The organism is Chroococcidiopsis sp. [FACHB-1243], from assembly GCF_014696895.1.
Lineage (GTDB): Bacteria > Cyanobacteriota > Cyanobacteriia > Cyanobacteriales > Chroococcidiopsidaceae > Chroococcidiopsis.
The window spans coordinates 1-57,671 of the sequence record NZ_JACJQX010000010.1 but is presented as its reverse complement, the minus strand read 5'-3'; the positions used below and the strand labels follow the sequence as shown (position 1 = coordinate 57,671).

The following is a 57,671-nucleotide window of genomic DNA, read 5'->3' as shown; positions in this document are numbered from 1 at the left end:
AAGTGCTAACTACTTGGCTAATAGCATCTGGACGAACGACTACATCGGCATCGACAAAAAATAGGATCTCACCTTGAGCAAAACAAGCTCCTAAATTACGTGCTACAGCTGGACCACTCCGTGTATTTGTTCTCACAACTTGAGTCCCAAATTCTCTAGCTATCAACCAAGATCCGTCTGTATCTCCATCCGCCGCCACAATAATTTCTAATGGAGAAGGGATTGTGTTAGCTAGAGCAGACAAGCAGCGACGAAAGTTCTCTCCTCCGTTATAAACTGGAATAATGACAGATACTTCAAGTTCATGATTGCAAAACATAATAAAACATATCTCAAAAGCTTGTCATAACAGTTTTATAGGGCAATGTCTGCGTTTTAAATCATGCAAATAAAAATAGCATTAGCAATTTATCAAAAATAGCTAATAGATGCGATCGCGGATTTACAAATATTCTATAATTAATAAAATAATTGCCTATACCCTTAAGGTAAGGTTTAAGAATTGGTATTAAAAATTACTACATGAGAAGCAAAGAATCGCCTGATAGCTACCAGTGAATCTCATGAATCAATTCTGAAATTTATTCTCTCTCTTCTTTAAAATTAACTAATCTTGAAAAGCCAAGAAGGTATTTTAAGTACAGGTACTCTCTTGACCAAAGTTACTAGAGCGCACTCTGAGTGTCTTCTCTGAATAACTTAGCAGCTATAGTGCTGCCTCATTTATACCTATAACAAATCTGATATACACATTTCTGCTTCCTTGTTATGGTCTCTTAACAGCAAAAACTTGTCGATACAGAAAAGTTCGGAAAAATTCAGTTATATTGCCAATGCTTGCTTTTGTGATACAAATATTTGTGCTAAGTGTAGCTATTTTTGAGTGTATTTCACAAGAATACAGATAAAAAAGCGCCTTTTTTGAGGAAATATATAAAAAATAATTTGATGTGAAATATAGCACGCTACAACCACCTAAATTATTTTATATTTTTAGTAGATGCATAGTATTGTAATTGTCTCTCGATCGCTACGAGATCGAGAGACAAACTTAACTACTCAACTTTAACTACTCAATGAGCGATCGAAAACACCGTAACCAACTAATTCTAGCGATCTTAAGGTGCAACTTGTCCAAAGCTAGAATTTGCATCACCTAAGCGATATTCATCAGTATAAATAATTCGAGGGGCAGGACCTCGAAAATTGGAATTGCCTTTGTACAATCCCATCTTGAAGTACGGTCCCGTACCTTCGTCATTCCAAAACGTAGCTCCTTGATAGTTGATTTTTTGAATGTAGTCACCGCTACCTGTTTTCATCCAAAGTCTAAAGAATCCATCATTGTTCCCCGTCCATTTGACGTTCACTACAAAGTCAGTCCATTGCCCTCTTATTTCAGAAACTCGCGCTAAAGTGTAGTTAGTACATACAGCATCTACAGTATCGCCTCTACGTTGGAAATCTAAGATAAAGTTACTACCTCGGCGCGAGATTTTAGAACCAACGCCACCACACGGATATCTCCTACCTGGTCTGCTAGGCCAAGCCGCAAATTGATTGACAATATCAAAACCTGGATCGGTATCGCTCCAGTCTAGGGGGACAAACATCGACCAGCCGTACCAATAAGTTTTGCCGATTTCGGTTCTGCTCATTTCTAGCTCAGCACGTTCTCCGCAGCGGTCTATGCGATGTCTGAAAGCTGTTTGTCCAGCTCTTGTTATGTCGTACGAAGGTTCTATTCTGGAACAATTCCTATTTATAGATCGGGAAATTTCAGTCAATGAGTCAATTATACTTGCATGAGACTGACGTACTCCTACTACAAGCAAAAAGAGCATACTTAGAAGTAGAGATCTACTTAAAAACAAGGCTGAATGATGCAAACATTTTTTCAGATGTTTGTTCTGGCGATCGGTTTTTTTGGACATTATCCTCATTCTCATTAAATTACTCTCAACTTTTAGTTTGGAATGAACTCTATTTGAATTCATGTTTTGCTTTTTAAAGAAAGCGGACGAAGTTTCAAAATATCGATTGTCAAGTAAGTTCGTTTGCTTCTTCAACACAAAAAACAATTAACTAAATTTTTATTTATTTAGTTTGATTAAATTTCTATTTCTAAATCAAAATCAATTTGATAATCACATTTTTAGTGGCTATGATACTTGCATTTCATAAAAACTACGAGCTGTAACTATTGCTTCAGTTCAAACTATTTTAAATTCACGATTCAAGGTTAATTTTTTGGCTCAAAAAAAATCTATACTTAACACTATACTAACTTTGTCTATGTCGGCTTTTATCAGTTTTTTGCTAATAGATTACTTATAAAATTTTTGGTTTCACTCAAAATACTTTTTTAAGTTTGACTAATTTTTTTTAAGCCAAATACTACCTCCTGTATTTTTCATACATAACGGCATTTTTTCAATAAACTTATTTTGATGGAAAAACTCTAAAAATGTATTAAAAAAAACTATTTCATAGTTGCAGTTATATTGTAAAAATGCTCTCAGCATATAAGCCTCATTCCACGCCCTACCTTCAAATATCCATTCTTTGGGATATTCAAAAGGGTAAAAAATATCATGAAAATGTATATAAACTCCTTTATTTAAGAGCGGTAATATTTCAAAGAATATATAGTTAACATCACTATCTATTTTTGATACATGAGTTGAGTCAATAAAAAGAATATCTCCCGCATTTAATTCAGAAAACTTATCGATATCCACATTTTGAAGCTTTTTCTGAACTATTTCAATTTTATTTTTGTCTGTTTCTTTGATTAAAGATAATAGTAATTGTGGGTAAGGTTCAATAAAAGTACAAGATATTGAACTATTAAATAGTAAATCGTTAGTATCCAAAATTAAGCAAGATGAATAACCAGAGCCTACTTCAATAATTTTCTTGGGCTTTGCATGATTCATCATGCAGTATAAACAAATTGCATCAGAATATGAATAGGAAATATTTTCGTAGAAATATCTTAAGTTTTCCTGCCGATTGGGAGTAAAAGGTAAACTTAGATAATATTCGCTAAATTCTCCAAATAGCTCGAGTTGCGCTTGTTCATTCAAATCAATTCCAGAAACTTTTTTTGTAAGATGTTTACTAAATATTTCATCTTCTTTAGATTTAATCTCTGTTAATGATGGAATTGGCGAGTAAAAATGACCTGGAGGAACCCAAGTTTTATATAAGCCTAACTTACCTAATTCAAGTAAATTTTGTTTTAAGTAAGGAGTATTGTACAATACTCCTTTAACTATACTTTTCAAGGTTTTTTTCATGTTGAAAATAGCTTAAGTTAGAAAAGTTTGTATTGTTGTAGAATAGCTAAATCGAATACTTTCCGTTACGCTCAACTCATTACAGCACTACAACCGCTCTGGTAAAAATTTTGCTCAAGTGAAGTGAGTAGTATTTGCTAAAGAGGTGAATTTGCAGCGGAAATCTTATAAGATAATCAAATAGAGTTTCAGTAAAAAATTATTTTTTACCCCATTCAATAACTTCTTTCAAGCCATATGTTAAACGCTGATTAATACTATTAGGTAAAAAACTTAGTATTTTACCAGTTTTTGATAAAGATTTATGTTTTTTCCAACTATCCGAGCTTTCAATATTTGTCCAGTGTTCTGGCTTTTCAAGATACTTTACTGTGCTTGCTTCTATAATTCCTAAATTTTTAAAATAATATGCTAGCTCTAGTCCATAATCAAAATATCCTAAAGCTTGGCAGATTTTTAAATACTTTATAGCTTGTTCTGGCGTAGTTTTCTTTTTTGTACCTACGAAATCAAATAACCAAACGACTTCACACCATAAAGGCTGATGTTTGCCATGCTTGGACAGAGAATTATTACGACTAGCTTGATAAATTTCCATATCAAACATCAGAAATCCTTGCGATCGCATAAATGCTTCAAGCTGTGTATATGTAGTTTCTCCGATATAGTTCTCCACAAAACCTGTCTCTGTTTCCACACAAAAAGCATTTTGCAAAACCTGATTCCCTGCTTTAAGAATCGGTAACTCTAATCCTTGCGTATCAAGCTTGATAATATCTGCTGTTAATTGTTGCTCGTTAGCTAAACTGTTGAGCGTCATACATGAGACAGTATCTGTCCCAGTTTCTCTAAATTGGTAATGATGTGAAAAACGACCAAGCCAGTTATGATTTGGGCGGAGCAGAGAATAGCAGAAAGGGTGATGTGTTTTGTACATTACCCGATCTCCTTGCTCTCCAGAGATAGCAAAAGGTAGGTAACGAGTTGACTTGTATGGATGAGACTCGCGACTCAAGCGCTTGCATTCACTAGCGTTTGGCTCGAAGCCAGTGTATGCTAGTAGTTGTACTAAATCAGACCATTTTGAGTCTAGTGGACCACTACAGCCTATATCTAAAAAATTTATTTGCTGTACCTGAGTAAAAGGATTATTCATACTTGTTTGCTGACATAAAATAACAATGAGATTGTTAGAAAACTTAAGCTACTTACTCGAGTTTTTTTAACATATACTTTTTCTATTTATACTACTCCAGCAACTACAGAGTCCTTCAATTCTTTTGTAAGTAGCTCAAACCAATTTTCAAAACTATCGCTTACTATTAGTTTTTTATCTGGAGATACGACTCCTTCAGCACCTATAGATGTAGCAACAACAGGTAACCCCGCTTCCAGCATTTCTAAAGTTTTTAGTTTAACTCCTCCTCCCTTCAAAAGTGGAACTATTCCGATCTCTGCCTTTTCAAAGAAAATAGTGGGATCTTCAACGAAACCTGTAACTGTGATCTGTTTGCCTGCAAGTGCTAAAACTTTTTTAGAAGGATTAGAGCCGACTATATAAAGTTTGAAATTTCGATCTTGCTGAAGCAGTTTTTTAAAACATTGGTCAACGAAGTTAAGAATTGCTTGCTCGTTTTCTGGTCTTTCCATAGCAGCCCAGAATAAAAGACTTTTCTTTTCTATTTTCTCCGCTCGGCGTTTCACTTGATAAACAAAGCTGCTAGCTTTTGGAGGCTTTACAATAAGCTTTTCACTACCAATTGAAAATAAAGAACTTAAAAGATCGCGATCTTTTTTAGATAATACCCATAGTTCGCTTGCATTCGAGTAAAGTTTCTGCTCGTAGCGAAAGATTCTGGCTACTTCAAGATCGAAAAATGAACTTTTTACAGATTGCCTTAACCAAACTTGTGTCAATACATCATGTATACTAATGACAATTTTAGTCTGTTTTGAATCGACATATTTTTTGACTATATCTAAATAAACGGCGGCATGGGAATATTCAAAATGAATTACATCATATGTTTTTGCAATCAGAAGCTCTTGAATTTTCTTACTAACTGCTCTATTAAACCGAGAAGCAAATTTTAAAGGCGCTTGATAATAGTTCAAGCAGTTTATAGCTTTTTTAAATTTAGTAAGTGGGTATGTATAGAGACTATTACCAAAATCTGTTTGTAGATCTTTAGCAACAACTATTTCTGTAGTATTAGCGATAACAATTATATCAACAACTTCATGTAAGGCAGCATACTTCGCAAGATTCATAAAAGCAATTTTTTGTCCAGCTTGAGGATACTGCGTTGTAGGAGCATGAGCTGAAATGAATAAGACTTTTGACATACCACAAATACTATTAGGTTAGGAAAACGAGTTGCAGCGAAAAAATAGCGCTGAGTAACTCTGTGTTAAAAGTACTAACAATCCAACACTTACTTTGTTAGTACTAACCACTTAGATCCTTGTAATGGGGCTACAAATTCCGATACAGGAGTCTCTGACCTTTCAATCACTACCACGAACGGATATAAATGAAAAGACTGAATAGCATCTTGAAAATAGGTTGAAAAACTAGCAAGACCGCTACCGCTTTTAATAGGCTTATATCCAAATTCTTGTAATGCATTTAAATTATGCGTCAACCCAGATATATAGGTATGAAACTGATTTAAAGTCCCATGAATGTCTTCACATATATAAACTCCTCCTGGTCTTAAATGCGGCAATAACTCTTCTAAAGTTGCAATCTGCTGCTCTGGTTCGTGTCCGCCATCATCAATTACGATATCGAGAGTAGGAACTTCACTTTTGAATCGCTTCCAGAAATTGCGATCTGTCTGATCGCCAATAAAAATTTTAATTGAATCTTTTTCGTATGCTTTACATGCTTCCTCAATATCTACACCATAAATTTGACAATTAGAACCAAAATAGTTTTTCCACATTTCTAGGCTCCCACCGCTGGCAACACCAACTTCTAGAACCTGAACTTTTTGTCCAACAAACTTAGAAAGGTGGCGATGGTAAATATTAAAATAGTGCTTCCACTTAAGTATTCCTAATCCTTCAGTATGAGAATTAAAATAAGCTTCTAAAGCATTGGATGGAGTATTTCCATTTTCTAAGTGAGATTGGAAATGATTCGTTGTTATAGTGCTAGACTCACCATTAATGGTAAAATTCTGCCCCCATTGAAAACCTTTTTCTGCTATTGGGGAACTAAGTATTAGAGTTTTTAGTGTCTTTATAGAAGTTTGATAAGAACGTGGTATTAACATTTTTGCTAAATGACGAATGATGCTTTTCATAAATGCAAATCTCTTAAACGATCTATCTATTTAATAATCTACTGGTTTTTAGTTAAAACGAAATCCTGATTTGTTCAGGATTGACATCAGAAAATTTAAGTTTATGTTCGGTTATATTACCGAAAAATATCAAATGTATCTTCTAACGTAGGAAATTCCGCTACATTCCGAAAAATCTTAGTTGGCAAGGCATAGGGAAAATCAAATTTTCAGTATATAGGTAATAGTGCAGCAGTGATTGAAAAAGCTTATTCCAAACGGAGAAACAGTTAAATAGCATGAAGCAAAGTAAGAGCAGTACAATCAACTATTTACAGCTGTGTAGTGGCAATTGACAACTCAGGATACAAGAGTAAAATTAGAGTAACCCTTTACAAAAGCTAATCTGATACAATCTTGCTAGTGGAATAGTTTATATAACCGTCAAAAATTAAGCTAGGATAACATAAATTTAAGCTGTAAAATAGATGGATAGATGGTGAGAGATGCCCTGACATTAAGTTATGAGACTACTGAGAAACCTGAGTAAGAAGAAGTTAAATAAAGTGTCTGATAGAGTAATTTATCTAAATTAAACTATCACTTTTTTACCCAGATCGCTTCCCATAATTAGTTTTCTTCTCGATCTACTTATAGCTACTGAGATTTGCTTGCATCCGATGAATTAAACTAATAATATCATCGGTAGTATCTTCCAATTTAAAAGATTCATGCTGCAATGTAGATAAAATTGTATCTAATTGTGATTCCACATTCTTTTTACTTCCAAGCTCTAGGAGTAATTGGTCTAAAACCATTCTAAAGAAAATATTTGATTGAGTAGTTCTAACATAATTTTTTACTATTAATTTTAGTAATTTGGAACTTTTCAAGAGCGATATTTGCTGCGTGCGTATTTCTTGACAGATTTCTTTTAGCAGTCGAGCTGTTGTGTACTCCATTAATACTATTTGTAATGTAAATAATCCCTGATTTTTTTCAACTAAAGAGCGTCGCCTCAGAGATTCTAAAGCTTCTGCTAGCTCTAGGGACTGAACTTTTAAACCAAAGTCATTCTTCAATTTCTGAAATGAAACTGGTTCGCGCTCAATTGCTAAGCAATACATGAGTTCTTTCTCAATTGGTTGTAGGCGATTGAACTGGCTATCAAAAAATTCTTTAACATCATTAAACACTATTATTTCCTGTTTCAGAAAATCAGAGGCGCTACTATCAAATATGTTTTGTATAGTTGTAGAAACCATATTCAGTAATAAAGGATTGCCTCCATAAATTTGAATTATTTTTTCCAAATCAGCTTCCGAACCATAAATTCCTTTACCTTTAAGGATACACTGCCCTTCTAACTCATCCAATCCTATCAATCGTAGCGATCGCGTAGGTAATTCTTCTCCCTCTCTTATCGCAACTTCCTTGGGTTTCTCTCGACTTGTTAACAATAGACAACTTTGATGATATGTTTCTCCTATGTATTTTATCAGCCGTCCATACTCCTCATCCTCTTCTTGATAGTGCGTGTCTTTTCGATCGTAATTTAAGATTGATTCAGCACCATCAAGAACTAATAAACAGGGAGACCTACGAAAATATTTCAAGAGCAGTGATATTCTTCCATTTGTAGTTTCTGGTAAATCTTTTTCTTGCTGATTAGATAGAAAATAAATTATCTCTTCTAAGAGTTCTCGTATTGGTGGAGCATGACGCAACGAGCGCCAAATAATGTATTTGAAATCACTCTGAAGCTGCTGAGCTAGCTTTATAGAAAGAGTAGTTTTGCCAATACCACCCATGCCTACTAGTGCTACTAAAGGACAACGATCTTGAACAATCCACTGTTGTAATGTAGCTAATTCTTGGGTACGTCCGTAGAAAGTATGTACGTCAACTGCCTCACCCCAGTCTTGACAACTATCCATATCAAGCTGTTGATTGTGAGAGGGGTTCGCTAGGGTTAATCTTCTCTCAAGGGCTGTTCTAAAATTCTTTTTGCTCACTTTTTCGCCTAAAGCCTCTGAAAGGATCTTCCATAATCTAGGTCCAACATCTCGTTTTAAGTACTTTTCGCTATATCCTTCTCGGTCGGCAATCTCTTCATATGTGTATCCTTGCCAAGCACCTCTAAGTACTATTTTTTGAATATCTGTCAAATGCGTACCTTGTTTGTTAAACACAACTGTATCTGCAACGATAAATTCTCTGGTTTCAAAAGTTGAGGACTGAGAGTTGATTGCATTCATCTTGTAGTTGTCTCCAAAATAGTTGAAATCTGTAGCTCTACTAGGGCAGAAATGAGCGCTCGTCATTTGATAGCATTGATTTCTATGTAAGTTCTCTTAGCGTGTAATGTCGCTTTAGGACGTTTTAAATTGCTTAACGGAGAGACTTTTCGGTTCTAGGAATTTCTGGCTCGCTCTTGCTATCCCGAATATAAGCTCCAAGTCTAATCTAGAAATTTATCTATTAGCAAATTGTTGTCTGCGATCGCATAAAACACTTACATGTAAACGAATCTTTCACAATTATTTTACTCAGAATCAATTCAAAGCTTCTCAACAGAGATGTGCAACTGTTTGCAGTATGCGAACTCAACGATTAAGATATCCTTTGCCCATTATGCATATTCCGATTTAAGTAAACCATATTCTTTCTAGTGTGAGTTAATAAAAATCTGGTATTACTTTAGTCACTTAATCTATATCATTACTTTAATCAGTATTGCAAGATAAATAAAGTTATTTACATGACATTTTTTGGATTTCTCGGTTATTTTGGTTAAAACCTGAAAAAATCTGATATTTACCCGAACTTTTTGGATTGTTTAAATTAATTTAAGCTTTTCAAAAACAATCTTTTTCCTATACTTTGGGGAATGGTTAACCGTAGAAAAATTTAGTACATATATTAAGTGACGTTTAGATCTGTAATTATTTTGGTTATTTTCAATTCTGAACAACAAGAAAAATCGCCCAGGTATCAACGCAATAACCTAATTGCAAACTGTCGTCCAAGTTTCTATATGCCAGAGGATTTATTAAAAACTATCGAAACTCAATCTCAACGAGAACACTCTTCCCGTTCTGGCTTTGTAACCAACTTATTATTTTTTTTACTACTATCGCCGATTGGGAAGCAATTACAGAAAAATGCTAGTCTAAATCGCCGTACTATAGCCCAAGAGTTGGAACAGTCGCTGGTACTATTTCAGCAACAGTTGCCTCTACATCAAATCAATCAGCTTGCAGCAGCCACTCAGCGATCGCCAGCTCAGATGATGACTTATTTAGTTTTATTGGGATTGCAAGCTTACCAAGCAAAAGAACGTTTGAATAAAAGTGCTGAATATTAAGTAATCAGCCTCGTTATCTCTAGTATTTTTCTATTTGAAAGTATGGTATACCAAGTCAGTTGGTATGCCATTTTTTAATTTATAAAAATCTTTAAAAAGTTATTAACTACAAATGCCGCAGCTGAGCTGGTACAACTATCGAAAGCGGATGGATGCAGAAGGGAATTGCACAACCTTCTCGCCAAAACTAAGCTGATGCATGAATCTTTCAACATCCCTTGTTTGTGCAGTTTTAGAAAACTGATTATACCCAACTGTAAGCTGGCTCTGTGAACTAAACAGCATGGCATCAGACTAGCAATATTACAGGTCGCTAGATCGCTTGCTCGTTGAAAGTAAAAGCTAGCGATCGCAAATGATGGCAAGATTGCAGATCGGATTGTCAGTTCACTTCTCTTGTATGCCCACTCTCCGATTGAATTAGCAATATCAAGCCGATCGATTAATATTCTTTTGTCTATTCCAATTGCTCGCCTTGGCTCTCAGAACAAAGAATATGAGAGATAAAGATAGAAATTGCCGCGATCGCTCGACGGGAATTGTTAAATAATGATCTTTTTATGGTGTTGCAATTTTGACTATAGCCTGTGTATAATATCAGTGAAAAGGACAGCAACAGAGTAAAAAAGAATCTGTTTAGTTAGTAAATGCCTTTTGATTTGAGGTATTTGAACGCTCAAAGTGTAACTGTTGGTAACGTTGAAAAACCTTAACTGTTAAAATTAGGGGGGTTTCATGCAGACAGCACTGTGTTGGCAAGAGGTTCTGATTGAAAATCAAGCAGAGATGGGAGATTTTGTATCCTTCCAAGTACTGCCGAGCAGGCGAAAACTAGCTCCTAAAAGGCAGTAGCAAGCTTGAGCAGAAGATCGTCTCTAGTGCTTTTTGGCATAACTCAAAATAGTGAGAGAATTCCAGAACGTAGGAATTTCATAGTTTCGATCTCAGTAGAGCCGTTGCAGTTTCATCCAGCGATCGCTTTCTGAGCTGAAAAAGTGGCTATTTTTTGATTGTCTCTAAAATCTTCTCTACTGACCAGTGCTTTGCTATTGCTCTCACCAAAGCAGTTGCTTCTTCTTCTCTCAGAGACTCCACACTCTTAATCAAGGCTCTACAGTCGTCGCTAATCCTAATCGAGATAGGATTGGTCGATGGCAGGTTTTCGGCAGACACTTTTTGACTTCCCAAAATATCTCGATCGATGACTACAGCTAATACATCAACTGTTTGAGAATCTGGTAAACTTTCATGAAATGCTTCAACTGATGTAATTAACTTTGCTTGAACAGAATCTACTTCGTGCTTGTTTACATCTGAAGTAACATTACAAGTAGAATTTTTAAGTTTTTTCAATTCCTGATGTTGACTAATAATGCTTCTAGCTTTAGAGTAAGTGATGTGTTCGCCCTTCTTAGCAAGCTCTAACGCTTCCTGGCGAGCGCTTTCAGAGGTAGAAGGAGCAGCTAGAAGATATAGAGCGGAGCTAGCAATAAATAAATCGGCAAATTTTGCCGATTTAAAAACTTCCGCCACCCTCATAAAGTTTCTTGCTGTTCGTTCCTTCCAACCAAATTCAGTTATTAGCCAATTGCTAAAATGCCCAAACCCAAGATATTGCTTGACTTCGATCAGCTTTTCACCTATTTCAATAATATCTTGTGTCGTTCTACGCATCATTCTTTTGATTTCACAAGTATGCTTTTGGACAGCAATTTGTGCTTCCATGTCAAGAGCTGCATAATCAAAGCTTTGCTGTTTAGATTGGTTCCCATTATCAATATGATAGAGATTTTCCATGTTCCATCTTCCTCACAACTTTTGAAGATTTCTCGGCATCAATCGATTCTGCATAAGAGGCTGTGTCTAGATAATTATGAAGCTACAGTAGGAGCTGCCTTCTACAAGCAGCGTGTAAGCCTTTCTTAAACAGCTGGATTGATTCCAGTAAGCAAAAGCCTGCTACACCCTCTAGGATCTTAGTAAAACACGAAAATCACCTTGTTAACGGAATTAACCTCCATTCTCTACGAATAAGCTGGCTGTGTGCGTAATTGAGCTTTCTAATAGCAGCTACTACAGGTTAACTTCATACCGCTTTGCATCACTTAAAGTACTGGCATATACTTTGCAAGTCATATTGGCTAAAGTAGTTTACATCATATATATCAATCTGATTTTGCTATTTGATTACCTTGAATCGACTTGTCTTGAGAGACACTCTTGATAGCCCAGGAAGTTGCGTTAGAAATTGTTTAGTTGAAGATTAAACAAGTCTTTAACACACCGCACGATGCTACTTAAATTACCATAATACACTAATTATTTTGGTAATATACATGACTATTTCTAGGGTGAGCGATCGCAGCAGTCAGAATGTTGAATCCGCACGATATGCGCCAGATTGGGGAAATTGCCGATTTAGCGATAGGATTTGATTAATGTATATTATTTAACTAATCGTCTACTCTACTAGCAACTTTTATTGCTCTATTAGAGCCACCCAGTGTTTAGGAAACGATTTCGGTTATTATTCCATTTTTACAAGCAATTAGTATGTCGCTAGTATGTCGCCCATCATTTTACACCGACAAAATACCAACAAAATTCCTAACAATCAAAAATCTATCTCAAGAAAGAGGTAAAAAAAGATTTAGTATACAAATATACGCTGTTAACAAAAAACTCTTTTGACGAAAAAGCTGCTGATTCCCGAACTTTTCCGACCTTTATTGAATTGACAAATCAAGACAAAAACACTGAGTTGACAAGCTTTTCATTTAACCAGAGTATAGATATAAAGGTACTAAAAATCGTACCTAAAGCTCTTCACCAGCCACAAATAGAACAAATAGAGGATGAGTAAGCATGATGATGCATCAGCTAGAGGTATCCGAACTAGAAGAGGAATTGTCCCAACAGAATTACGGAAAATTAAGAGCTGCTTTTCCTGCAAGTGTAGTGCGGCAGCGGGAAAGAAGAGCGGCTGACTTGACAGCAAACAAACATAGGAGTCTACCCCAACTAGAGCAGAAGACACCACAAGTGGTAGTCATGCAGCTACAGTCTTTTGAACAAGTGACGCAAGCCGTCGAAATTCTGTGGCAAGGTCAACCGCTAGTCTTAAATGTTGTACAGATGGATGCAGAGAAAGCACAACGAGCAGTAGACTTTGTTGCTGGAGCAACTTACGCACTAGAAGGACAGCAACAATATCTAGCGGCAGGGATATTTCTGTTTGCACCGAACGGCGTGCAGTTAGCGAACGCTATTGATGAAACATGCTTATAAAGTCGTGCGTTTTAGCACCTCTTGCTGTCAGAAATAGTGATGCATAATTGCGATCGCAATTGTTAGCACCAATTTGGATTCAAAGCAATCTATCCGATCGTTCCCGTTCCAGGAGATAGCGGTTCGTGCAGCTTAAAGATATCCGTGAATGTCTTGCCAATCCCCCACCGTTTTATCCTTGCCAAGAGAAAGCACTGTGTTTCACAGTGCCGATATAATTATGGGAGCAGATCGTCGTGCGAAATTGGTATCTTAGCCCGATCGCGCGATCTTCAGATCGCTACTATTAGTGAGGCTTGCCTTCCGCTAACTGGGGAAAATACCACCCACAGAAAGTGATGAATTCATCTAACGCAGCAGGCTCTAAACCTTGGCTATGCAGGTAGAAAATCCAATCTATTAACTCAAGCCAATTGAGCGTTCTCTTCAAATCGACCTCGTAAGTCCACTGAACGTGACGTAGGGCTTTGGCACGTTTGCGATATTTCCAATACTTCATGACAGGTGATTTTTTGGGAGAGTCAAATATTGCCTGCGCGTAAATCACTGTCATAACAGCCTCGTTCGTAATATATACACCTTAATAGTCGATTGAGCTTTCTTTGTTCTAATTCTGGAACACTTAGCGATAACGCATCGCAAGCTAAGCACAAACCTAATCTAGTTCTTATATCAGTTTACTCAATTTAGTTAATTAACGATCTGTATATTACAAAATTTTTAAAACTATGTAAATATATTTATGCAACATAGAACAATCATGTCTATATGAGACAAAAGATAATCCACAAAGAGAGATAGTGGCGATGGGATTAAGCGATCGCCCCAAGAAGTTTTCTTCGGGTTGAGATAACCTTTTTCTCTGAGCTATTTCACTCAAACTGACATTTAATAAAAAAGTAAACAGCCCGCACCATCACGGGCTGACACGCGGCAGAGAAGGTTTAAAACTTTTGACCGATCTGACCCACACAAGGAATAGATATAAATACCTTGAGTAGATACGAAAGGTAGATATAAGCGTTAATCTTTTGCTCGTTCTTTAGTTAAAAAATAGACGACTCACAGCTATAATGTATAGCAATGAAGTATTGTAGACAATTTGGTTATATTTTTAGAAAAAGATTGAACGATTGGATTTAGAACTGAAATGTACTCATAGGCGAACTCTAGAAATTACATAGCAAATTGATAAAAACTTAGCTTAATTAGATAAATACAATATTTTCAGACTTAATAGAGTTTGTCGATACAGAAAAGTTCAGGTGTTGGACATCGACTCGGCAATTGATGACTTAGCACAGAACTGGATGAAACCGTTATGCGAAATGCTCGTTCACCCGCTCTAACAGCGCTTCAACTAAGATTCCCCTTAATCCCCTTTTGTTAAGGTAGGACTGATTCATTGTGAGCGGAGAAAATGTAAATGCATTGGTTGTGGTAGATGTTTTAAAGCCTGCGGTCGAAACGTCCTACTACTGCAAGCACTGAATGAAGATGGGAAGTTTGTCGAAGATGAGGAGGCTGAGGCGATCGAGCGCAAAGTCATGTCTATTGTTCATCCAGAATACTGTATTGGTTGTCAGGCTTGTGCTAAGGTTTGTCCCAAAAATTGTTACACGCATAGCTTGTTAGAACAAAATTAGATAGCAAGTCTATTTGAGTTGTAAACTACTCGTGAAGGTGGTCATTGGTCATTTGTTGTTGGTTGACAGTTAACGGTTAACAAGTAGTTATTCCCCCTTGTCTCTGAATTATGTCTACGAACGACCAATTAGAAAGCCAGGTTTTTGAACCCAATTGGTTTGCTTGCTACCAAGCAGTAGAAGGTCGTCCGCCGCGAGAAACACTGCTATCAGCCTTGACAAGGTTTCGCCTCATCATCTGCTTTAAGGATTAGCAGTTTCTACATATTTACTCAGCGTAAGTATATGTTAATTTAATCTATCTATAAAGCATATCTACTATAGATTCTACTATAATTTATAGTTATTTTATGTAGATAAAGTAAATAATGAACTGAAGATTCTATGAAAAGAAGAAACTTTTTTGCCTTGATTTTTGGAGTTGCGATCGCACTCATTTTAGCGACTATGTTAAACTGGCTTAATTCATCTCCTGTAGTTGCACAAGCAAATGCAACTTTGCTCGTATCTGCTGCTGCTAGCCTACAAGATGCTTTAAAAGAGATTCAGCCATTTTTTCAGCAAGCTCAACCGCAGCTCAAAGTTAATTATAATTTTGGTGCTTCTGGTGCATTACAACAACAAATAGAACAAGGTGCGCCAGCAGATATCTTTTTTTCTGCTGCTACAAAGCAAATGAATGCTTTGCAAGATAAAAATCTGATTCTTCCTGATAGCCGTCGTAACTTGTTAACCAACAGACTTGTTTTGATTGTGCCAAGGAGATCTGATTTAAATATCAATAACTTCGAGCAACTAACAGATAATAAAATAAAGCGAATTGCTGTAGGCGAATTTCGTAGCGTACCAGTAGGTCAATATGCCGAGGAACTTTTTAAGAAACTAGATATTTTAGAGCAAGTTAAATCCAAATTAGTATTTGGTAATAATGTTCGTAACGTACTATCTGCTGTGGAAAGTAGCAATGCTGATGCTGGTATTGTCTATACCACAGATGCCAAATCAGATAAAGTTAGAGTAGTGGCAACAGCCTCAGAAGAATTACATTCACCGATCGTTTATCCTATAGCAGTTATCGGTAATAGTAAAAATCCTGATGCTGCTAAAGAATATATTCAATTTTTAACTGACAAGCAAGCAAGGTTTATATTTGAAAAAGATGGTTTTGGTATAGCTAAATAGAGGCGCGATTGCAATGCCAGTTAACTTTTCTCCTTTATAAATACTTTAAAAATAGCCTTATTTGCTACATCAATTACTTTCTTGCTTGGTACTGCCGTGATAGCTGCCGCAAAGTTCGGTGCAAACTATATGGTTACGTTCCAGTTTTTGTGGCGATGAACCGCAATGGTGTCGCTTGACCTGGAATTGCATCTTGCTTTAACCGGAACTGGGAAACCCAAAACGAGTGGATCGCATCATTGGCGGAGATGTTGAGCAATACGTCTTGACGTATGATGAACCTAAAGAAGCTAAAGTTGTAATGGGATTTAAAGAATTAATGGTGAGTGGATAGTAACGCATTGGCTAGCAGAATGGAATTCTTCTTCTAGTCACCAGCCACAAGTCACTGATAACCGATAACTGATAACTGTAAGAATTCTGCAACATTTGTTTGTAGGACGATCGCATGAGTTATCTTGTAGATTAAGCTACTGCCGCTTCAGTACAGATGGATTGCAGGTATGAAAAAGTTTATTCTACTGTGTTTGTTTATTGGCGGGCTGTGGTTTGCTCTGTCAAGCTTTCAAGGGTTGGCAGCTAAAGGCGAATATCAGTCCATTGTGCTAGATTTTCGGGAAAATGTGCCGAATACGGAGATAGAAGCTAAATTAAACGCGATCGCGCAGCAATACAAAGTCAAGCCTCGGCTCAATAGTGAGTTTTCCGCAGCAGATAATGTATATGTCGTGGAAGGCGATCGCCAGACTCTGACTAGCCTGAGAAACTCCAAAATCGCTAAATCTACCGAATATATCGAACCTAACTACATTTACCGCGCCTATGAGGTTCCCAACGACCCCCAATACGGTCAGCAATGGAACATGCGTAGTATTAGCATTGAGTCGGCATGGGATGAAACCAAAGGTAGCGGCGTAACCGTGGCTGTGATTGACACGGGTATCAGTCAAGTTCCAGACCTGAAAAATACCAAATTCGTCGAAGGCTACGACTTTGTAAATGATAAAGTTGCAGCAGATGACGACAACGGGCACGGGACTCACGTAGCAGGTACGGTAGCGCAATCAACCAACAACAATTATGGTGTCGCAGGTGTGGCTTATGAAGCCACGCTCATGCCCCTGAAAGTCTTAAGTGCAGGTGGTACGGGTACGACCTCCGATATTGCCGAAGCCATCCGCTTTGCTGCTGACAACGGCGCAGGCGTAATTAATATGAGCTTAGGTGGTGGTGGTGAAAGCGAAATCATGAAAGAAGCGATCGCCTACGCCCATCAAAAAGGTGTCGTAGTCGTCGCCGCTGCTGGAAACGCCAACAGCAACGCTGCCGAATACCCTGCCCGCTATCCTCACGTAATTGGAGTTTCGGCGATCGATTCAGCGGGAGAAAAAGCCCCCTACTCTAATTTCGGTGCAGGAATCGATCTTTCTGCCCCTGGTGGCAGTAATTCCGGCAAAATCGTCCAAGAAACCATCGATCCAGATACGGAAGAACCAGTATTTGCCGGATTCCAAGGAACCAGCATGGCATCTCCCCACGTCGCCGGAGTCGCCGCATTAGTTAAAGCTGCTGGGATACAAGACCCAGATGAAGTAGAAAGCATTCTGCAAAAGTCCGCCAGAGTCGTGCAAGATGACGGACTCAACTACTACGGTGCGGGACATTTAGATGCATCTGCCGCCGTGAAACTTGCCGTGCGCGGACAAATTACCTTCAAAGACTTCTTCCGCTGGCTGCGGGATAACGGCTACCTCAACCCCCGTTTCTGGATTGATGGTGGTGCAGTGGCACTGTTACCTAAAATCGCGATGGTACTCGGTTCTTACCTCTTGGCTTGGTTCTTGCGGGTTTACTTCCCCTTTACCTGGAGTTGGTCGCTGTCATGGGGATTAGTTACAGGCAGTTCGGGTTTATTCTTCCTCAAAGGCTTTTATATTTTTGACCTACCTCAATGGCCCTTCCGCTTGCTGGGCAGTTCCATTCCCGAACTCGGTAGCGCCATTCAGGGATACTCTGAGTTAAACCCCCTCTTTGCCAGCGTAGTGATTCCCTTCGTGTTAATCGTGTTATTGCTGGGAAATCCGAGTTGGAAGAAATTTGCTGTCGGTACGGCTTTAGGTGTCGCTAGCTGTTTGTTAATCAGTGCCTTTATCGCACCTGATTTAGGCTGGTTGGGAAGTGGGGCGATCGCTCGTACTTTTCTGATTGGTAATGCTTTAGCCAGTTATGGGATCGCTTGGTTAGCAATGAAAGGCGAAGGAAGCTTAGTCAGTTAACAGTGACCAGTGACCAGCGACCAGTGTAGAGATGTTAGGGGTAACGTCTCCACACCTCCCAACCCTCCTGACTCTTAGGGGGGATTTTTATTACTATTTCCTCTCTAATCCCTAACATAGGAGTAATAACACGACACAGACTAACTTGTATGAGTATTAATGTTACAGGGACGATCGAGCGGCGCGATATTGGTACTGGGGCTTGGGCTTTGGTTGCAGATGACGGCACGACATACGAGATTCCTAGAGGGACTGCAAAGGAATTATTGAAGGACGGACAAAAAGTTAAAGTTGCTGGAGAGGTAAAAGAAGATGTGATGAGCCTAGCAATGATCGGTTCCGTCTTAGAGGTAAAATCGTTTGAAATTGTCTGAATCAGTAGGGTGTGTTACTTAACGCACCCTACAAAATTTTGCCTTCATGCACTAGCAGACACGACTTCTTGCAAGCGCGTCCTAAACTCCCCTTTGGGATGACCTCCTTTCACTTCGCCCACAATTTTGAAGTCTCCTTCTGGCATATCGCAAATAATATATGTGGGCCATCCCATTTCGGCTTTATCTGGATATTGAGTTAATAAAATCTTGCGATACTTGCGATAAGTTGTCGTATCTTGCATTTTGACATCGATAAATTCTAAGCCTAATTCTTCACTAACTTTGCGATCGTAAAAAGACATTTTATGGCAAATTCCACAGTCTTCAGACGAAAATTTAATCACTGCTAATGCCATGACTTGCAACCTCCGATAGTTGAATAGTTAAAAAGTTTCTCAAATCGTATCGATCGGACTTAAACTATATCAAGTTTACTAGCAATCGCCATTTATCGAATTGCGATCGCCTTTGATATAAAAGCGACTGCATAAAAACTACAGATGCGATCGCAACATAGCTTTTAAATTCAGTACAATTACTGAGTTACGTTTATCACAAGAGCAAGCGCTCGTGCAAGAGGGGAAGCACGGGGACGTAGATGAAGGTTTGCTGTTATTACTAAGCGACTTCAGAGAATTTACGGACAAAATCAAGTCGAGAAACAGATATGCTTATTATCTGGAGCCGAGCTAATGATTTTATGGAAAAACTTCTGAGCAGTGGTTAAGCGTAAATCTCTATTTTGGCGTTACGGTGTAGCAGTGTTGGCAGTGGCGATCGCCTTAGTTGTCACGCTTTTTCTCTCTACCCTAATCCATAAAGAAAGCCCATTTATGCTGTTTTTCATTGCGATTTTGGTCAGCGCCTGGTGTGGTGGCATGGGATCGGGATTAGCAGCAACAGCACTCGCAGCAATCTCATGCAACTATTTTTTCCTCCCTCCTCAATACGTGCTATCCATCGCGAGTTGGGAGCAAGGCTTGCGCCTAATGATTTTTGTTCTCGAAGCCATCTGTATCTGTACTGCTATTGCTATCCTCAACTCTGCTAGAGTGCGAGCGCAACAGAGCCAAGTAGCAGCGTTACATTGCCAAGCAACTTTACTCCAAAGTGAAGAACGTTTCCGTCTGCTAATTGAGGGGGTGAAAGATTATGCAATTTTCATGCTCGATGCTGATGGCATAGTTGCCAGTTGGAATGCAGGAGCAGCTAGAATTACAGGCTATAAAGCTAGAGACGCGATCGGGCAACACTACTCTCGATTTTACATCTATGCCGACATAGAAAGCGGTATTCCCCAACAGGAATTACAAACAGCGATCGCGCAAGAGCGAATGGAAACGGAAGGCTGGCGGATACGACGAGATGGCTCTAAGTTTTGGGCGAATGTCGTCACGACAGCTCTCACAGATAGTAGCGGAGAAATTCAAGGTTTTTCTCAAGTCGTGCGCGATGTTAGCGATCGCCAACGTAGTGAAGAGTTGCTCCGCCAGGGTCAAGAGAGGTTGCATTTGATTTTAGAAGCATCGCAGATAGGAATTTGGGACTGGAATTTGCATACGCACGAACTTAAGTGGTCTTTGCAACAAGAAGCTTTATTCGATCTCGCACCTGGGACATTTGCAGGTACTTACGAAGCTGTTCTCGATCGCATTTATCCAGAAGATCGTGCTTCGTTCAGCGAAGCTATTACCCGCGCGCTGGAAAGAACGGGAGAATTTGAGCAAGAATTTCGCATTCTTAGTGCTGATGGTAATGTTCGTTGGTTGGCGGGACAAGGCAAAGTTTTTTATGATGATGCCGAGCGAGCGATGTGGATGACTGGAATTAATCGCAACATTTCCGAGCAGAAGCAAGCATTAGCACGCATTCAAGCTGTAGAACAAGAAAAAGATTTTTTGTTGAAAGAAGTTCATCACCGGGTCAAAAATAACCTCCAAATGATTTCTAGTTTGCTTAGTTTGCAAACAAACTACGTCAGCGATCGCCAAATGCTAGAAATTCTAAAATCGGGTGAGACTCGGATCTTTTCTATGGCTCTGGTTCACGATCTCTTGTATCGCTCTCAATCTCAAAATTTCGTTCAAGTTAATTTAGCTGATTATATTGAAACACTAGTTAATAATTTATACAGTACATACGACACTGCTAACCTCAATTACAAGCGAGTTACTTTAAAACTTGAAACAGAACCAATTTGGGTAAGTATAGATATTGCTATTCCTTGCGGCTTAATTATTAACGAACTTACAACAAATGCAATGAAACATGCTTTCAAAAAGAGGCAGTTTGGGCAAATTTATATTACAGTTCAATCTCAAGAATCTCAAACTCATAATCATGTCATTCTCAAAGTCAGCGATGATGGAATTGGATTACCACTAGAACTTGATTGGCAAAATACTAAATCTTTAGGACTGCAAATAGTCAATATATTAACCAACCAGCTAAAAGGAAATATTGAATTAACTAAAAAAGATTTTGGTACGGAATTCATAGTGAGATTTTCGATCTAGACTGAGTTTACAAAAGAATGAATATTCCAGCAAAAATATTGGTGGTTGAGGACGAAGGGATCGTTGCCAAAGATATAGAAAATCGGCTACAGAAGTTTGGTTACCATGTATGTAAAACTATCGCAACTGGAGAAGAAGCGATCGCACGAGTTAGCGAACTCAAACCAGACTTAGTACTCGTGGATATTCGCTTGCAAGGAGATATGGACGGCATAGCGGTAGCTCAAGTTTTGCACCATAATTTTGAGCTTCCTGTGGTCTATCTAACTGCAAATTCCGACGAACACATTGTCAATAGAGCGCTAGCAACACAGCCCTTTGGTTATATTATCAAACCTTTTAGAGAGCAAGAACTAAAAATAACAATCGAGATCGCACTAAATAAATATTTAATCGAACAAAATCTCAAACAAAACAAATACTGGTTGAGAACTGTATTGAAAAATATTAATGATGGCGTGATTGCTAGCGATACAGAAGGGAAAATTGCTTTTATGAATCCAATCGCAGAAGCTTTAACTGGTTGGAATCGGCAAGATGCCTGCGGTAAAGAAGCAACAGAAGTTGTCAAAACGATCCCGACACAAACTATATCAGAACACCCAATTCAACAAGCTTTACAGAAAGGAATAACAGTCGAGATTTCAGAGCGATCGCAACTGATCGATAAAAATGGTTTAGAAATACCCATTGACGACCGCATTGCGCCAATTAAAGACGATCGAGGAAACATTGTAGGCACGATGTTAGTTTTTCAGGATATTAGCGAACGAGAGCAGGTCGAAGCTATGCACCAAAAACAAATCGAGCAAGAACAGATGTTGGTGCAAATGGAGAAGATGCACGAACTCAAAGATGATTTTTTAAGCACTGTTTCTCACGAATTACGTACGCCGATTGCCAATATGAAAATGGCAATTCAAATGTTAAAAACTTCTCCTAGTAGTGAAAAAAGACAGAGATATTTGGAAATCTTGCAAGCAGAATGCAACCGAGAAGCTGAGTTGATTACAGAATTACTCGATCTGCAAAGATTAGAAACAGCATCTTATCCTATCCTCGTACAAGAGGCTATTAATTTGCAAGAATGGCTACCTCAAATTATGGAGCCTTTTCTGATTCGCGCCCAAGAAAATCAACAATTACTAGAAATTCGGCTCGATCCCAATCTATCGCAAATCTTGACAGACCGGGGCAGTTTGGAGCAAGCGATCGCCGAACTAGCAAACAATGCCTGCAAGTATACTCCAGAGGGGGGGATGATAGTCGTTAGTGTCAGTTATCAGGCAGCAGAGAAAAAGAGAGCTGAGGGAGCTGAGGAGGCTGAGGGAGAGAAGAGAGCTGAGGAGGCTGAGGGAGCTAAGGGAGCAAAAATACCACTTACTACACCCCACACCCCACAACGCCAGTCGCCTCAACGGGGGACACCCCCGCACGGCGCTGGCTCCCCCACACCCTGCTCATCACGCACCACGCACCACGCACCACGCACCGCCCAATTACCAACTACCAACTACCAACTACCCGCTACACGCACGATCTTTACCGTTCGCAACCAAGCAGAAATTCCCGCAGCGGAATTACCAAAGATTTTTGAAAAATTTTATCGCATTCACAACAGCGATCGCTGGAAACAAGGGGGTACGGGACTAGGACTAACTTTAGTACAAAAATTGGTAGAACACCTCGAAGGAACGCTTCAGGTAGAAAGTCAGGAAGGGTGGACTACATTCACTATAGAATTACCTAATGGAGCAGGGAGCAGGAAGTAGGGAGCAGGGAGTAGGGAGTAGGGAGTAGTTAATTATATACTTACGACTTACGACTTACGACTTACAACTTACTACTTAACTACCTTTAACTGAGTGAGACTCGGATCGGTGCATCCGGTAATATATCCACCACTGGCTTGAATCTGATGTAGGTATTCCAACGCCTCTGAGGTGATGATTTCTCCTGGCATTAAAATAGGAATCCCTGGAGGATAGGGACAGATAAGTTCTGCACTGAGGCGATCGCGTGTCTGATGAAATGGTAGTGTTTCTGTTGGAGCAAAGAAAGCCTCACGCGGTGTGAGAAGAGAATTCGGAATTCGGAATTCGGAATAGACGCTGACGCTACACTGCGTGAACGGAATTTGGAGTTGGTTTTGACTTTTAACTTTCGACTTTTGACTTTCTTGGTTAAATCTTTCAGCCAAAATAGCAAAACCTTCTACCAGTCGCTCGATATCTGCTACTGTGTTGCCCAAGGAAATAATAAACGTGAGGTTCTGTAAAGATGGTAATTCGGCTGTAACGCCTAATTCTTGATGCAAGATTTCATCCGCCTCAAATCCCGCGATCCCTAACCCAGAGACAGTGACGGTGAGTCTCGTCTCGTCAAGTGCGACAAAGCCTGGGGTGTTTGCTGATAGCTGTAAAACTGAAAGATTAGGAATTTGACTAATCCGGTTTCTGGCTTCATCAGCTAAACGCAAAGTTTTCGCCATCAATTCCTCGCCGTATAATGCCATTTGTTGCCGTGCGGCATCTAAGGAGGCTAAGAGTAAATAACTGGGACTGGTAGATTGTAATAATTGCAAAGATTTATTTAGGCGATCGCGATCTATTCTATTGCCGCTAACGTGTAGCATTGAGGCTTGAGTCAATGCTCCTAAAACCTTATGAGTTGACTGTACGCTTAAATCTGCTCCAGATGCTAAGGCAGGGGTAGGCAATTTGGGATGAAAGGCAAAGTGGGAACCGTGAGCCTCGTCAACTAATAAAGGAATATTATGTTGATGTACTACAGCAGCGATCGCACTTAGATCGCCACATACACCGTAATATGTTGGATATACCATCAACACCGCTTTGGCATCGGGATGTGCAGCTAAGGCTGTGGCTACTGCTTCAGGAGTGATGCTGTGAGCGATATCCAGCACCGGATCGTATGCAGGAGCAATGAAAATAGGAACAGCACCAGAGAGAATTAGACCTGCGATCGCGGAATTATGCACGTTACGCGGCAGAATAATCTTATCTCCTACCCCACAAGTTGCTAAAATTGCTGCTTCTACACCACAAGTAGAACCGTTGACTAAAAACCAGGTTTTTTCCGCTCCAAATGCGACTGCGGCTAATTCCTGTGCTTCCTGAATGATTCCTTGGGGTGCAAATAGGTTATCTAACTCCGGCAATTCTGGTAAGTCAGCACTAAATATGGCTTTACCAAAATAATTCACTAGCTGCTGGGTGATTCCTTCTCCTCGTTTATGTCCTGGGGTATAGAAAGGAGCATGATTGATTCGAGTTGCACATTGCCAAAGAGCCTCCAGAATTGGAGTTTTGGCTTGAGAGATGATGTCAAATTCCATCAGGCATACACTAGCAGCGTCAAGACGATCGTATAACAATATGCATGTCTACCTGCACGCGCGATCGCCCCACTAAAATCGTACTTTTAGTTGTAGGGGCGGGTTTTGGTTAGAGAGCTTCCTGAATTATTCAGGATTCTAGCTAAACCCGCCCCTACAAATTTTTCACTTTTGACTTTTGACTTGCTTACCAGCCGTCTTCTTCTGGCGTAGACTGTCCCCAAATTTCTAAATCCAAGTCGTTCAAATAGGTAATCGCGTTGCCAATCTGAGGTTTTGTCCCATGAAGTTCTAAGTCAAACCAACCATCATCGCGTCCATTCGCACTCAGTAAAGCCGCCAAAATATTGACAGTAATTCCACACTGGGAAGTGAGACGAGAAATGACTGGTTCGCCATGCAAGCCTTTGGGTATGCGAATCTTGAGCCGAGTTTGAGTTGGTCTATGCGTACCTAATTCCACATCACCTTGAATCGCCATAGTTATCTCCCACAAAGGTTAGTCTTGACATCCGATCTCGCAGTTCTACAAGCTATATTCTTAATCTACAGTTAGTCTATCAAAATAGTGTATTTAATAGTTATGAGTGCAATTACATCGACTGCAAAGTAAAAAAGCAATCAAACAAAAAGTAAACAAATATTGCAATTGCTTGATTTTTGGGAAACCTTGCTTGATTTTTCTTTCCGTTTAAACGTAAGCGAACGCAGATGAAGAATTGCCTTTCTACTCTCTGCTCTCTGCTCCCTGCTCCCTGCTCCCTAACAACTGATAGCTGGTAAACGAGCTAATATTTTCAATATCTGCTTGCGATTGAGCGGTATCTGGAGTCAGCAATACTTGAATTTCACCGAAAAAAACTTCAGTTCTTGGTAGAGAAATGGTTGCAGCTATTGATTGTTTTACATCTGCATCGAGATGTTTGTACATCAAGCTGAGATGGGGATTGAGGGTAAAATTGGCAGGGGGCTGGGAATGATTCCGAATTGACTCTGTAATTTGACTTAAGATTTTACTGGGATGAAATTGGACGAAAAGAGTTTTCGTAAATTGGTCTGTATATAAGACGCGATCGCACTGTAAACTAAAAGCGTTAATTCCTCGAACTGCCTGCTCTAAGATTTCAGTTAGAGATTCATCATCTGCAAATTCGCCCCAGTAAATTGTAACGTGAGGCGTGAAGCAGAAAGCAGCGTAGTTTTCAGCAAGGCGATCGATAACTTCCTGAAAGAAGATTCTATCTGCGGCGGCGGGAATTAACCAAAATGCTACTTTTTGACCCATAAGTGACTAGTGGCTAGAATTACTTCCCTGTCTTCCTTGTCTTCCTTGTCTTCCTTCTTCCTTGTCTTCCTTGTCTCCCTTGTCTTCCTTGTCTTTCTCTACACTGACAAAGGTGGGGGAAAGCAAATATCGTGCTGAAATTGAGCTACCTCTTCCGTGCGGTGAATTGGTAAGATATACTCTAAATTTTCGTGAGGACGAGCAATAATGTGATGGGAAAGGATCTCGCCGCCATTAACGCGCAATACAGCCGCTAAGCCAGCCGTAATAGCTACATTCACCTCAGAAACAGCTCCTCTGATGATAACTGTAATGCGACCGAGATCCGTGTTTTCGTATGCAACAAGAGTCACCAGCGCCGCTTTACACATCGCATCCCCAGCTTCCACAGCAGCAGGAACGCCCGCAGTCTCAATCATACCGATCGCTAATGTTGCCACTTTATCAGTTGTCGGTTATTAGTAAGCAGTTACCACACACTACATCCTACACTCTTTCCCGACTCCCGACTCCTGTACGGACAGGTTTAGCAAACATTTTGACTGCTAGAACTAGACATTTCGGGTCAAAACCCGCCCCTACCGACTCCCAACTCCTGTACGGGCGGGTTTAGCAAACATTTTGACTGCTAGAACTAGACATTTCGGGTCAAAACCCGCCCCTACCGACTCCCGACTGTCCAATCGAGAGATACTTAACTAGGAACGATATATTTGGATATAGCTGTCCCTATCAAACAGACAAAGGAAGTACCGATGGAACGCAAGCATTCAGAAGTCTTGACACTGGTATCCCGTAGTGGAAAGGTTCTCTCTACTTTCCTGCTGTCTGTAGGTATTGCAAGTGCTGGAGTTGCTAGCGCTAATAAGCCCATTCTTGCCCAAACAGCTACCCAAACTAACATTAGCCAAGAAAGACAGGTAGCGCAGTTACAGCCAAATAGCCAACAACAAAGTCCAGTCCAACAGCAAGTTCAAGCAGAAGCAAATCGCATATTTAGCCAGACGTTAACGATATTTAACATTCTGCTTGCTGTCCTAGTACTCATTTTAGCTTTGGCGATCGCAACTCTGTTTTTGCTACGGCGATCGGTAGTGCGCGAGGTAGCCGATTTGGTTGCAGCACGTATTAAAGAGGTAGGAGAGTTAGAAAATAAGCTGAATACTGCTAACCAAGAAGTGAAAAAGCTGTTGCGTGCAGCTCAAGGTATCGCTGAGGATATGGATAATGAGGCAGATACTTTACACCAAGAAATTAATGCTAAAAGAAATAATCTCTCTCAGCTAATTTCTGAAGTCTACCAAACTAAGAATCAAGTCCTATCAGATCTAGCTACTCAAGTCAATAGTTCTAAACAAGCATTAGAAAATTTAGAAAATCAATTCTCTACACAACTGACAGATTTACATTTAGGAGCGCAGAAGCACAGAGATTTAATTTTACGTAATTTAGAACAGTTAGGGGCTGATTTTTCACCTCAACTGATGGAATTGCAAGCCGACGTACAAGCACAAAAAGATGCGATCGTGCAGAACTTGAAGCGGTCGGAGCAAGACTTCATCCAACAATTAAATGATATCCAAGGGACAACTCAAAAGCAACGAGAAGCTATTTTGGGTAACTTAGAACAATTAGCAGTTGCTTTTACTCACCAACTCTCAGAATTTCAAATTGACGTGCAAGGACAAAAAGATGTTGCATTACAGCAATTTGAACAGACAAAGACAAATTTTGATACTCAAGTTTTAGCATTACAAGCAGATGCACAAGCACAAAAATCTCTAACGTTACAAGAATTCGAGCAAGTGAAATCGGAGTTTAACAGTGAGTTGTCGGTAATACAAGCAGAAATAGAAAAGCGTAAGGATACTGTTTTACGACAGTTCGTGCAAGCAAAAACAGATTTCGATACTCAAGTTAATGCCTTCAATGCCGATATTGTCGAGCAAAAGGATAGTTCTCTACAAAACTTCAGGCAAGTAGAAGGTACATTTATTACTCAACTGTTTGAACTGGAAAAGCAGGCAGCAAATCAGAAAGATTTAACCATCCGCAATTTAGAAAGACTGAGTGCGGATTTTGCGCCTCAATTAGCTGTATTGCAAGCAGAGGTGCAGGGACAAAAAGACGGTATTTTGAGGAAATTACAACAGGCGGAAACAGCTTTTGTGGCGCGGCTCAATGAGTTTCAGCAACAATCGCAAACTCAAAGAAATTTATTAGTAGACAACTTAGAAAGATTGAGTTTGGAGTTTGCGCCCAAGCTAACAGAAATGGAAGCAGACGTGCGGGAACAGAAAGATACAATTTTGCAAAATCTGAGCAGATCGGAAACAGATGTTGTGAAACAACTATCAGCACTGCGGGGAAATATTCAAAAGCAGCGAGACGTTGTGATTCAAGGCTTGAAACAAGCGGAAGCAGATTACAAGCAACAATTGAATACGATTCAAACAGAGGCGCAAGCAGAAAGAAACACAATTTTACAAAATCTCAGATCCTTACAATCTGAATTTGCGCCACAACTAGCTGAAATAAAAACTGAAACTGCACGAAAGTTTCAAGAACAAAATGATTTGGCGCTAGAAAGTATAGCCAAGTTGCGCCAAGCGATCGCCGCTCAAATTTCTGCATCTGGGACAAAACTGCAAACGGAAATCGAGCAAGCCATTCAAAACCTCAAAACGCGAGAAGTTGAGTATGAATCTGAGGTGGAAAATACTCAAGCTGGAATTAAATCTCAACAAGATAGAACGATTCAAAGCATAGCAGAATTAGAAGCCGAAGCGAGAAATAAACTATCAGGAATTCAATCAGAAATTCAAACTCGTAAAGACAGAACACTACAAGCAATCGATAAATTAGAAACCACGCTATCTAGCTTCTTGAAAGATTTGCAATCGGAGGCAACAACCCAGAAAGAGTTGATTTTGCATAATTTAGCAGAAGTTGCCCCCAAAGCGATCGCAGAAGCGGCATTTGCCGAAATGACTGAGAAATTAGAGGAATTGACAGCGCAAATCGAACGCCTGAAATCGAATCAACCGCACTTATTCCTCAACCCAGAAGATTGTGTAAATCAGGGTAATACTTTATTTGCTGAAGGTAGATACGAAGCTGCTGTTGTCGCCTACAATCGGGCTTTAGAATTGAAACCCGATAACCCCGATATATGGTATCAACTAGGAATAGCACATTGGCAATTACAACAATACGAAAAAGCGATCGCGGCTTACGATAAAGTATTGGAAGTTCGTCCTAACAATCCCGAAACTTGGTATCAACGGGGTTTGGCATTGAAAGAATTAAAACGCTATGAAGGTGCATTCGCAGCGTTTAATAAAGTCCTCAAAGTCGAACCAAATGATGAGAAAGCTTGGTTCCAACGCGGTATCGTGTTAGGAAGAGCGAACAAACTTGCAGAAGCGATCGCAGCTTATGACAAAGCCGTAGAAATTAACCCACAATACTATCAAGCTTGGATCGATCGCGGTGTTGCTTTAGGAAAACTACAACGCCATGAAGAAGCGTTTCAATCATTTGACAAAGCCGTACAAATTAAACCCGATAGTGCTGTAGCGTGGTTGAATCGGGGAATGGCATTAGAGGTATTGGAAAGATATGAAGACGCGATCGCATCTTACGATAAGGCGATCGAATTTAATCCCGACTCCTTCAAAGCTTGGAACTCTAGAGGATATCTCCTCGTACAACTAGAACGGGATGCGGAAGCATTAGCAAGTTTCGATCGCGCTCTACAAATTAAGTCCGATTATTCCAATGCTTATTACAATAAAGCTGCCTGTTATGCTTTGCAAGGACAAGCCGAATTTGCCTTAGAAAACTTGCAGCAAGCAATTAAACTCAATCCCAGCCACCGCGAAGAAGCACAAGCCGATCCCGATTTTGAGGCGTTAATTAACGATCGGCGCTTTCAGCAAGAAATTGGCGGATAAAAGTAAATTTAGGTGTAGAAGCTAGCAAGGAATTTAGATGGTGGAAGTTCCTCAGCTCTTTACTACCAGGGCAACACTTTTTCAGGTAAATTAGATGCTAAGGGAAACAAATACAGCGTCCCATTAAGTCAGTTTTATTAGTTAAAGAATAAATCAGTTTAACTTTCAGGTTCGCTACTAATTTCTATGTCTAAATTATCCTCGTCAATATAAATATAAAGTACGTTAGGCTGACAGCAAACTTGGCAGTCTTCCACATAAGATTGCTGCATTCCCCCACTAAGATCGACAAATGTGGAATTAGGTTCGCCACAATAAGCACAGAGATATTCAGATGTATTTTGCATATGCGATCGCTCCTCACTGTATTATTATAGTTACCGCAGTACTATGATATACAGGTTTGCTACCCTGCTACATAACCCGCAGTAAATGCGCTCGCACATAATTAAATTCGGCAAACTTTATAACTAATTATATAAATTGACTGAGATCGTTTTTTTTGGTTGAAGACGATCGCGATGGAGGCTACACTGCTAGAGTGTTGGGGGAGTCTATTTTACTCAAGCAGATGAAACCAGCGAGGCTGAGGAGTGGATTAACGTTGTGGATTGAATTCCGTTTTAATTGGCAGTCGCTAAGCATACACAAAAATCGGTACTCGCTTGAAGGCAGGTATTCCACATTTAGGATCGATCCTTGCCTTAAATATTGCGTTAACTTCGGGATAAAACATGAAAGCCGTTCCTTGACGCACGGAACCAAAAATAATCTCTACATTTTCCATCTTGCCTGCATCACCCTGCACCGTGACGCGCTGATGCTCTTGCAATCCTGCTGTTTCAGCATCATCTGAATGCATTAAAATACAATTCCGGTGCGGCATTCCTCGATAGCGATCGCCTTCTTTGTACACTACGGTATTATGTTGTGAATAACTGCGTCCGGTCATCAAAATTAAGCTAAGACTGCGAGTAGATTCACAGATGCCAAAATCTTGCGGCTGAGGTGCGTGCAGTTGGGGTAAAAGCGTAACAAACATCTTGGCTTTACCCGATGGGGTGGTAAATTTAGGTTGTTTAAAGATGCGTCCGCCAATGGTGAATTCTTCTTTAGTTTCGTCAATAGTTGCCATTTGCTCGAAACCAGGGATGGTTTTGGCGATTAATTGACGCACGTATTTTGTATCTTGTAGTTTGCGCCATTGAATCGGTTCTTCCCCATGAAGTCGATGGGCTAATTCCGCGATAAATTCGACTTCTGAAATTAAATCTCCGTCCTGAATATGAGTTTTGCCTTCATCGTTAAGCCGGACAAAATTATTACCAGATTCAGTTGTTGTTTTGTGCGGATTTTCAAATCTGTTAAATACTGGAACGATAATTGTATTTTTCTTAGCTAAGCCGTGAAAGTGTCCTAAATTTGGTTTTGTTGCGAGGTAGATAATGGTTTCAATATTGCCTAATGCCCGCTTAGCTTGGGTTAAATCTGGGTTAGCGGCATATAAATTACCACCAACACAAATTAACGAATCTACCTCACCCGCATCCGCAGCGTCAATTAAATTACGGGCGCGATAGCCGGGATTGCGGTTGAGCGATCGCCCTAACAATTTTTCTAAAGTTTGTTGAATTTCTGGCTTCAATTTTGCCGTGACACCCATCGAACCAAACCCTTGCACGTTGGAGTGTCCGCGAATCGGCATCGTGCCAGCACCCTCTTTACCTGCATTTCCTGTGATTAAGGCTGTATTGGCGATCGCATAGACGTTATCTACCCCATTTTCGTGTTGTGTCGCCCCCATTGCCCAAGCAAAGACCACACCTTTTGAAGTCCCGATAATGCGGGCTGCTGCTTCAATTTCTGCTTTGGAAATGCCACAAGTAGCTACAATAGTTTCCCATTCTGTAGAAATAGCATAATCTACGACAGCTTCCCAATCTTCAGTGCGATCGCGCAGATAATCAATTTGAATGAGATTTTGTGCAATTAATGCTTTTTGAATCCCCACAAATAAAGCAACATCACTACCAGGAATCAACTGAAGATAGAGTGAAGAAATATCCGATCCGGTGAAGAGAGATTTAAGGGGGTATGCAGGTGAGGCGAATTTAACTAACCCAACTTCTACAACTGGATTGACCACAATAACTTTACCACCGCGATCGCGCAATTGAATTAATTCGTTCATCAAACGCGGGTGGTTTGCAGGCGCATTCGAGCCGATTAACACTACACAGTCTGCCTTTTTCAGACTATCTAAACTTACCATCGAAGTACCGGAGCCAAACATCTCCTTCAAACCCACGGTAGAAGGGACATGACATAAATCGGAGCAATCAGCTAAATGGTTCGATCCCAAAGCCCGGATCGTTAATTGTAACAAAAATGCCGCTTCGTTAGACGATCGCCCCGAACTATAGGATGCAACTCGTTCTGGAGGGTGGCGAAAAGCTGTTTCGGCAATTTGATAAATCTCTTCCCAAGAAATGCGTTCGTAATGAGACTTACCTTCACGTAAAATGACAGGAAAGCTGAGACGACCAAGACGATCTGCTTCTAAAGACGATAACTGCTGGAGTTCGCCGATCGTGTGGCGATCGAAAAAATGCTTTTCTACTGGAGGCTGGAGTTCGGCAGAAATAGCCTCTACACTCTTCATGCAGCGTTGTAGCGGTTCGTCTAGTTCGTTGTGAAACCCGCCTTTTTGTCCGCCCGTTCCCCAAGCACAAGATAGGCAAGCGCTTTTGTGTAATAGAGTTTGCCACAGTTTCGGTCCCTCTGGAGACAACGTATGTTCTGCCCAATACTGAATTACAGGTAATCCACCACCCATCTCTGGGGTGTTGTGCTTCTCGCCGTTATAGGCTGAATGGGCTTGTTCCTGCTTCATATCTGCATCCATACGGTTCTCTCCTAGCACGGCTTAAGTGCATCCTCTCCTTCAATGTAACGAGAATTGGAGGAGATAAAAAATTTCTCTAGGATGATTTTTGTGTCAGCAAGCAGAAGGCAGGCGATCGCGAGGTTATATGGTATTTCCCATGCGGGTGTAATACATTCGTAGGGGCGCACAGCCGTGCGCCCCTACAGATCCGTAATCGCTATAAAACCGTTCTCAAGAGCGTTTAAATCGCCTCATTTTCTATTTCTACTAATATTCTTTCAGCTTCAACGCACAATCGATCGTGACACTCACCATTACTAGCAATTAAACCGCCCCATTGACTGACATCTTCTTTGTTATAAATTAAAGGAGTTCCATCAAAGTGTGTTAGTTTTCCTCCAGCTTCTGTAAGAATCAACTCTGGTGCGGCTAAGTCCCAATCTTTAGGGGCAGATTTACCAGAAAGAGAAATATAAACATCTGCTTGTTGTTCGACAATAGCAGCTATTTTTCCGCCAATACTACCCACACTCTTTTGTTTTTTACATAGTAATTTAGATAAAATTTTCTCTAATTTCTTACCTCTGTGCGAACGACTCACAACTATTGTAAATTCTTCAACATTCTGCCGTTGAGAAACTTTTACTTGTTGAATATTGCCATCGCGAGTTTCAACAAATGTCCCGTTTCCTAATGTGGCAAAATAAAGCTTTTCTGCCTCTGGCGCAGCTACTATAGAAAGGACTGGACGACCATCTTTAACTAGAGCAATATGAATTGTATATTCTCCTGTTTTGTCGATAAAATCTCGCGTACCATCTAAAGGGTCGATTATCCAAACCCAAGATTTGGTTGGCTGTGGCGTAGAAGATTTATAGGTTTCTTCGGTAATGTAGGCAAATTCTTCCTGTCCCAAGTTAGTTTGTAGGCGATCGAGGATATAACGATTCACGGCTAAATCTGCTGAGGTGACAGGACTACCTTGCTTATCTTTAATGTCTAGGTTGTCTTTATTTTCACCACAATAGTAAGACCGGAGAAGATAGGATGCGCCCCAACCAACAGAACGAGCGATCGCGAGAATTTCTTCTAAAGCTGGCATGTATTTCTAACTGTAATCGTTTTACCCCCATTAATTCTAGTTGTAGAAACGGAAGTCTTGCATCTTTAACTCGAAAATTGCTGCCGTGCTTTACCAGCCAGCTGTTGAATTGCCTGAAGTTCGGGTTCTGGTGTCTGGCTTTCCATCCCCAGCCACAATAAATACTCAATGTTTCCCGCTGGACCCTGAATTGGCGACCAGGTTAAGCCGCGATATTGCCAGCCTAGTTCTCGTGATGTTTGAAGAACTTGAAAAACTGCCTCTGCTTGGTCGTTAGGATCGCGCACGACTCCTTTTTTACCAATCCGCGATCGCCCAACTTCAAATTGAGGTTTTACTAATAATATCGTCTCGCGAGGCTCGATTAAAAGTTGCCACAATGCAGGCAAAACTTTAGTTAAGGAAATAAATGATACATCAACGACGGCTAAATCAGCTGGTGCTGCATTGCCATATAATTCTTCTGGGGTGAGATGACGTAAATTCGTCCGTTCCCGCAATACGACACGCGGATCGTTACGCAAGCGCCACTCGACTTGTCCGTAACCGACATCCACACCGTAAACTTGTTTTGCACCCGCTTGCAACAAGCAATCGGTAAAGCCTCCCGTCGATATTCCCCCATCTAAACAAATCCTGTCTGTTACAGAAATAGTAAATTCAGCTAAAGCTTTGGCGAGTTTTTCTCCACCTCTAGAAACATATGGCGATCGCGCTTTAATTTCAATTTTTGCGGTGGTTTCAATTTCCGTACCAGCTTTATCAATAACTTGCCGATTGACCATGACTTCCCCCGCCTGAATCAGCCTTTGTGCTTGCTGGCGCGAGGTGCATAAATTTAATTCTACTAATAAAGTATCGAGTCGTTGTTTAGTCAAGGCAATTCACTCTTGCGGTAATATCAAACTCATAGCGCGATCGAGAATGACTTCGCGATCGACAATTTCTGCTAATGCTTCTGTTTCGTAAAGTCCTTCTGCTACTTCTAAAGAAGCTTCATCAATAGCATTAACATATGCTTCAGCTAAAGTTTCTAATAGTTCTTCTGGAGTTAAATAATAACCTCCTGCTTTCCGCCTCTTATTTTCTCTTTGAATTTCCCGCACTGAATTGCGAATAGAAACTTCCCAGGAACGAGTTGTACGGTTTTCCGCTTGCTGTTTAATTAAATGCAACAGCAGAACTACAGCGTAGCTGCGAATAGTCTTAATTATATCTTTGCGGCTCATTTCTTCTAATTCTTCAACAATCTCCAATGCTGCTGGGACATCACCTTTGAGCAGTAAATCTTTCAACTCTAGTAATTCTTCCATGGCTAGCACCTCAAAATACATCCATCTCTATTCCGATTAATTCAGAGTATTATGCTAAATTTTCTATAGTTCGCATCGCCACGGCGATCGCATTACCACCTGAATCTTCTTGCTGTTTTAATAATATCTCCTCGCTACTCGTTCGCTGGGCAACAACAGTACAAATGCAAGCCGCGGCAAAGTTATAAACTCCCGCCATTTTAAACAGCGTACCGGATTCCATTTCATAGTTAAGTATATTCAACCGTCTATATTCTGCTGTAATTCCTTGTAGCGATCGCATTAAATGCGGATTGGCAGAATTGACTCGTTCCTGTCCTTCATAGAACGTATCCACCGAAGCTGTAATTCCTAAATGATACTCTACTCCTAACTCCCGTGCTACCTGGACTAAAGCCACCGTGAGGAAAGGATCGGCGGCGGCGGGATATTCTATAGGTGCAATATCGTTGGCTGCACCCTGACGACACAAAGCCGCCTGACTGATGACAATACTTCCTGCTGGTACGTAGTCTTGGATCGAACCGCAAGTTCCGACGCGAATAATTTGCCGAATTCCCAACTGCACTAACTCATTCACCACAATACTTAGGGAAGGCGCACCCATGCCACTTGTCGCCGCTAAAAGCGATCGCCCATTCGCTAAATTGCCGATATAACTATTTAAACCGCGATTTGCCGACAACAAGCGATCGCCCTGTAAATAGGTTTTGGCGATGAAGTGCGATCGTTCGGGATCTCCTGACAACAGGGCTACTGTGGGGGGTACAGCACCCAAGTCGTCTCGCCCAAAACCCAAGTGATACAAACGCTGACTCGTCATAATAAACTCGCTAAGGTTTATGTCGCCGATCCCCCAATCCCCTTTTTAAGAGGGCTTTATTTCTCCCCTTCTTCAGGGAACAGTCAGGCAGCTTTTGATCGAACTCGCCAAAACTGAAAAAGAGGCTTCTGATTCCCCCTTTTTAAGGGGGGTTAGGGGGGGATCGAGATCTAACACTTCAAGTGCGTAACTCTACACCAGTATTTTTACTATCTCATCATCTTCGCGATCGTCACTAACCACAGGAAAACTAGCTAAATTTCCCTAGTTTCGCTATGGGCATTGTAGGAATCTCAAGGTTACGGTTGTACAGAATTTACTCTTACGGACAAGATCGTTCCTTTACATAGGCGAAATAGCATGAATTACAAAGTAGAAACCGAAGATTTTCTTAAAGATTTAGAACGAGTTGCTCAAGTGAGGGTAGAAGTTGCTAACTATCTGGAACAGATGGCAGAAACGATCGAACTAGCAGAATTAGAAGGAAAAATCTCTTCTGGTGGACTTGGTTTAAATAGTTATTTAGAAGACATGAAAGCAGTAGAAAATAATTTACGTCAAGGAGTATTTAGATTCTTGATTTCAGGAGACATTAAACGAGACAAAAGTGCTTTTTTGAATGCTTTAATTGGCGAAAGTTTATTGCCTGGTGATGTTAATTCATGTACGGCTATCTTAACTATTTTACGTTATGGCAAGGAGAAGAAGGTTACAGTTTATTTTAACGATGACACAAAACCCGAACAATTAGATTTTCAGCAATTCAAACAAGCTTATACAATCGAACCTTCAGAAGCAAAGCAGTTAGAACAAGATGAGCAACAGATATTTCCTAATGTTAGCTATGCCTTAGTCGAATATCCTTTACCTTTATTAGAAAAAGGTATAGAAATTATTGATAGCCCTGGTTTAAATGATACGGAAGCTCGGTTAGAAGGAACTGGGGTTCCCGAGTTTCTAGGTTCGTTAAATACATTTCTTACTAAAGAAAGAGCGATCGCGCAACTGCGACAAGCAAGAACTATAGCGCGTCAAGCTTATACTCGCACTCACGAAGCGATCGAGCGTCGTATTCCTTTATTAGCGCAAGATGTCGATCAATTAAAGCGCAAAATTAATTCGGTAGAACCGGAATTTAAAAAGTTAACTGGCATTCGCGATCGCTTTCAACAAGAAATTCGCAGTATGAAAGATATCCAAGCGAAAGGAATTGCCGATTCATTTCGTAACTATATTTTAAATCTAGACAATACTTCTGAAACTGATTTTTCACGCTATCAACTAGATTTAAAACTATTTGATTCTTTGAGCGAAAACAAGCGTTTTGCTTTCAATGCAGCACTAAAAAAAACATTTGAGCAGTATATTAACGATAAATTATCTAATTGGACGTTGGGTGCTGAAAAAAACTTAAATATAGCCTTTGCTCAACTTACAGTTAGCGCGGCTCAATATGGCGAATCTTATTCTCAAATTACTGATGAAATAATCGAAAAAATTACCGAACAAAAGGTTATAGCTAATCCTAATGGTACGGCTGAAGACGATAAGACACCTACTTGGACAAAATGGGCAATGGGATTGTTTTCGCTTACTAGGGATAACTTAGCTGGGGTAGCGATGGCGGGTGCAGGGTTTGACTGGAAAAATATTTTATTTAACTATGTTGCTGTGATTGGTATTGATAATATTATTCTTGCGGCAAAAAGAATATTTTTGAAACCGTTGGAATTAGCATTAATTGGTTTAGACGCGAGTTTTTTGCAAGCAGATCGGGCGCGTCAAGAATTAGTCAAAATGACTGAAAAAGAATTAATCAAATATTTGCCACAGGTAGCTAGCGAACAATGGCTTCCTGTATATAACGGCGTGAAAGAATATTTTGATGCTTACGAACGAGAAGTAACTAAACGGATCGACGATGATATTACATCTCGAAAATCTGAACTAGATAATTTAGTCACGCAAAAAGAAACATTTGAAGTAGATCGGGATGCAGAAGTGCAGCGTTTGCAAAAGCTAGATGGGGAAGTTGTAGTAAAAACACAACAGATTGAAAATATATTTCAAAATTTGTCGATCGCTTCAGTATGAATATTGTTTCTTTATATATAGATTGTGTGCAGGTAGGTTTATCTAACTATTCATGCAAAACATATATGGTTAATAAACCCACTCCTACAAAACATTTATCTGTCAATATTCATACCATAGCAGGACAATTATCGCCAACTCATCAATTGTCTGCTACCACTATCTGCTACTAACCCATCAACTAGTTCTAGTTTAAGTGGAATTATAGACGAGTTAAGCCAGTTTGTTTTAGAAACAATTAGTTCAGTTGTGGTTGAAGGTAGTAATTTGCTCTTTGGTAATGGGAATAATGAGAAAAAGCCAGAACAAACAGATGCTACTTATCAAGAACAAGTAACACGCGCCTATGCTAATGCAGCCGCAGACTATCTCCTTCAATTTAGTAATCAGGCTAATGCAAATCTCAACCAATATGAAAAAAAAGCCGCACAGGTGATGAGTTTTTCTACCGATACAGCACAAACAAATTTATCTCAACAGCATCAGTTGCGATTAATGAATCGAGTTTTGAAAAATTTGAATTTGGTAATTGGCAATGGTTAATTGGAAAGTAAAAATCAAGCTAGTAATGGGCATCGATCACCTCACTTTGTAGCATATTCAATAGGAAAATTTGTTTATGTTTCAACATCAATTCACTACACACTGCCCTCAATGTGGATTGCCAGTAGTTAATTTGTCAACTGGACGTTCTCTTTGTAATCATTGTGGCTGGGATAGCAGTTTAGTATCACAATCAATACAAATAGGACAATCAAATCATATCTCTAATCATATCTGTCCTCATTGCGGTAAAGATTTAAATGAAAAATTATTTTATTTAATAGTACATATATGCTTGACGTTAACCTCTGCTCTAATCGTCACAACTTGGGTTCTAAATACATATATTAGTCAGTTAAATTCTAGTAGAACAGGAAATACTAATTTTATTAGGTAAAAAAATCGGGCGAAAAACAAAATACTAATAACCAGGTAGCACTCGCCAACACAACTCACGCGACTGTTAGAGGTAAATAAAAAAGCAATCGACTTCATAAATTGAAAAGAACGCGATCGCCCAACCAACAACCTTCACGCAGGTAATTGGATAGTAGGGTGCGTTAATTAACGCACCCTACTACTTGTGATACGTGGCGCGACAACGCACCTTACTAGTTGATACCATTAGCAAAAAGAGCGATCGCATCCCTTCAGCAGATTTGCAGAAACACTATGGCAAAGCGTAAGAAAACCAATCTCCAGTGGATCAAAGAAACGCTTGAACTAAAGCCCGACCATCGTTGGGAAGCACCATCGAGTTACAAAATTTTTGTCGCAGATCGGGGGGCTGTTCGCTTTAACGTTCCCCAGAATTGGATTTTTGAGCCACAAGAAAGTTCGTTCAAGTTCCGCGATCGCAAACCGCCCAACGATGATTGCTGTCTGGAAATGTCATTCAATCGCCTGCCACAGCGTGATTGGAGCCTGTTTCCACTAAAATCTACCTTGAAGAAGATCGTAGAAGACGATAGCCGTGACGTTATTGCTAAGGGAGAAATTGTTACCCTCAAGCGCCAAACTGCCAGAATTGTGTGGACGGAGATTAAGTTTATCGACACCCAGGAAGAACCACGCGAAGCTTTTTCGCGGACTTGCATCGGTCTGGGTTCAAACGTTCAATGCTTGATTACATTCGATTATTGGTCAGACCAAGTAGAACAGCTAACACCCGTTTGGGATGAAGTGATGCGATCGCTCACACTAGGGCTGTATATCCGCGACCCATTGACTGGTTTGGCTTTTCCAGATTGAACCATAGATATGAATCGCAAATATATACCGTAGGGGCGCATAGCTATGCGCCCCTACAATAATTTTCTGTTAACGAACGGCTTTGAGGGCTTCGTATAGTAAGCTGTATCGCTCGAATGCTGCTTCGTATGCAGGGTTTGCTTCTGGCAGTACGACTTTATTATCTTGGGGTAGGATCTCAAACGCCGCCTCTAAATCTGGACGCGCGCCAACTCCTACCATTGCTAGAATAGCAGCTCCATAAGCGGCTCCTTCTTCAGAAGAAGGAGCCATCAGTTCTGCTTGTAAAATGTCTGCCAAAATCCGCAACCAAGTGTTAGATCTCGCGCCTCCACCCGTTGCTAAGAGTTGATGAACGGGCATAATCTCACTGACGATCTCCATTGCCGTTCGCAAGCTAAATGCAACCCCCTCTAAGACGGCACGAACCAAATCTGCCTGTGTATGAGCCAACGACAGGTTAACCCAAGCCCCGCGAGTATCAGGATCGAGGTGGGGGCTACGTTCTCCTGCTAAATGGGGTAGAAATAGCACCCCACGCGCACCAGGTAGCGATCGCTCTGCCATCTCCATCAAATCGGTAAAGGCAAGCTTTGAGGCAAATGTATCTTTGTACCATCGCAGCGCCCCACCAGCCGCTAGCGTCACTCCCAGTAAGTGATAGCCACCGTCAGCATGGCAAAACAAATGCACTCGCCCTTCAGGATCGGGAATCGGGCGATCGCACGGGACAAAAATAACGCCCGATGTACCGATACTGAGACTGCCTCGGTTTAAATGACTAGACGAAATACCCAAGCCAATCGCCGCCGCTGCATTGTCACCACCACCTGCAACCACAGGTAATCCAGCAGGTAATCCCGTACGACTAGCTATTTCCGATTTCAACCGTCCGACGATCGCGGTAGACTCAACTACGGTAGGAAATAGCCCTGGATCGATCTTCAAGGCATTCAATATGTCTGCATCCCATTGCCGCTGCGCTAGATTCAAACATCCCGTACCGGATGCGTCAGAAGGCTCTGTCACTGCTTCCCCTGTCAGCACGTATCCCAGATAGTCTTTTGGCAAAAGAATCTGCTGTAGGCGATCGTATGCCTGCGGTTCTGCTGTCTGCAACCACACCACTTTCGGTAGTTGAAAACCTGTAATTGCTGGATTTCCCGTGCGTTGAATTAACTCTTGTCGCCCAATTGCAGTTTCAATTGTGTCAACCGCTTTACCCGTGCGCTGGTCGTTCCATAAAATTGCTGCTCTAATGACTTTACCATCTGCATCGAGCGGAACCATACCATGCATTTGTCCAGACAAACCCAGGGCGATCGCTGAGTGTCCGTTTAGCCTTTGCGTCAGATCTGATAGGGCTTCTAGACTAGCTGCAACCCAATCAGCAGGGTTTTGCTCAGTCCAACCAGGTTGTGGTGTTAACAGGGGATAGCTTCTCGTCGTCTGCGCGATCGGTTGCCCTTGGAGATCGACGGCGATCGCTCGCACCCCTCCCGTACCCAAATCTAAACCAATAACAACGTCAGCCAACCGCTTTTTCCCAAATTCACAAATCCTATCTTAGCGATTTTTAGAATGGCGATTGGTTTAAGCTCAGAAGAGAAATAAAATATTACCTCTGAAGCCAACGCCAATAATAGCGATTCCACTGATAAATTCCCTGAATTTCATACTCCATACCCGTATTTATTAAACGAATGATGCAACTAGTAATAATATTTTCACCATTCCGAACCTCGTTAACTTGAAGCACGGTACAGACAAACCATTGACGGCTGCAAGGTCCTTCATCTTGAACCCACTCCCACAAAGCATTAGAGACCTCAATGCGATCGCCTACTTTCAATTTCATTGGCGGTTCGTCATCAATTTCTACATATTTTTCAAAATGAGATGGTTCGATCCGATTGAGCCAAGATAAGCCAAAGCGATCGCGAATAAATTGGACGCTGCCCGAATCTCGCTCTTGCAGCCAATCGTTCATTAGTTGAACTTTCCAAGGTCGTTCCTGTCGCTCCTTTTCCCTCACAAACTGTAAAAAACTTTGTCGTTGTTCGAGAGTCAATTCGTCTAGAGGATTGATTTCCTGCCACTCCTGACGATTGCTATTTACCAACCCTTCTTTATAGAGTGATTCCAACACCACTTGCCGCAAAATTTGTTGCTGCTGTGGATTCAAAGGGCAATTTATAGCATCGCAGCGGGCGATCGCTGCTTGCAAGGCTGCTTCTATCTCACCTGGAGTCATAGCCAATAGCACGTTACTGCTAATTTCTATTTTCTTAATTATTACAGAGGGGCGAGGAGTGAGGAGTGAGGAGATAAGGCAGAGGGGGGAGACAAGGGAGACAAGGCAGACAAGGAAGAATGATTACCGTCAACTGTCAACTGTCAACCAATTACCCATTACCAACTACCAATTACCACTGGTCACTGATAACTGGTCACTGGTCACTGATTAGGGTAAGCTGAGGTTCTAGTCCCGATTAAGAAGATTACAGTTAAAAATATGCGGCGGATTCTGGCTTTAGTTTTCTCTTGCTTTGTGGGAGCGATCGCCTGGTTTAGCGCCTGGTTATATATACCCCCTGCTCATGCGTTGACTCAAATTAAATTAACTAATCTTGATTATCATGAGTGTCCCGCCGAGCTAGCAGCAGGAGCAGTGACAAGTGGTGGTAACACCAGGGCAGCAAAGTGCTTTATCGTCACTGGTAAAGCTGAAAATTCCACGAATAAAACTGTTTATGATGCTGATATTTTCGGGCGAGTTTACGACGCTAACAACGAGCCGATGATTCAAAACCGCACTCGTCTGGGGTCAATTCCCGAAATCCCACCAGGAGTTAGCGATTTTGAAATGCGACTCTCCGTTCCGGCAAATCAGCCTTTACCTTTACAGTTGAAACAATTTAAAGCAGCAGGTTTTGCTGCCCAAATTCGTAAATAAAGAGGGAACAAGGAACGGGGAACAGGAAATGGGCAAAACTGTTCCCTTCGCTTATTTCCTTCTATAGCCTTTTTCAATTGGATGAAATACAAGATATGTAGGGGCGCACAGCTGTGCGCCCCTACGAATGTATCGCATCATAACGAGAATCGTTATATCTTAAAAACCCATTGTCGGAGATCCACTCAATCCACCGACCAAACTACCCGCCAAATTGAGTAAAAGAATTGCCAAGATGGGAGAAATATCAATCCCACCTAGAGGCGGGATAATTGAGCGAAACAAGTTTAAGTAGGGGTCTGTGATTTGGCTCAACGCTGCGAAAGGCTGATTGTACCAGTCAATACTGGGAAACCAGGTCAGCAAAATCCGAATAATAATGAGAACAGAATAAATTTGGATGAATGTTGCAAGTGTATTTACAAGCAGCTGGGTTGAACTCATAGATGGGTAACTTTCCTGTCAAATATCAATAGTCACAATTCTTTTCAATCTAACCGATCTTTGCGACTAGCAAAGGAGAGAACTGGTTGAGGGTGACATCATCCGTTAGTATCAGCAACCTGAATAGAATAATACTATTCTAGGGCGCGATGTCTTCTTCTCGGTGCGGGACACGCTCGGAATCCCCTACCCGCTCCCCGTTGACTTGTCCTAACGTCAAGCGTACTTCGTCAATTGTCTCATTCAACTGGGCAATTTTATCTTCTAAGCTGCGGCGGGCAATTTCGATACTTTGTTCTGAAGCAGCTTTAAATTGTCGCCGCGATCGCCTGTTGTTAGATCCGGCTAGATTGGCATTGCGTCGATCTGGATCGGCTGATTGTTCTGACGATCTTTGGGTAACTAGCAGTGCGCCGATCGCACCTCCTAACACACCTCCTACAATCGTCCCGGCGATAAATCCAGTGCTAAATCCATCACGCTGACTCACAATCTCACCATCCCAAAGAATACGATCCCAGCTGCATCTTACCTTATGTGCTGAACCTTATGTACCGAAGGTGCGATCGCCTGCGTCTCCCAATCCTGGCACGATAAATCCTTGGCTATTCACTCCCTCGTCAATGGTTGCCGTGTATACAACTAAGCCGGGATACGCCACACTTAATTTTTGTAAAGCTGGGGGAGCGGCGACAATGGAAATAATTCGTGTTAGCGCCGGATCGACTCCCCGTTTGGTCAGTTCGCTCATTGTCATCATAATCGAACCTCCCGTTGCCAACATCGGTTCGGTAATCAACACCCGCGTCCCAGGTGGAAACTGAGCTGGTAATTTATTCAGATAGCAACTTGCTTCCAGCGTTTCTTCATTACGCACCAAACCGAGATGATAAATCGATGCTATAGGTAGTACAGTTTGCGCTGACTCTAGCAATGCTAAGCCCGCTCGTAAAATTGGGACGATCGCGATCGGCACTGTAGGATTAATCATTGTTGCCGGACAAGTAGCTAGAGGCGTTTGCACGGTTAATTCCTCTGTTGGCAACCATTCGCGTACTGCTTCGTAGGTCAACCATCGTCCTAGTTCTGTCATTGCGCTTTTAAATAGCACAGAAGGGGTATCAGCATCGCGAGCAACACCCAACCAATGCTGAATTAATGGGTGGGGAGGAACGTAAACGCGCAGTTGCAATGTCATGAATCTCTAGAAGGCAAGGTGATGCAATTGTTGAATCATCATACTCTGTAGAGACACAAAATTTTGCTAACGGGTAGACACGCAAAATTACTCTCCCTTACATCAGGTAGGTCATCTTGGCAATAGTTGAGAATATTTTTCATTAGTATTGACATTTATTCTCAATCAAGTTTATATTGTTTCTCAAGTGTTCTCCTCTCTTTAAGGATCGGCAGACGGGATTGGTCAGCAAGTGCGGCTAATCCCCATTTTTTTAGGGGTGGGGAGCGAGGAGCGAGAGGAAGAAAAGGTACACTATAAATTCAGTAAAGACTTTTAAAGTGCTAACCCCATGCCTGCTGTTCTACCTGCCTCTAACCCTTACTCCTCACCCCTCACTCCTCACTCCTCATTTGATGCCATCATCATCGGCTCGGGCATTGGGGGATTGGTGACAGCAACTCAACTAGCAGCCAAAGGCGCTAAAGTCTTAGTATTAGAACGCTACTTGATTCCTGGTGGTAGTGCAGGATACTTCGAGCGAGAAGGCTACCGTTTTGATGTTGGGGCATCAATGATTTTTGGCTTCGGCACGCAAGGCACGACTAACTTATTAACTAAAGCCTTAGCCGCAGTTGATGTGAGCCTGGAGACAACTCCCGATCCCGTGCAAGTTCAATATCATTTACCCAAAGGTTTAGACTTAAAAGTTCACCGCAATTATGAGAAGTTTTTGCAAGAACTGACAGCCTATTTTCCCCACGAACGCCAAGGCATCCGCAAATTTTACAACGAATGCTGGAAAGTTTTCAACTGTCTCAACAGTATGGACTTGCTGTCGTTAGAAGAACCTCGATATTTGACGCGAGTTTTCTTTCAGCATCCTTTTTCTTGTCTGGGGTTAGCCAAGTATTTGCCTCAAAATGTTGGCGATGTGGCACGACGCTATATTAAAGACCCGCAACTGTTGCAGTTTATTGACATGGAGTGTTACATCTGGTCGGTCGTTCCTGCCAACATGACACCGATGATTAATGCAGGGATGGTGTTTTCAGACAGACACTATGGCGGGATTAATTACCCCAAAGGGGGTGTGGGTCAAATTGCGCTGAAATTAGTAGAGGGGTTAGAAAAGGCTGGCGGGAAAATTCAGTATGAAGCGAGAGTGACAAATATTCTGACTGAAAACGGACGGGCTGTAGGCGTACAACTGACATCAGGAGAAGTCTATCGTGCCAAGCGCGTTGTTTCTAATGCGACTCGTTGGGATACATTTGAAAAATTACTGCCAGCCGAGAAAATGCCTCCCTCGGAACAGAAATGGCAGCAAAGATATCAAAAATCTCCTGGTTTTCTCAATTTGCACTTGGGAGTTAAAGCAGATGTGTTAGCACCAGGAACCGAATGCCATCACGTTTTATTAGAAGATTGGGACAAGATGGAGGCAGCAGAAGGAACGATTTTTGTTTCGATTCCAACTTTACTAGATCCCCAGTTAGCACCTGATGGATATCATATCGTCCACACTTTTACTCCTAGCTGGATAGAGGATTGGCAAGGATTATCGCCTACTCAGTACGAACAGAAGAAAGAAGATGCAGCCGGACGTGTAATCGATCGCCTTGAAAAGATTTTTCCTGGTTTAGATGCGGGTTTAGACTATATGGAGGTAGGCACGCCTCGCACCCATCGTCGCTTTTTAGGACGAGATGACGGGACTTATGGACCCATACCTCAGCGTAAGTTATTGGGATTGTTAGGAATGCCATTTAATCGCACGGCCGTACCTGGGTTGTATTGCGTTGGTGATAGTACATTTCCAGGGCAAGGATTGAATGCAGTCGCGTTTTCGGGGTTTGCTTGCGCCCACAGAATTGCCGTAGATTTGGGTTTGTAGCGTTTAAATAGCAGCATTACGGCAGATTGTCTGACCGATCTAACTGGGCTTTGGCACGCTGCCAGAGAGCTTCTAATTCTTCTAAAGAGTAATCTGTTAGGGGACGACCTGCCAATGTTTCTACTTGAGATAAGCGTTGAACGAAACGCTGATTTGTACCCTGTAAGGCAGCATCAGGATCGAGATCGTACCACCGCGCTAGGTTAATAATGACAAATAGCAAATCTCCCAGTTCTTCTTGTTGCCTTGCAGAAGATTCATGGGCGATCGCCTGTTGAAATTCTGCCAATTCTTCGTTAAATTTTTCCCAGACTCCTTCTACATTGTCCCATTCAAAGCCGACTGCCGCAGCTTTGCGCGAAATTTTCATTCCGGCGGTGAGGGGTGGGAGTGTACGAGCATATCGTAAAAGTTTATTGGTCAGTTTTTCTGCTGCAATTGGCGATTCACCTTTTTCCGCAGCTTTGATTGCTTCCCAATTCTGCCGCACTTGTTCGACGTTTTCTACAGTGACATTGCCGAAGACATGAGGATGGCGGCGAACTAGTTTTTGGGTAATGCCTTGGGCAACGTCTGCCAAACTAAAATCACCTGATTCTGAGGCAATTTGTGCTTGCAGAACGACTTGTAATAGTAAATCGCCTAATTCTTCTGCGATCGCATTTTTATCTCCACTGCGAATTGCGTCAACGACCTCATAAGCTTCTTCCGTCACGTAGGGAATTAATGTTTCTGGTGTTTGGACTAAATCCCAAGGACAACCACCATCAGGCGATCGTAATTTGGCTACTACATTAATTAGATCTTGTAAGGCGGCGAGAGTTTTATTATCGGTCATTGGTAATTGGTAATTGGTAATTGGCGATCGCAATCTTAAGTTCTAGATTTTGGATTAGAATGCTTTCCTCCTGTCTTCTGTCTCCTGTCTCCTGTCTCCTTTTTTCTGACTATTTTGCCACGTTGCGGTGGGAGATTGCGGTTTTTTTGTTTCTGCTGGCGTTTATAGGTAGAATGGCTCCAATCGCTGATAACGTGGCTCATCGCTCCCAATTCTAGTCCGAGACAGAGCGCGATCCATTCGGTGGCATGGTGAGTTAGCGATCGCTTGACCGTTTCCCACCAGGTCTGCCAGTGCCATCCCACATTCCACACAAATTGAGCAATTCCCAAAAAGAAAAGTCCTAAAATACTTAACCAGATAGCAAGGTAGATGAGGCGCAGGATCGTGCCGATCGCAAATCCGTGAGACAGTATGGAACGGTGCTTGACGGTTTTTTGATAAGGTATCCAAATCCAGCGCGCGTAACCCCAACGCTGGTACTGTCGAGAGTAGAGATCCAAGTCGGGACCAAACATCAGCCCGCTAAATAAATATGCCCCTGATAGGATTAATGTAATATTGCCGCTCTGAGTTTGTCCGAAGGCGATCCCGGCAACTACAGGTAAACTCCAGAGAGTGATGCGATCGTGCGTTTGACCAGAGGGCATGGGCTTGTTTTGGGTTAATTATTCGTAATTGGGACAAGGGGGACAAGGGGGACAAGGGAGAATGGTTTGTGGCAAACAAAAAATTTTTGGAAAAGCTGGATCTAAATCGTAGATGTTTGCTATGATAAACATCCGTGAGAAAAACGGCTACACGGGCGATTAGCTCAACGGTAGAGCGCCTGCCTTACAAGCAGGATGTTACAAGTTCGAATCTTGTATCGCCCATAAGTTATCAAAAAATCGAGTGTCAAAACCTACCAGTTTTGACACTCGATTTTTTATTTAGGCATTTTGACTTTTAACTTTTGTACGGGCGGGTTTAGCAAAGAGATTGACAATGTTAACCGTAAATTTTTGGTCAAAACCCGCCCCTACAATTCTTGAATGCGTTACTTTTGCTAAATTTTGGCTTCTTCTTTGACTAACTTGTCCCAACCCAAGTCTTTGAGGTTATTGTTACGGCGTAGGGGTCGAGTCACCAATTCGAGAATATCGCGGGCGTTGGTAAAGCCGTGAATTTGCGCAAATGTGAACTCTACAGACCACTTGGTATTGATTCCCCGTGCTTCTAGGGGGTTAGCATGAGCCATTCCAGTAATTACTAAGTCTGGCTTCAACTCATAAATCCGCTGGACTTGGTTGTAGTTATCTGGCTTCTCAACAATTCTAGGTAGTGGTACGCCCATTTCTTGACAAGTTTTTTCTAGCATTACCAATTCAGCCGCTTGGTAGCGTTTATCCATATATGGAATGCCAATTTCGGGTACGGTCATGCCACAGCGAATTAGGAATCTTGCCAAAGAGATTTCGAGTAAGTTATCTCCCATGAAGAAGGCAGATTTACCGCGAATCAATTGCACGTAATCTTCTAAATTTGCCCAAATTTGAGCTTCTCGTTCGTCTAACCCCTTGGGAGTGATGCCAAATACAGAGCAAATTTTTTCAACCCAAGCGCGAGTGCCATCGGGACCAATTGGAAAGGGTGCGCCGATGAGTTTGCACTTGCGACGACGCATTAAAGTTGTTGCCGTCCGCGATAAGAAGGGGTTGACACCAACGACATAATACCCTTCTTCTAGAACTGGTAGTTCTGTGTAGCGCTTGGCAGGTAGCCAGCCAGAAACTTTGATCCCCTGTTTTTTTAATTCCAAGGTAAGTTGGGTAACAACCGGATCGGGGAGAGAACCGAATAATACCAATGGCGGATGATCGACATACTCAGATTCTTCTTGGGCAAGTTCTTCTTTTTTCTTACCAAAGTGGAGCAGTTTTTGAATCGCGTTGCGTTCGTTTTTCTCAGTCTCGGCTACAGGTGCTTCATTCGGACAACGGGCTGCCATTGCTGCTAGGACTGTATCTTCCCCTTGGGTAAAAGCGTAGTCTAAGCCATTTGCCCGCGCTACCACGATGGGGATACCGATCTCGGATTCTAACTTGGGTGCTAAGCCTTCCAAGTCCATTTTGATGATTTCGGTGGTACAAGTACCGATCCAAACAATTACGCTGGGGTTGCGATCGCGCTTAATCTGCTCGCACAATCGCTTTAACTCCTCATAATCGTTCAACTGGGCAGAAATATCCCCTTCTTCTAGTTCTGCCATCGCATAGCGGGGTTCGGCAAAAATCATCACCCCCATAGCATTTTGCAAGAAATAGCCGCAGGTCTTCGTCCCAATTACCAAAAAGAAACTATCTTCAATTTTTTGGTAAAGCCATGCGACGCAACTAATTGGACAAAACGTATGATAATTGCCAGTCTCGCATTCAAAGTTTAGTGCTTCCGGTTGTGCCAAAGTCATAAATCAGTGTTCTCCCCTTCTGATTTAAAGGATGAATGGGGAACCGAGAGACACGGGAGACAAGGAGGACAAGGGAGACAAGGAGGAAAGATTCATTCAATATCTAAAATTCCCCGACTCCCGACTCCCGACTCCCGACTCCCCAATTAAAATTCAGGAAATAAACGTGAAATTTCGTCGTCGCTAGTTTTACCTTCTTTAGGACGGTTAGAACTCGCAGACTGTTCGTCCGCCCAGATATCGCCGAAGTCAGACTGACTAAAATTTTTTTTTACGTCAGGTGTTTGTCCGGTTGCCTGCATTGTTGTAGAAGAGACATCACCCGTAGATAATGCATCCAACTCGCTTTCGGCGCGATCGTCCATCATACCCATGAGCGCATCCATTTGCGTGTCAGGATTAGAGGGATGGGGGTTTCCCATCGGATTGTGCGGGCGATCGCTTTGCATCTTTTCTGGGTCAAAATTTAACTCCAGAACGTCAATTAAAGCATTGAGATCGGGATTGAGTTTAGTAAAAGGAATCATCAATTCGGCTAATTGCGGTTCCAGCGCGCTCACAACTCCCAGGATGAGGTTAGAAGATGGTCGCCTTCCACCATCGGGCGTGGTGACGTATTCTACTTCCATTTGCTTAGCAATCCAAGCATGATTGGCATGAAAGAATTGCACCCACTTTTGTTTTAAAGATGCCGTTAAGTCTGTGAAAAATGCCATCTACTTTACACCTCATCCAAAAATACTAGACCGATCAAACCATCATCAAGTCTAGTTCTTCTTCTGGAGCTGGAACAGGTGGTTTGGTGGGATTGAGGTAAAAATCAGACAACAGGGCAAATAATTCGCGATCTGGCGAGTCATTTGGCACAACTCCTTCTGGACGCGCCAAAATTTGGTCGGCGACGTTGAGATAGTAATCGCAGACGTAATTTAGGGAAGGATCGGACTCAGCCATTTCAAACAAAGTTTTGCCTTTGACGCGAGAGACGCGAATATCTTCGATGAGCGGCAATACTTCTAATACGGGCATGGGTACGGATTCGATATATTTATCGATCAGGTCGCGTTTAGCGGTGCGATTGCCAATCAATCCTGCTAGTCGTAGGGGGTGAGTACGTGCTTTTTCCCTGACGGAAGCAGCAATACGATTGGCAGCAAATAAAGCATCAAAGCCGTTATCGGTGACAATCATGCAGTAGTCAGCGTAGTTTAATGGGGCAGCAAAGCCACCACATACCACGTCACCCAATACGTCAAATAGAATTACGTCGTATTCGTCAAAGGCGTTGAGTTCTTTCAACAGCTTGACTGTCTCGCCAACGACGTAACCACCGCAACCTGCACCCGCTGGTGGTCCCCCTGCTTCAACGCAATCTACACCGCCATATCCTTTGTAAATCACGTCCTCAGCCCAGACATCTTCGTAGTGATAGTCTTTTGACTGAAGCGTGTCGATAATGGTGGGAATTAAAAATCCTGTCAGGGTAAAGGTACTATCGTGCTTGGGATCGCACCCGATTTGTAAAACCTTTTTACCGCGCTTGGCAAGGGCGACAGAAATGTTACAGCTCGTTGTAGATTTACCGATGCCACCTTTTCCGTAGACTGCAAGTTTCACGTTGGGTTGGCTCCTATCGTTGTTTTGTTATGGCTCTGGCTCAAGAAGTACACGAAGTCAAAAGTCAAAAGTTAAAAATCAAAAGCCCTATGTTGTGGGCATTTGGTACTTTTCCTTATTGATAATTTATTTTTGTCGTGCTGTACTAGCTTGCTGATTGCCGTTTTTGGTTCGATTACTTGTCATTATCTGGCAAGGGCAAGGGAAATGAAAGGGCATCTTAAGATAAGAAAGAGAGTAAATCAGTATCTTTGAATTAATGAAAGTAATATTCTCTATAATATCGTCTGAAAACTCTATTCAAGTTTAAATTATTGTTTTAAATCAATTTTGTGTTTTTGTTTTATGTAAATAGTTACAAAATACAAATAAACGTGTTTGTGGAAACGATCGCGATCGCTGAGTTCCAAAGCTAGAGTATTTATACTTATTAAACTTGTAATAGCGATCGCAAATATCGCCCTAATCCCTCTTACTCGGGGCGATCGAGGTGTCCTCTGATTAAGAGTTAAATTTTGCTGAAATTGAGCTACGTTACGAGACAAATAGCAAAACTATGGCGATCGCACTGTGAAAATGGAGTTAGCAGGTAAGTAAAGCAGTTGGTAATAAGCGATCGCTCAGTTTATACAAAGAATCATTAATTTTTTCAAGCCACAGACTCAGATCCCCCCTAGCCCCCCTTGGAAAGGGAGGAACAAAAGCCCCCCCTTTCGACAGTATGAACAAAAGCCCCCTTCCGACGGTGTGAACAAATCGCCCCCCTGCCAACGCCACAAACAAAAGCCCCCCTTTTTAAGGGGGGTTGGGGGGATCTCTTTTGCCGTAGTCGAAAATTCAAAAGGCACGAAATATAGATGCGATCGCAAATTCTCGCTCCTAGCAGTAGAATCTACTGTATGCCGAAACTACTAACTTAAATTTCTGTCTACGCTTGCCACAAAATCTCAGGTTTAGAAGAAATAAGGAAGATGTACGCGACCGGAGATGCGATCGTGGCTGGTATCACATTCTGCCAGTAATTTGCATTGCCAGCTTTTTCTTCTACCTGCAAGCCCGTTACTTACATTTAGCAGCGTTTCCATTTACTGATGAAGGAGTTTATGCAGAAGCGGGACGATTGATGTTGGAAGGACTCGTCCCCCACAAAGATTTTCCGCTTTGGCATTTACCGTTGTTACCACTATATAGTGGCATCGTCATGAAATTAAGCGGAAATATGTACTGGGTACGGTTATTATTTCTTGCTTTGAATTGCTTTGCCGTCGTTCCCTTTTATTTAACTTGTAAAAAGTTACGAGATAATTCTTCAGCCGCCATTCTTGCCATTTTATTTTACCTGACATTTCACGAACTGATGTTTCAGGATTTTCGATTTCTGGCAATTAGGCAAATGGCAAACAATTTTCTAATTGTATTCTTCTATTTAGGGGTTTGTCAAAAGCAGTGGAAATGGACACCAATCGCGCAAGCTCTCTTATTTGGAACATCAGTATTACTATTTTTACCTAACTTATTAAATTTTTCTTTTCTAGCTTTGGCAATGAGTTACTCTGAAGAGTCAAGAGTACAGCGATCGCAAGAATTAAAAAAATATTTTTTACTCGGTGTTCTAGCAATATTTATCTTATTTATCTATTTTGTGTTTGTTCCTCGCAGTCTCGATCAAATTGTATTCGGACAAATAAACCGCGAAGCAACTGGGAGATTCGAGCGGTTATTTGTTCTTTTACAAGCTAAAAAAGATATATATTTATATCTACTTGGTTGCAGCGGACTTATTTATACATCTATCCGGCAAAGAAAATTAAGATTTTACGCTTTAGCATTCCTTGGCTTAGTTGTAACTAGCACCTTTCTTTCTTCAAACTTCTTTCCTCACTATATGTCAGGTGCTGCACCAGCATTTGCTTTTGGTATATTTGGGTTAGAAATAGGAATTTACCAATTTTGCCAGCGTCTTCCTCTAAGTGCGATCGCTGCAAATTTTATCTCGTTAATTATTTATATCCTGCTTTTTTTATATCAATTTTCAAATACATTTCCCTCCTTGTACGAGCAATGGACAAATAATCGTAATCCTAGTTATTCTCAGACAGTTGCAGCACTTACCAAAACGCCCGAACCACTCCTAACTATGGAACCTATCTTTGCTGTTGAAGCAGGAAAAAAGCTGGTCAGAACGCCAATTGAAATCTATTTTCGCGCCCCAAAAATTGATTTTTCTAATCCAGATGTTGCAAATAAGTTTAGTCAACAAGATTTTCAAGCTATGGCAACTGAAGCCTGCACGATCTTTTTAGAAGGCAAGGGCGAACAAGTTTTTCCGATTGAGTTACAAAAACGATGGCGAGTAGAATTTCAGACTTTTCAGAAAACTCAATGGGGAACCATTTTGTTAACGAATAGTCCTGGTTGTAATTAGTTGTCAGTTAAAGGTTGTTAAAAGCGATCGCGCAAAGGCGCTAAGTCGCAAAAGGGTTAGCTTGTGGTTACTTTGAATTTTATTTCTTGGTTGCTAGTAATTGCTGATAAATATTGTCGTGTGCTTCGGCGATCGCAGACCAAGTAAAGCGATCGCTCAATTTCCTAGCTGTAGCACTGAGGCGATCGCATTTCGCTCGATCTAAAATGAGTTTGAGCAAAGCCTCAGTTAGTGCTGTGTCATTGCGAGTTGGTATGAGTTTCAGCAGATTTTCAGCTAATAAATCGGGATCTGGTGGAGTTCTATGAGTAGCAATTACAGGCAAACCATGCGCCATTAAAGCTAGTAAAGAGCCGCTTTTGAGCGTCAAACGCCATGATTGAAAGGTAACACGCCCAGATCGGCTCCAGAGAGGTAGTGAGAAGCTGTTTCACCACTTACGTAACCTGTCATCGAAACGCGATCGCTCAGATGGAGTTCCTTGACTAATACTTGCAGCCGATCCCAATAAGATTTTGCTTCTTCTCCCTGTAAAGCCAAACTTTCCATGCCTCCCGGTAATAGCAATCGCGCCTGAGGCTGTTGAGTCATAACTTGCCTAAATGCCGATAATAAATACTCGATGCCTTTAACGGGATGCAGAAAGCCAAAAAAGACAACTACAAAACTATCGGCTAACCAATCAAATTGCTGTCGTAGCTGCTGTCGCGCCTGTTGGCGATCGATTGGAACTACTGTGATATTTGCGGCGATCGCAATTCGGTGCAAGCGATCGGCATAATTGGGCATTCGTTGGAGGATGACACTTTCTGCCTCGGCGTTAGTCGTAATCATGGCATCGCTTCCCGTGAGTAAAAAACCATCTTCTCGATCCCACCATCCCCGCTGTTGTCCCCACATTTTGGTAGCGATATGCAAGTAGTGGTGAGGTTCAAACCCCTGCTATCTCTGCATTATAGCCATGAATGAAGTCCCAAATCGCTCCAATATGATTGTTGAGCTTTTTGGAAAATGATAGGCTTTGTCGGTCGTGCCTCAAGCAAGTGTGGAATAAGCCGCAATATCATTCCAAGTCCAAGGACGATTGGTTAGCTCTGCCCTCTGTGCCGCTGTAGTTCCCAGGCACGAATGCTGCCAAATCCAATTGAAATAACTAACCACAAGCCTCAAAGTCACGGTAGTGCTATTTAGGAAAGGCTAGAGAAAATAGAAGTAGAATAGCTGGCTATTGACAGTTTACGGCGTAACTTCGCATTGTAGTCATGCACAAAACTCCAAATCGCTGCAATGTGGTTGTCTAACTGTTTAGAAAACGACAAACTCTCGCGGACGAGTCGAGAAACTCGTTGTCGCAAAGTACAGTTGAACCGTTCAATATAGCTCGTGAATCCGCTATCTTTATCGACTGGACAATGGCGCTGGCTCGGTAGGACAGTAGGATAAGCGCTCCAACGGTCGGTGTAGAGCACAGCACATTGACGGGTAGAGCGGTGGCATCGATCTCCATAACGCTTTTGCCGAGTCGCCACTACGAGCGCCTATATGCAAGCCGACCATCTCTCGTGTTGCAGCATCTAATGCTAACCACACCCATTGCTCATCGCCTTTGTCATTGACAAACGACCACAGTTCATCCCCTCCTGTCCATAGCCACCAGGTACAAGCAGTAGGTCGAGCGGCGGTGACTCGGATAGCGTTTTCTCTGGTGTCAAAATCAATCCTTGGACATCCTTCACGGGCATCTTTTCCTTCCAAAGAATATGAAAAGTAGAATTAGGGAGCCGCGAGAGGACTTCAAATGGAGCGGTAAAGTCGGTCTGATCTAGACCTGGAAAGATAATTGCACCAATATTGAGGTGAATTTCCTCTGGGATATTACTCACTTTATCTCCTAACTTAAATCGATCCAAATCGCTTTGGTGTGCGTATAGTTCTCCATCACCTCTTTGCCATTCTCGCGCCCGAAGCCAGAAGCTTTGTAGCCCCCAAATGGAACGGAGACATCATAGACGTTGTAGCAATTGATCCAACAAGTTCCGGCTTGCATTGCATTCGCCACTCGAAAGGCTTTTTTAATGTCGCGAGTGTGAACCCCAGAGGCTAATCCGAAGTTCATGCCGTTGGCAATTCGGATCGCTTCCTCTTCTGTGTCAAACGGAATCACAGTCAAGACTGGACCAAAAATTTCCTCTTGAGCAATCCGCATCTCGTTGGTGGCATTCGTGAAAATTGTCGGCTGGAAGTAATAGCCTTTGCCATTCGTACCATCTGGATAGAATCGTTCGCCACCGTACCGCAAAGTTGCACCATCCTGCTTGCCATACTCGACGTACTGCATCACTTTCTGGAGTTGTCCGGCATCGGCTAAGGGACCAAATAGCACTTCTGGATCGAGCGGATTGCCCATCTCGATTTGGCTCACATAGTTGACGAGTCCATCGACAACAGCATCGTGAATCGATCGCTCTATTAACAATCGCGACCCTGCCGAACACATTTCACCTTTGTTGTAGAAGATGCCAAAGAAAGCATTGGCGATCGCGCTGTCCAGATCGGCATCAGCAAACACAATATTGGCAGATTTCCCACCCAGTTCCATCGTGGTTTTCTTGAGCGTATCGGCGCTATTGCGAATAATACCGATGCCAACTTCTGTTGAGCCTGTGAAGCTAATCTTGTTGATGGCAGGATGTTTGACTAATCGATCGCCCACTCTGCCACCAGAACCCGTGACCATGTTGTAAACTCCAGCAGGCAATCCTGCTTCATCAAAGATTTCTGCCAGTTTGATGGCAGATAACGGTGTCGCACTGGCAGGCTTATGAATTACGGTATTCCCAGCAGCGAGGGCAGGAGCGATCTTGGTTCCTGCAAGTATCAGTGGGAAGTTAAACGGGGTGATGGCAGCGACAACTCCCAACGGTTCCCGAACGATCGTGACGTGCTTCGGGGTATGTTCTGGCGGTGGTGAAACCAGACGAGTCACACCATCGATTTCTGGAGCCATGCCTGCATAGTAGCGAAATAAATCGGCAAGCAAGTAAACATCGATTGTCTTAGCAAAGTAGACTGCCTTGCCCATATCGAGCGTTTCGCACAGTGCTAGATCGTCCGCATATTTTTCGATCAATTCTGCAACACGAGTAAGAATTTTCTGTCGTTCGTGCCCAGTCATTTTTGCCCAAGGTTCGTCATCAAAAGCATGACGGGCAGCAAGAATAGCATCTTCTACATCTTGTTCGGAGGCTTCGGGAATCTCTGCGATCGCCGTTTCCGTAATCGGGCTAATGGTAGGACGAGTTTTGCCGTCCGATGCCGATCGCCATTGTCCATTGATGTATAGTTTTGCTTGTTTAATCGGCGGTTTGGGAAGTGCGATCGGTGAATTTATGGTTGCAGTCATTGTAATTTCTCTATGATAGTGATTTAAGGGGAATGAGTTTTATTGCTTAACTTCACTCTGCTCGTTAACCGCGCCAGCGATAATCCACGGGAACCCAGGCATAACTAAGATCTTCTGCGCGGATGTGACCCACTCCTGGAAAGGGCAAATGTGCAGTAGCGACTAGGCGGCGCGATTTTTCGGCACGGGCAAACTGTTTCGCTCGTTGCTCTGCTGCGGCATTGGCATTGACATCGTAGACAACTGTAATTTTAGGATTCGGAAATTGAATTGAGCCGAAGTGAATAATATCGCCCCAAAACTCAATGCTCTCGCCCCCGCTTTCCACTACATATAAGGTGTGTCCTGGCGTGTGCCCGGGTGTAGGACGCGCAACGATTCCTGGTAAGATAGTTGTCTCGCCAGAAAACGATTTTAGCTTGCCTGCATCGAGGTATGGCTTGACCGTTTTGACTGCTTCATCAAAATACCTGCGATCGAGATGCGATCGCTCTGCATTTGCGGGATCGAGCCAGAAATCGACATCGGGCTTGCCAACATAAACTGTAGCCGTAGGAAACATCAATCGCCCATTTTCGACCAAACCGCCGCTGTGGTCGCTATGGATAT

At 41.7% G+C, this 57,671-nt stretch carries 51 protein-coding genes, 1 tRNA gene and 6 pseudogenes (1 of these 58 running past the window's edge); 19 read left to right on the top strand and 39 right to left on the bottom strand.

Annotation, left to right across the window (positions count from 1 at the left end; translation table 11 throughout):
* The 7 genes from H6G17_RS09530 to H6G17_RS09500 all read right to left on the bottom strand — a co-directional run.
* On the bottom strand, positions 1-319 hold the beginning of the coding sequence (locus H6G17_RS09530; protein WP_192156506.1) for a glycosyltransferase family 2 protein. 707 nt of this gene lie to the left of the window's left edge; 319 of the gene's 1,026 nt are visible here — the first part of the coding sequence; its start codon is at positions 317-319; the stop codon falls past the left edge of the window.
* Positions 320-1,118: 799 nt separating this feature from the next.
* On the bottom strand, positions 1,119-1,844 hold the full coding sequence (locus H6G17_RS09525) for a polysaccharide lyase (RefSeq protein ID WP_192156504.1): 726 nt from the start codon (positions 1,842-1,844) through the stop codon (positions 1,119-1,121).
* 531 nt (positions 1,845-2,375) lie between these two features.
* Positions 2,376-3,302, bottom strand: coding sequence for a class I SAM-dependent methyltransferase (locus H6G17_RS09520; RefSeq protein ID WP_192156498.1), 927 nt, complete (start codon positions 3,300-3,302; stop codon positions 2,376-2,378).
* A 199-nt stretch (positions 3,303-3,501) separates the two neighbouring features.
* Entirely contained in the window at positions 3,502-4,458 is a 957-nt protein-coding gene (locus tag H6G17_RS09515) for an FkbM family methyltransferase (protein ID WP_192156497.1), read from the bottom strand.
* An 86-nt stretch (positions 4,459-4,544) separates the two neighbouring features.
* Positions 4,545-5,648, bottom strand: a complete 1,104-nt coding sequence (locus H6G17_RS09510; protein WP_192156496.1) for a glycosyltransferase family 4 protein — start codon at positions 5,646-5,648, stop codon at positions 4,545-4,547.
* 89 nt (positions 5,649-5,737) lie between these two features.
* Positions 5,738-6,613: a class I SAM-dependent methyltransferase gene (locus H6G17_RS09505; protein ID WP_192156495.1), complete on the bottom strand. Its 876-nt coding sequence runs from the start codon at positions 6,611-6,613 to the stop codon at positions 5,738-5,740.
* 626 nt (positions 6,614-7,239) lie between these two features.
* The gene (locus H6G17_RS09500) at positions 7,240-8,850 is read right to left on the bottom strand and encodes an NB-ARC domain-containing protein (protein WP_192156493.1); all 1,611 of its coding nucleotides are present in this window, start codon (positions 8,848-8,850) and stop codon (positions 7,240-7,242) included.
* 779 nt (positions 8,851-9,629) lie between these two features.
* Here H6G17_RS09500 and H6G17_RS09495 point away from each other — a divergent pair.
* Positions 9,630-9,959: a hypothetical protein gene (locus H6G17_RS09495; protein WP_192156491.1), complete on the top strand. Its 330-nt coding sequence runs from the start codon at positions 9,630-9,632 to the stop codon at positions 9,957-9,959.
* A 999-nt stretch (positions 9,960-10,958) separates the two neighbouring features.
* Here H6G17_RS09495 and H6G17_RS09490 read toward each other — a convergent pair.
* Complete coding sequence (locus tag H6G17_RS09490; protein WP_192156490.1) at positions 10,959-11,756, bottom strand: DUF3102 domain-containing protein; 798 nt, start codon at positions 11,754-11,756, stop codon at positions 10,959-10,961.
* A 1,068-nt stretch (positions 11,757-12,824) separates the two neighbouring features.
* Here H6G17_RS09490 and H6G17_RS09485 point away from each other — a divergent pair.
* The gene (locus H6G17_RS09485) at positions 12,825-13,247 is read left to right on the top strand and encodes a cell division protein SepF (RefSeq protein WP_192156486.1); all 423 of its coding nucleotides are present in this window, start codon (positions 12,825-12,827) and stop codon (positions 13,245-13,247) included.
* A gap of 286 nt (positions 13,248-13,533) precedes the next feature.
* Here H6G17_RS09485 and H6G17_RS09480 read toward each other — a convergent pair whose 3' ends face one another.
* Complete coding sequence (locus H6G17_RS09480; RefSeq protein WP_106547366.1) at positions 13,534-13,800, bottom strand: hypothetical protein; 267 nt, start codon at positions 13,798-13,800, stop codon at positions 13,534-13,536.
* Between the two features lie 865 nt (positions 13,801-14,665).
* Here H6G17_RS09480 and fdxB point away from each other — a divergent pair.
* The 3 genes and pseudogenes from fdxB to modA all read left to right on the top strand — a co-directional run.
* Positions 14,666-14,893, top strand: a pseudogene (gene fdxB / locus H6G17_RS09475) (ferredoxin III, nif-specific); the annotation flags it as partial.
* Positions 14,894-15,003: 110 nt separating this feature from the next.
* On the top strand, positions 15,004-15,147 hold the full coding sequence (locus H6G17_RS09470; protein WP_192156484.1) for a hypothetical protein: 144 nt from the start codon (positions 15,004-15,006) through the stop codon (positions 15,145-15,147).
* 130 nt (positions 15,148-15,277) lie between these two features.
* Complete coding sequence (modA, locus tag H6G17_RS09465; protein WP_192156482.1) at positions 15,278-16,075, top strand: molybdate ABC transporter substrate-binding protein; 798 nt, start codon at positions 15,278-15,280, stop codon at positions 16,073-16,075.
* A gap of 136 nt (positions 16,076-16,211) precedes the next feature.
* Here modA and H6G17_RS09460 read toward each other — a convergent pair.
* Positions 16,212-16,340, bottom strand: a pseudogene (locus H6G17_RS09460) (cytochrome C oxidase subunit II); the annotation flags it as partial.
* A gap of 238 nt (positions 16,341-16,578) precedes the next feature.
* Between H6G17_RS09460 and H6G17_RS09455 the strand changes: the two are divergent.
* Together H6G17_RS09455 and H6G17_RS09450 are read left to right on the top strand one after the other, a co-directional pair.
* A complete protein-coding gene (locus H6G17_RS09455) occupies positions 16,579-18,351 on the top strand; it encodes a S8 family peptidase (protein WP_192156478.1) in 1,773 nt (590 codons plus the stop codon).
* 149 nt (positions 18,352-18,500) lie between these two features.
* Entirely contained in the window at positions 18,501-18,725 is a 225-nt protein-coding gene (locus H6G17_RS09450; RefSeq protein ID WP_192156476.1) for a DUF1344 domain-containing protein, read from the top strand.
* A 44-nt stretch (positions 18,726-18,769) separates the two neighbouring features.
* Here the strand turns inward: H6G17_RS09450 and H6G17_RS09445 are convergent, their stop codons facing one another.
* Positions 18,770-19,084 (bottom strand): thioredoxin family protein, encoded by a 315-nt coding sequence (locus H6G17_RS09445; RefSeq protein ID WP_192156474.1) that lies wholly within the window; start codon positions 19,082-19,084, stop codon positions 18,770-18,772.
* A gap of 363 nt (positions 19,085-19,447) precedes the next feature.
* Between H6G17_RS09445 and H6G17_RS34595 the strand changes: the two genes are divergently transcribed.
* Positions 19,448-21,244, top strand: coding sequence for a PAS domain S-box protein (locus tag H6G17_RS34595; RefSeq protein WP_192156472.1), 1,797 nt, complete (start codon positions 19,448-19,450; stop codon positions 21,242-21,244).
* Positions 21,245-21,261: 17 nt separating this feature from the next.
* A complete protein-coding gene (locus H6G17_RS09435; protein ID WP_192156470.1) occupies positions 21,262-23,016 on the top strand; it encodes a hybrid sensor histidine kinase/response regulator in 1,755 nt (584 codons plus the stop codon).
* Positions 23,017-23,087: 71 nt separating this feature from the next.
* Here H6G17_RS09435 and H6G17_RS09430 read toward each other — a convergent pair whose 3' ends face one another.
* From H6G17_RS09430 to H6G17_RS09415, 4 genes are all read right to left on the bottom strand, one after another.
* Positions 23,088-24,602 (bottom strand): aminotransferase class I/II-fold pyridoxal phosphate-dependent enzyme, encoded by a 1,515-nt coding sequence (locus H6G17_RS09430; RefSeq protein ID WP_192156674.1) that lies wholly within the window; start codon positions 24,600-24,602, stop codon positions 23,088-23,090.
* A gap of 187 nt (positions 24,603-24,789) precedes the next feature.
* Positions 24,790-25,083, bottom strand: coding sequence for an NIL domain-containing protein (locus tag H6G17_RS09425; protein WP_192156468.1), 294 nt, complete (start codon positions 25,081-25,083; stop codon positions 24,790-24,792).
* 246 nt (positions 25,084-25,329) lie between these two features.
* Positions 25,330-25,887, bottom strand: coding sequence for a 2'-5' RNA ligase family protein (locus H6G17_RS09420; RefSeq protein ID WP_192156466.1), 558 nt, complete (start codon positions 25,885-25,887; stop codon positions 25,330-25,332).
* Between the two features lie 98 nt (positions 25,888-25,985).
* On the bottom strand, positions 25,986-26,306 hold the full coding sequence (locus H6G17_RS09415; RefSeq protein ID WP_192156464.1) for a carbon dioxide-concentrating mechanism protein CcmK: 321 nt from the start codon (positions 26,304-26,306) through the stop codon (positions 25,986-25,988).
* 294 nt (positions 26,307-26,600) lie between these two features.
* On the opposite strand from H6G17_RS09415, the gene H6G17_RS09410 reads away from it, so the two are divergent.
* Entirely contained in the window at positions 26,601-29,843 is a 3,243-nt protein-coding gene (locus tag H6G17_RS09410) for a tetratricopeptide repeat protein (protein WP_192156462.1), read from the top strand.
* A 24-nt stretch (positions 29,844-29,867) separates the two neighbouring features.
* Positions 29,868-29,995: pseudogene (locus H6G17_RS34590) on the top strand (phosphodiester glycosidase family protein); the annotation flags it as partial.
* A 6-nt stretch (positions 29,996-30,001) separates the two neighbouring features.
* Here the strand turns inward: H6G17_RS34590 and H6G17_RS09405 are convergent.
* The 6 genes from H6G17_RS09405 to H6G17_RS09380 form a co-directional block, all read right to left on the bottom strand.
* A complete protein-coding gene (locus H6G17_RS09405) occupies positions 30,002-30,190 on the bottom strand; it encodes a CPXCG motif-containing cysteine-rich protein (protein WP_192156460.1) in 189 nt (62 codons plus the stop codon).
* A 290-nt stretch (positions 30,191-30,480) separates the two neighbouring features.
* On the bottom strand, positions 30,481-32,748 hold the full coding sequence (locus H6G17_RS09400; RefSeq protein WP_192156458.1) for an FdhF/YdeP family oxidoreductase: 2,268 nt from the start codon (positions 32,746-32,748) through the stop codon (positions 30,481-30,483).
* A 223-nt stretch (positions 32,749-32,971) separates the two neighbouring features.
* Entirely contained in the window at positions 32,972-33,832 is an 861-nt protein-coding gene (locus H6G17_RS09395) for a 3'(2'),5'-bisphosphate nucleotidase CysQ (protein ID WP_192156456.1), read from the bottom strand.
* Positions 33,833-33,897: 65 nt separating this feature from the next.
* The gene (locus H6G17_RS09390) at positions 33,898-34,710 is read right to left on the bottom strand and encodes a TlyA family RNA methyltransferase (protein ID WP_192156454.1); all 813 of its coding nucleotides are present in this window, start codon (positions 34,708-34,710) and stop codon (positions 33,898-33,900) included.
* A 6-nt stretch (positions 34,711-34,716) separates the two neighbouring features.
* Entirely contained in the window at positions 34,717-35,145 is a 429-nt protein-coding gene (locus H6G17_RS09385) for a DUF29 family protein (protein ID WP_192156452.1), read from the bottom strand.
* A gap of 49 nt (positions 35,146-35,194) precedes the next feature.
* Positions 35,195-35,968: a nucleoside phosphorylase gene (locus H6G17_RS09380; RefSeq protein WP_192156450.1), complete on the bottom strand. Its 774-nt coding sequence runs from the start codon at positions 35,966-35,968 to the stop codon at positions 35,195-35,197.
* Positions 35,969-36,328: 360 nt separating this feature from the next.
* Here H6G17_RS09380 and H6G17_RS09375 point away from each other — a divergent pair, with 360 nt between their 5' ends.
* From H6G17_RS09375 to H6G17_RS09365, 3 genes are all read left to right on the top strand, one after another.
* On the top strand, positions 36,329-38,062 hold the full coding sequence (locus H6G17_RS09375) for a dynamin family protein (protein ID WP_192156447.1): 1,734 nt from the start codon (positions 36,329-36,331) through the stop codon (positions 38,060-38,062).
* 249 nt (positions 38,063-38,311) lie between these two features.
* On the top strand, positions 38,312-38,605 hold the full coding sequence (locus H6G17_RS09370) for a hypothetical protein (protein ID WP_192156445.1): 294 nt from the start codon (positions 38,312-38,314) through the stop codon (positions 38,603-38,605).
* 672 nt (positions 38,606-39,277) lie between these two features.
* Entirely contained in the window at positions 39,278-39,856 is a 579-nt protein-coding gene (locus H6G17_RS09365; protein WP_192156442.1) for a hypothetical protein, read from the top strand.
* 69 nt (positions 39,857-39,925) lie between these two features.
* On the opposite strand, the gene xylB is transcribed toward H6G17_RS09365, so the two are convergent.
* Together xylB and H6G17_RS09355 are read right to left on the bottom strand one after the other, a co-directional pair.
* Positions 39,926-41,392 (bottom strand): xylulokinase, encoded by a 1,467-nt coding sequence (gene xylB, locus H6G17_RS09360; RefSeq protein ID WP_192156440.1) that lies wholly within the window; start codon positions 41,390-41,392, stop codon positions 39,926-39,928.
* 82 nt (positions 41,393-41,474) lie between these two features.
* Complete coding sequence (locus H6G17_RS09355; protein ID WP_192156438.1) at positions 41,475-42,110, bottom strand: hypothetical protein; 636 nt, start codon at positions 42,108-42,110, stop codon at positions 41,475-41,477.
* A gap of 261 nt (positions 42,111-42,371) precedes the next feature.
* Here H6G17_RS09355 and H6G17_RS09350 point away from each other — a divergent pair, with 261 nt between their 5' ends.
* Positions 42,372-42,812, top strand: coding sequence for a hypothetical protein (locus H6G17_RS09350; protein ID WP_192156436.1), 441 nt, complete (start codon positions 42,372-42,374; stop codon positions 42,810-42,812).
* A gap of 159 nt (positions 42,813-42,971) precedes the next feature.
* On the opposite strand, the gene H6G17_RS09345 is transcribed toward H6G17_RS09350, so the two are convergent.
* The 3 genes from H6G17_RS09345 to upp form a co-directional block, all read right to left on the bottom strand.
* Complete coding sequence (locus tag H6G17_RS09345) at positions 42,972-43,256, bottom strand: YggT family protein (protein WP_015156463.1); 285 nt, start codon at positions 43,254-43,256, stop codon at positions 42,972-42,974.
* 139 nt (positions 43,257-43,395) lie between these two features.
* On the bottom strand, positions 43,396-43,746 hold the full coding sequence (locus H6G17_RS09340) for a hypothetical protein (protein WP_192156434.1): 351 nt from the start codon (positions 43,744-43,746) through the stop codon (positions 43,396-43,398).
* Between the two features lie 57 nt (positions 43,747-43,803).
* Positions 43,804-44,454 (bottom strand): uracil phosphoribosyltransferase, encoded by a 651-nt coding sequence (gene upp / locus H6G17_RS09335; RefSeq protein WP_192156432.1) that lies wholly within the window; start codon positions 44,452-44,454, stop codon positions 43,804-43,806.
* 331 nt (positions 44,455-44,785) lie between these two features.
* On the opposite strand from upp, the gene crtH reads away from it, so the two are divergent.
* Positions 44,786-46,330 (top strand): carotenoid isomerase, encoded by a 1,545-nt coding sequence (gene crtH / locus H6G17_RS09330; protein WP_192156428.1) that lies wholly within the window; start codon positions 44,786-44,788, stop codon positions 46,328-46,330.
* A gap of 16 nt (positions 46,331-46,346) precedes the next feature.
* Here the strand turns inward: crtH and mazG are convergent, their stop codons facing one another.
* Together mazG and H6G17_RS09320 are read right to left on the bottom strand one after the other, a co-directional pair.
* Positions 46,347-47,168: a nucleoside triphosphate pyrophosphohydrolase gene (mazG, locus tag H6G17_RS09325; RefSeq protein WP_192156426.1), complete on the bottom strand. Its 822-nt coding sequence runs from the start codon at positions 47,166-47,168 to the stop codon at positions 46,347-46,349.
* A gap of 35 nt (positions 47,169-47,203) precedes the next feature.
* A complete protein-coding gene (locus H6G17_RS09320) occupies positions 47,204-47,818 on the bottom strand; it encodes a metal-binding protein (protein WP_192156424.1) in 615 nt (204 codons plus the stop codon).
* Positions 47,819-47,971: 153 nt separating this feature from the next.
* Here H6G17_RS09320 and H6G17_RS09315 point away from each other — a divergent pair.
* Positions 47,972-48,043: transfer RNA gene (locus H6G17_RS09315), tRNA-Val, on the top strand.
* Between the two features lie 173 nt (positions 48,044-48,216).
* Here the strand turns inward: H6G17_RS09315 and H6G17_RS09310 are convergent.
* Positions 48,217-49,617, bottom strand: a complete 1,401-nt coding sequence (locus H6G17_RS09310; protein ID WP_192156422.1) for a ferredoxin:protochlorophyllide reductase (ATP-dependent) subunit N — start codon at positions 49,615-49,617, stop codon at positions 48,217-48,219.
* 6 nt (positions 49,618-49,623) lie between these two features.
* On the opposite strand from H6G17_RS09310, the gene H6G17_RS09305 reads away from it, so the two are divergent.
* Positions 49,624-49,767: a hypothetical protein gene (locus tag H6G17_RS09305; protein WP_192156420.1), complete on the top strand. Its 144-nt coding sequence runs from the start codon at positions 49,624-49,626 to the stop codon at positions 49,765-49,767.
* On the opposite strand, the gene H6G17_RS09300 is transcribed toward H6G17_RS09305, so the two are convergent.
* Together H6G17_RS09300 and bchL are read right to left on the bottom strand one after the other, a co-directional pair.
* Positions 49,764-50,333: a DUF5331 domain-containing protein gene (locus tag H6G17_RS09300; RefSeq protein WP_192156418.1), complete on the bottom strand. Its 570-nt coding sequence runs from the start codon at positions 50,331-50,333 to the stop codon at positions 49,764-49,766. The two genes, H6G17_RS09305 and H6G17_RS09300, sit on opposite strands and share 4 nt — an antisense overlap.
* A gap of 34 nt (positions 50,334-50,367) precedes the next feature.
* On the bottom strand, positions 50,368-51,234 hold the full coding sequence (bchL, locus tag H6G17_RS09295; RefSeq protein ID WP_192156416.1) for a ferredoxin:protochlorophyllide reductase (ATP-dependent) iron-sulfur ATP-binding protein: 867 nt from the start codon (positions 51,232-51,234) through the stop codon (positions 50,368-50,370).
* A 934-nt stretch (positions 51,235-52,168) separates the two neighbouring features.
* Here bchL and H6G17_RS09290 point away from each other — a divergent pair.
* Entirely contained in the window at positions 52,169-53,659 is a 1,491-nt protein-coding gene (locus H6G17_RS09290) for a hypothetical protein (protein WP_192156415.1), read from the top strand.
* A gap of 79 nt (positions 53,660-53,738) precedes the next feature.
* Here H6G17_RS09290 and H6G17_RS32555 read toward each other — a convergent pair whose 3' ends face one another.
* From H6G17_RS32555 to H6G17_RS09260, 8 genes and pseudogenes are all read right to left on the bottom strand, one after another.
* Positions 53,739-54,029, bottom strand: coding sequence for a hypothetical protein (locus H6G17_RS32555; protein WP_199316615.1), 291 nt, complete (start codon positions 54,027-54,029; stop codon positions 53,739-53,741).
* Complete coding sequence (locus tag H6G17_RS09285) at positions 54,026-54,559, bottom strand: glycosyltransferase (RefSeq protein WP_199316614.1); 534 nt, start codon at positions 54,557-54,559, stop codon at positions 54,026-54,028. Before H6G17_RS09285 ends, H6G17_RS32555 begins: the two co-directional genes overlap by 4 nt.
* A gap of 31 nt (positions 54,560-54,590) precedes the next feature.
* Positions 54,591-54,686 (bottom strand): annotated as a pseudogene (locus H6G17_RS09280) (IS1 family transposase); the annotation flags it as partial.
* A gap of 8 nt (positions 54,687-54,694) precedes the next feature.
* Positions 54,695-54,841, bottom strand: a pseudogene (locus H6G17_RS33405) (IS1 family transposase); the annotation flags it as partial.
* A 5-nt stretch (positions 54,842-54,846) separates the two neighbouring features.
* Positions 54,847-55,294 (bottom strand): annotated as a pseudogene (locus H6G17_RS09275) (IS1 family transposase); the annotation flags it as partial.
* The gene (locus H6G17_RS09270) at positions 55,240-55,542 is read right to left on the bottom strand and encodes a hypothetical protein (RefSeq protein ID WP_192156411.1); all 303 of its coding nucleotides are present in this window, start codon (positions 55,540-55,542) and stop codon (positions 55,240-55,242) included. The gene H6G17_RS09270 and the pseudogene H6G17_RS09275, both read right to left, overlap by 55 nt.
* A gap of 8 nt (positions 55,543-55,550) precedes the next feature.
* Positions 55,551-57,062 (bottom strand): aldehyde dehydrogenase family protein, encoded by a 1,512-nt coding sequence (locus H6G17_RS09265; protein WP_192156409.1) that lies wholly within the window; start codon positions 57,060-57,062, stop codon positions 55,551-55,553.
* A 64-nt stretch (positions 57,063-57,126) separates the two neighbouring features.
* A partial coding sequence (locus H6G17_RS09260; RefSeq protein WP_192156407.1) for an MBL fold metallo-hydrolase occupies positions 57,127-57,671 on the bottom strand: 545 nt, incomplete at its 5' end.

Excerpts from the sequence above, each read along its gene's own strand:
- H6G17_RS09525 (WP_192156504.1), bottom strand. The coding sequence starts at position 1,844 with ATGCTCTTTTTGCTTGTAGTAGGAGTACGTCAGTCTCATGCAAGTATA.
- H6G17_RS09520 (WP_192156498.1), bottom strand. The coding sequence starts at position 3,302 with ATGAAAAAAACCTTGAAAAGTATAGTTAAAGGAGTATTGTACAATACT.
- H6G17_RS09515 (WP_192156497.1), bottom strand. The coding sequence starts at position 4,458 with ATGAATAATCCTTTTACTCAGGTACAGCAAATAAATTTTTTAGATATA.
- H6G17_RS09510 (WP_192156496.1), bottom strand. The coding sequence starts at position 5,648 with ATGTCAAAAGTCTTATTCATTTCAGCTCATGCTCCTACAACGCAGTAT.
- H6G17_RS09505 (WP_192156495.1), bottom strand. The coding sequence starts at position 6,613 with ATGAAAAGCATCATTCGTCATTTAGCAAAAATGTTAATACCACGTTCT.
- H6G17_RS09500 (WP_192156493.1), bottom strand. The coding sequence starts at position 8,850 with ATGAATGCAATCAACTCTCAGTCCTCAACTTTTGAAACCAGAGAATTT.
- H6G17_RS09495 (WP_192156491.1), top strand. The coding sequence starts at position 9,630 with ATGCCAGAGGATTTATTAAAAACTATCGAAACTCAATCTCAACGAGAA.
- H6G17_RS09490 (WP_192156490.1), bottom strand. The coding sequence starts at position 11,756 with ATGGAAAATCTCTATCATATTGATAATGGGAACCAATCTAAACAGCAA.
- H6G17_RS09485 (WP_192156486.1), top strand. The coding sequence starts at position 12,825 with ATGATGATGCATCAGCTAGAGGTATCCGAACTAGAAGAGGAATTGTCC.
- H6G17_RS09480 (WP_106547366.1), bottom strand. The coding sequence starts at position 13,800 with ATGACAGTGATTTACGCGCAGGCAATATTTGACTCTCCCAAAAAATCA.
- H6G17_RS09470 (WP_192156484.1), top strand. The coding sequence starts at position 15,004 with ATGTCTACGAACGACCAATTAGAAAGCCAGGTTTTTGAACCCAATTGG.
- modA (WP_192156482.1), top strand. The coding sequence starts at position 15,278 with ATGAAAAGAAGAAACTTTTTTGCCTTGATTTTTGGAGTTGCGATCGCA.
- H6G17_RS09455 (WP_192156478.1), top strand. The coding sequence starts at position 16,579 with ATGAAAAAGTTTATTCTACTGTGTTTGTTTATTGGCGGGCTGTGGTTT.
- H6G17_RS09450 (WP_192156476.1), top strand. The coding sequence starts at position 18,501 with ATGAGTATTAATGTTACAGGGACGATCGAGCGGCGCGATATTGGTACT.
- H6G17_RS09445 (WP_192156474.1), bottom strand. The coding sequence starts at position 19,084 with ATGGCATTAGCAGTGATTAAATTTTCGTCTGAAGACTGTGGAATTTGC.
- H6G17_RS09435 (WP_192156470.1), top strand. The coding sequence starts at position 21,262 with ATGAATATTCCAGCAAAAATATTGGTGGTTGAGGACGAAGGGATCGTT.
- H6G17_RS09430 (WP_192156674.1), bottom strand. The coding sequence starts at position 24,602 with ATGGAATTTGACATCATCTCTCAAGCCAAAACTCCAATTCTGGAGGCT.
- H6G17_RS09425 (WP_192156468.1), bottom strand. The coding sequence starts at position 25,083 with ATGGCGATTCAAGGTGATGTGGAATTAGGTACGCATAGACCAACTCAA.
- H6G17_RS09420 (WP_192156466.1), bottom strand. The coding sequence starts at position 25,887 with ATGGGTCAAAAAGTAGCATTTTGGTTAATTCCCGCCGCCGCAGATAGA.
- H6G17_RS09415 (WP_192156464.1), bottom strand. The coding sequence starts at position 26,306 with ATGATTGAGACTGCGGGCGTTCCTGCTGCTGTGGAAGCTGGGGATGCG.
- H6G17_RS09405 (WP_192156460.1), bottom strand. The coding sequence starts at position 30,190 with ATGCAAAATACATCTGAATATCTCTGTGCTTATTGTGGCGAACCTAAT.
- H6G17_RS09400 (WP_192156458.1), bottom strand. The coding sequence starts at position 32,748 with ATGGATGCAGATATGAAGCAGGAACAAGCCCATTCAGCCTATAACGGC.
- H6G17_RS09395 (WP_192156456.1), bottom strand. The coding sequence starts at position 33,832 with ATGCCAGCTTTAGAAGAAATTCTCGCGATCGCTCGTTCTGTTGGTTGG.
- H6G17_RS09385 (WP_192156452.1), bottom strand. The coding sequence starts at position 35,145 with ATGGAAGAATTACTAGAGTTGAAAGATTTACTGCTCAAAGGTGATGTC.
- H6G17_RS09380 (WP_192156450.1), bottom strand. The coding sequence starts at position 35,968 with ATGACGAGTCAGCGTTTGTATCACTTGGGTTTTGGGCGAGACGACTTG.
- H6G17_RS09375 (WP_192156447.1), top strand. The coding sequence starts at position 36,329 with ATGAATTACAAAGTAGAAACCGAAGATTTTCTTAAAGATTTAGAACGA.
- H6G17_RS09365 (WP_192156442.1), top strand. The coding sequence starts at position 39,278 with ATGGCAAAGCGTAAGAAAACCAATCTCCAGTGGATCAAAGAAACGCTT.
- H6G17_RS09355 (WP_192156438.1), bottom strand. The coding sequence starts at position 42,110 with ATGACTCCAGGTGAGATAGAAGCAGCCTTGCAAGCAGCGATCGCCCGC.
- H6G17_RS09350 (WP_192156436.1), top strand. The coding sequence starts at position 42,372 with ATGCGGCGGATTCTGGCTTTAGTTTTCTCTTGCTTTGTGGGAGCGATC.
- H6G17_RS09345 (WP_015156463.1), bottom strand. The coding sequence starts at position 43,256 with ATGAGTTCAACCCAGCTGCTTGTAAATACACTTGCAACATTCATCCAA.
- upp (WP_192156432.1), bottom strand. The coding sequence starts at position 44,454 with ATGACATTGCAACTGCGCGTTTACGTTCCTCCCCACCCATTAATTCAG.
- crtH (WP_192156428.1), top strand. The coding sequence starts at position 44,786 with ATGCCTGCTGTTCTACCTGCCTCTAACCCTTACTCCTCACCCCTCACT.
- mazG (WP_192156426.1), bottom strand. The coding sequence starts at position 47,168 with ATGACCGATAATAAAACTCTCGCCGCCTTACAAGATCTAATTAATGTA.
- H6G17_RS09320 (WP_192156424.1), bottom strand. The coding sequence starts at position 47,818 with ATGCCCTCTGGTCAAACGCACGATCGCATCACTCTCTGGAGTTTACCT.
- H6G17_RS09310 (WP_192156422.1), bottom strand. The coding sequence starts at position 49,617 with ATGACTTTGGCACAACCGGAAGCACTAAACTTTGAATGCGAGACTGGC.
- H6G17_RS09300 (WP_192156418.1), bottom strand. The coding sequence starts at position 50,333 with ATGGCATTTTTCACAGACTTAACGGCATCTTTAAAACAAAAGTGGGTG.
- H6G17_RS09285 (WP_199316614.1), bottom strand. The coding sequence starts at position 54,559 with ATGTGGGGACAACAGCGGGGATGGTGGGATCGAGAAGATGGTTTTTTA.
- H6G17_RS09265 (WP_192156409.1), bottom strand. The coding sequence starts at position 57,062 with ATGACTGCAACCATAAATTCACCGATCGCACTTCCCAAACCGCCGATT.